The 57,671-nt window shown below is 58.6% G+C and carries 48 protein-coding genes and 1 pseudogene (2 of these 49 cut by a window edge); 28 read left to right on the forward strand and 21 right to left on the reverse strand.

The window, feature by feature from the left end; translation table 11 throughout:
- The 4 genes in view from ACR0C6_RS08155 to ACR0C6_RS08170 are tightly spaced (at most 22 nt apart) and all read left to right on the forward strand, a layout consistent with a single transcriptional unit that may run on beyond the window.
- Window positions 1-689, forward strand: partial view of a CbbQ/NirQ/NorQ/GpvN family protein gene (locus tag ACR0C6_RS08155; RefSeq protein WP_371419757.1) — the 3' portion only. Its footprint begins 121 nt before the window's first position; the window shows 689 of its 810 coding nt (coding positions 122-810); its start codon lies off the left edge, out of view; its stop codon occupies window positions 687-689.
- A gap of 8 nt (window positions 690-697) precedes the next feature.
- Window positions 698-2,620: a nitric oxide reductase activation protein NorD gene (locus ACR0C6_RS08160; RefSeq protein ID WP_480618843.1), complete on the forward strand. Its 1,923-nt coding sequence runs from the start codon at window positions 698-700 to the stop codon at window positions 2,618-2,620.
- Window positions 2,617-3,165 carry a cytochrome c oxidase subunit 3 gene (locus tag ACR0C6_RS08165; protein ID WP_480446440.1) on the forward strand — a complete coding sequence of 183 codons (549 nt, stop codon included), beginning with the start codon at window positions 2,617-2,619 and terminating at the stop codon, window positions 3,163-3,165. Before ACR0C6_RS08160 ends, ACR0C6_RS08165 begins: the two co-directional genes overlap by 4 nt.
- Window positions 3,166-3,187: 22 nt before the next feature.
- Window positions 3,188-3,457 (forward strand): cytochrome C oxidase subunit IV family protein, encoded by a 270-nt coding sequence (locus tag ACR0C6_RS08170; protein WP_480446439.1) that lies wholly within the window; start codon window positions 3,188-3,190, stop codon window positions 3,455-3,457.
- Between the two features lie 55 nt (window positions 3,458-3,512).
- Here the strand turns inward: ACR0C6_RS08170 and hemA are convergent, their stop codons facing one another.
- A complete protein-coding gene (gene hemA / locus ACR0C6_RS08175) occupies window positions 3,513-4,736 on the reverse strand; it encodes a 5-aminolevulinate synthase (protein WP_171169751.1) in 1,224 nt (407 codons plus the stop codon).
- Window positions 4,737-4,923: 187 nt separating this feature from the next.
- Here hemA and ACR0C6_RS08180 point away from each other — a divergent pair, with 187 nt between their 5' ends.
- Entirely contained in the window at window positions 4,924-5,616 is a 693-nt protein-coding gene (locus ACR0C6_RS08180) for a Crp/Fnr family transcriptional regulator (protein WP_152460355.1), read from the forward strand.
- 206 nt (window positions 5,617-5,822) lie between these two features.
- Complete coding sequence (locus ACR0C6_RS08185; RefSeq protein ID WP_480446438.1) at window positions 5,823-6,830, forward strand: D-cysteine desulfhydrase family protein; 1,008 nt, start codon at window positions 5,823-5,825, stop codon at window positions 6,828-6,830.
- An 85-nt stretch (window positions 6,831-6,915) separates the two neighbouring features.
- Here ACR0C6_RS08185 and ACR0C6_RS08190 read toward each other — a convergent pair whose 3' ends face one another.
- From ACR0C6_RS08190 to ACR0C6_RS08225, 8 genes are all read right to left on the reverse strand, one after another.
- Window positions 6,916-10,236 carry an ATP-binding protein gene (locus tag ACR0C6_RS08190; protein ID WP_480446437.1) on the reverse strand — a complete coding sequence of 1,107 codons (3,321 nt, stop codon included), beginning with the start codon at window positions 10,234-10,236 and terminating at the stop codon, window positions 6,916-6,918.
- 191 nt (window positions 10,237-10,427) lie between these two features.
- Window positions 10,428-10,805 (reverse strand): VOC family protein, encoded by a 378-nt coding sequence (locus ACR0C6_RS08195; protein ID WP_480446436.1) that lies wholly within the window; start codon window positions 10,803-10,805, stop codon window positions 10,428-10,430.
- Between the two features lie 3 nt (window positions 10,806-10,808).
- Window positions 10,809-11,357 carry a thioredoxin family protein gene (locus ACR0C6_RS08200; protein ID WP_480446435.1) on the reverse strand — a complete coding sequence of 183 codons (549 nt, stop codon included), beginning with the start codon at window positions 11,355-11,357 and terminating at the stop codon, window positions 10,809-10,811.
- A gap of 120 nt (window positions 11,358-11,477) precedes the next feature.
- Window positions 11,478-12,737 (reverse strand): TRAP transporter large permease, encoded by a 1,260-nt coding sequence (locus ACR0C6_RS08205; protein ID WP_480618844.1) that lies wholly within the window; start codon window positions 12,735-12,737, stop codon window positions 11,478-11,480.
- On the reverse strand, window positions 12,734-13,267 hold the full coding sequence (locus ACR0C6_RS08210) for a TRAP transporter small permease (protein WP_152460349.1): 534 nt from the start codon (window positions 13,265-13,267) through the stop codon (window positions 12,734-12,736). The genes ACR0C6_RS08205 and ACR0C6_RS08210 overlap by 4 nt, the downstream gene beginning before the upstream one ends.
- A 63-nt stretch (window positions 13,268-13,330) precedes the next feature.
- Window positions 13,331-14,305, reverse strand: a complete 975-nt coding sequence (locus ACR0C6_RS08215; RefSeq protein WP_480618845.1) for a TRAP transporter substrate-binding protein — start codon at window positions 14,303-14,305, stop codon at window positions 13,331-13,333.
- 23 nt (window positions 14,306-14,328) lie between these two features.
- On the reverse strand, window positions 14,329-14,871 hold the full coding sequence (locus tag ACR0C6_RS08220; protein WP_152460347.1) for a 3-hydroxyanthranilate 3,4-dioxygenase: 543 nt from the start codon (window positions 14,869-14,871) through the stop codon (window positions 14,329-14,331).
- A 105-nt stretch (window positions 14,872-14,976) separates the two neighbouring features.
- On the reverse strand, window positions 14,977-15,930 hold the full coding sequence (locus tag ACR0C6_RS08225; protein ID WP_480618846.1) for a dihydrodipicolinate synthase family protein: 954 nt from the start codon (window positions 15,928-15,930) through the stop codon (window positions 14,977-14,979).
- A gap of 146 nt (window positions 15,931-16,076) precedes the next feature.
- Here ACR0C6_RS08225 and ACR0C6_RS08230 point away from each other — a divergent pair, with 146 nt between their 5' ends.
- From ACR0C6_RS08230 to ACR0C6_RS08270, 9 genes are all read left to right on the forward strand, one after another.
- Window positions 16,077-16,850, forward strand: coding sequence for an aspartate dehydrogenase (locus ACR0C6_RS08230; protein ID WP_480618847.1), 774 nt, complete (start codon window positions 16,077-16,079; stop codon window positions 16,848-16,850).
- Between the two features lie 2 nt (window positions 16,851-16,852).
- Window positions 16,853-17,818 (forward strand): LysR substrate-binding domain-containing protein, encoded by a 966-nt coding sequence (locus ACR0C6_RS08235; RefSeq protein WP_480446430.1) that lies wholly within the window; start codon window positions 16,853-16,855, stop codon window positions 17,816-17,818.
- Window positions 17,819-17,899: 81 nt separating this feature from the next.
- On the forward strand, window positions 17,900-19,330 hold the full coding sequence (locus ACR0C6_RS08240) for an NAD-dependent succinate-semialdehyde dehydrogenase (RefSeq protein ID WP_480618848.1): 1,431 nt from the start codon (window positions 17,900-17,902) through the stop codon (window positions 19,328-19,330).
- Between the two features lie 330 nt (window positions 19,331-19,660).
- Entirely contained in the window at window positions 19,661-20,005 is a 345-nt protein-coding gene (locus tag ACR0C6_RS08245; RefSeq protein ID WP_480618849.1) for a hypothetical protein, read from the forward strand.
- Window positions 19,998-21,242: a molybdopterin molybdotransferase MoeA gene (locus tag ACR0C6_RS08250; RefSeq protein ID WP_480618850.1), complete on the forward strand. Its 1,245-nt coding sequence runs from the start codon at window positions 19,998-20,000 to the stop codon at window positions 21,240-21,242. Before ACR0C6_RS08245 ends, ACR0C6_RS08250 begins: the two co-directional genes overlap by 8 nt.
- 213 nt (window positions 21,243-21,455) lie before the next feature.
- On the forward strand, window positions 21,456-22,706 hold the full coding sequence (locus tag ACR0C6_RS08255; RefSeq protein ID WP_480618851.1) for a sarcosine oxidase subunit beta family protein: 1,251 nt from the start codon (window positions 21,456-21,458) through the stop codon (window positions 22,704-22,706).
- A gap of 12 nt (window positions 22,707-22,718) precedes the next feature.
- Window positions 22,719-23,006: a sarcosine oxidase subunit delta gene (locus ACR0C6_RS08260; RefSeq protein ID WP_152460339.1), complete on the forward strand. Its 288-nt coding sequence runs from the start codon at window positions 22,719-22,721 to the stop codon at window positions 23,004-23,006.
- On the forward strand, window positions 23,003-25,957 hold the full coding sequence (locus ACR0C6_RS08265) for a sarcosine oxidase subunit alpha family protein (RefSeq protein ID WP_480618852.1): 2,955 nt from the start codon (window positions 23,003-23,005) through the stop codon (window positions 25,955-25,957). The genes ACR0C6_RS08260 and ACR0C6_RS08265 overlap by 4 nt, the downstream gene beginning before the upstream one ends.
- Complete coding sequence (locus tag ACR0C6_RS08270; protein ID WP_480618853.1) at window positions 25,950-26,513, forward strand: sarcosine oxidase subunit gamma; 564 nt, start codon at window positions 25,950-25,952, stop codon at window positions 26,511-26,513. Before ACR0C6_RS08265 ends, ACR0C6_RS08270 begins: the two co-directional genes overlap by 8 nt.
- On the opposite strand, the gene ACR0C6_RS08275 is transcribed toward ACR0C6_RS08270, so the two are convergent.
- From ACR0C6_RS08275 to ACR0C6_RS08290, 4 genes are all read right to left on the reverse strand, one after another.
- The gene (locus ACR0C6_RS08275) at window positions 26,472-27,503 is read right to left on the reverse strand and encodes a GlxA family transcriptional regulator (protein ID WP_480618854.1); all 1,032 of its coding nucleotides are present in this window, start codon (window positions 27,501-27,503) and stop codon (window positions 26,472-26,474) included. The two genes, ACR0C6_RS08270 and ACR0C6_RS08275, sit on opposite strands and share 42 nt — an antisense overlap.
- Window positions 27,504-27,548: 45 nt before the next feature.
- The gene (locus tag ACR0C6_RS08280; RefSeq protein ID WP_480619239.1) at window positions 27,549-27,782 is read right to left on the reverse strand and encodes a hypothetical protein; all 234 of its coding nucleotides are present in this window, start codon (window positions 27,780-27,782) and stop codon (window positions 27,549-27,551) included.
- A gap of 262 nt (window positions 27,783-28,044) precedes the next feature.
- Window positions 28,045-29,202, reverse strand: coding sequence for an aromatic ring-hydroxylating oxygenase subunit alpha (locus ACR0C6_RS08285; RefSeq protein ID WP_480618855.1), 1,158 nt, complete (start codon window positions 29,200-29,202; stop codon window positions 28,045-28,047).
- A 103-nt stretch (window positions 29,203-29,305) separates the two neighbouring features.
- The gene (locus tag ACR0C6_RS08290; protein WP_480618856.1) at window positions 29,306-30,229 is read right to left on the reverse strand and encodes a LysR substrate-binding domain-containing protein; all 924 of its coding nucleotides are present in this window, start codon (window positions 30,227-30,229) and stop codon (window positions 29,306-29,308) included.
- Between the two features lie 122 nt (window positions 30,230-30,351).
- Between ACR0C6_RS08290 and ACR0C6_RS08295 the strand changes: the two genes are divergently transcribed.
- The 3 genes and pseudogenes from ACR0C6_RS08295 to ACR0C6_RS08305 all read left to right on the forward strand — a co-directional run.
- Window positions 30,352-31,296, forward strand: a complete 945-nt coding sequence (locus ACR0C6_RS08295; RefSeq protein ID WP_480446422.1) for a PDR/VanB family oxidoreductase — start codon at window positions 30,352-30,354, stop codon at window positions 31,294-31,296.
- A 425-nt stretch (window positions 31,297-31,721) separates the two neighbouring features.
- On the forward strand, window positions 31,722-33,548 hold the full coding sequence (locus ACR0C6_RS08300) for a BCCT family transporter (protein WP_480446421.1): 1,827 nt from the start codon (window positions 31,722-31,724) through the stop codon (window positions 33,546-33,548).
- Between the two features lie 320 nt (window positions 33,549-33,868).
- A pseudogene (locus tag ACR0C6_RS08305) lies at window positions 33,869-34,309 on the forward strand (FAD:protein FMN transferase); the annotation flags it as partial.
- A gap of 47 nt (window positions 34,310-34,356) precedes the next feature.
- Here ACR0C6_RS08305 and ACR0C6_RS08310 read toward each other — a convergent pair.
- The 4 genes from ACR0C6_RS08310 to ACR0C6_RS08325 form a co-directional block, all read right to left on the reverse strand.
- Window positions 34,357-35,148, reverse strand: coding sequence for an FAD binding domain-containing protein (locus ACR0C6_RS08310; protein ID WP_480446420.1), 792 nt, complete (start codon window positions 35,146-35,148; stop codon window positions 34,357-34,359).
- Window positions 35,149-35,248: 100 nt separating this feature from the next.
- A complete protein-coding gene (locus tag ACR0C6_RS08315; RefSeq protein ID WP_480618857.1) occupies window positions 35,249-37,609 on the reverse strand; it encodes a xanthine dehydrogenase family protein molybdopterin-binding subunit in 2,361 nt (786 codons plus the stop codon).
- 80 nt (window positions 37,610-37,689) lie between these two features.
- A complete protein-coding gene (locus ACR0C6_RS08320) occupies window positions 37,690-38,172 on the reverse strand; it encodes a (2Fe-2S)-binding protein (protein ID WP_171205170.1) in 483 nt (160 codons plus the stop codon).
- Window positions 38,173-38,200: 28 nt separating this feature from the next.
- A complete protein-coding gene (locus ACR0C6_RS08325; RefSeq protein ID WP_480618858.1) occupies window positions 38,201-38,725 on the reverse strand; it encodes an SRPBCC family protein in 525 nt (174 codons plus the stop codon).
- A 509-nt stretch (window positions 38,726-39,234) separates the two neighbouring features.
- On the opposite strand from ACR0C6_RS08325, the gene ACR0C6_RS08330 reads away from it, so the two are divergent.
- The 3 genes from ACR0C6_RS08330 to ACR0C6_RS08340 are packed head-to-tail and all read left to right on the forward strand — an operon-like array spanning window position 39,235 to window position 43,351.
- Window positions 39,235-39,918, forward strand: a complete 684-nt coding sequence (locus tag ACR0C6_RS08330) for a response regulator (RefSeq protein ID WP_171119322.1) — start codon at window positions 39,235-39,237, stop codon at window positions 39,916-39,918.
- A gap of 46 nt (window positions 39,919-39,964) precedes the next feature.
- Window positions 39,965-41,134 carry an FIST N-terminal domain-containing protein gene (locus tag ACR0C6_RS08335; RefSeq protein ID WP_480618859.1) on the forward strand — a complete coding sequence of 390 codons (1,170 nt, stop codon included), beginning with the start codon at window positions 39,965-39,967 and terminating at the stop codon, window positions 41,132-41,134.
- A gap of 3 nt (window positions 41,135-41,137) precedes the next feature.
- A complete protein-coding gene (locus ACR0C6_RS08340) occupies window positions 41,138-43,351 on the forward strand; it encodes a hybrid sensor histidine kinase/response regulator (RefSeq protein ID WP_480446416.1) in 2,214 nt (737 codons plus the stop codon).
- A 44-nt stretch (window positions 43,352-43,395) separates the two neighbouring features.
- On the opposite strand, the gene ACR0C6_RS08345 is transcribed toward ACR0C6_RS08340, so the two are convergent.
- Window positions 43,396-44,340, reverse strand: a complete 945-nt coding sequence (locus ACR0C6_RS08345) for a LysR family transcriptional regulator (RefSeq protein WP_480446415.1) — start codon at window positions 44,338-44,340, stop codon at window positions 43,396-43,398.
- A gap of 129 nt (window positions 44,341-44,469) precedes the next feature.
- Between ACR0C6_RS08345 and ACR0C6_RS08350 the strand changes: the two genes are divergently transcribed.
- The 7 genes from ACR0C6_RS08350 (at window position 44,470) to ACR0C6_RS08380 (ending at window position 54,895) form a co-directional block, all read left to right on the forward strand.
- Window positions 44,470-45,477 carry a TAXI family TRAP transporter solute-binding subunit gene (locus ACR0C6_RS08350; protein ID WP_171119318.1) on the forward strand — a complete coding sequence of 336 codons (1,008 nt, stop codon included), beginning with the start codon at window positions 44,470-44,472 and terminating at the stop codon, window positions 45,475-45,477.
- An 80-nt stretch (window positions 45,478-45,557) separates the two neighbouring features.
- Window positions 45,558-47,771, forward strand: coding sequence for a TRAP transporter permease (locus tag ACR0C6_RS08355; RefSeq protein ID WP_480618860.1), 2,214 nt, complete (start codon window positions 45,558-45,560; stop codon window positions 47,769-47,771).
- A 1-nt stretch (window position 47,772) separates the two neighbouring features.
- Window positions 47,773-49,011, forward strand: a complete 1,239-nt coding sequence (locus ACR0C6_RS08360) for an NAD(P)/FAD-dependent oxidoreductase (protein WP_480618861.1) — start codon at window positions 47,773-47,775, stop codon at window positions 49,009-49,011.
- 39 nt (window positions 49,012-49,050) lie between these two features.
- Window positions 49,051-49,791 carry an aspartate/glutamate racemase family protein gene (locus ACR0C6_RS08365; protein WP_171228801.1) on the forward strand — a complete coding sequence of 247 codons (741 nt, stop codon included), beginning with the start codon at window positions 49,051-49,053 and terminating at the stop codon, window positions 49,789-49,791.
- A gap of 163 nt (window positions 49,792-49,954) precedes the next feature.
- Window positions 49,955-52,132, forward strand: a complete 2,178-nt coding sequence (locus ACR0C6_RS08370; RefSeq protein ID WP_480618862.1) for a Tex family protein — start codon at window positions 49,955-49,957, stop codon at window positions 52,130-52,132.
- A 172-nt stretch (window positions 52,133-52,304) separates the two neighbouring features.
- Window positions 52,305-53,702, forward strand: a complete 1,398-nt coding sequence (locus ACR0C6_RS08375) for a bifunctional enoyl-CoA hydratase/phosphate acetyltransferase (RefSeq protein ID WP_480618863.1) — start codon at window positions 52,305-52,307, stop codon at window positions 53,700-53,702.
- On the forward strand, window positions 53,699-54,895 hold the full coding sequence (locus ACR0C6_RS08380) for an acetate/propionate family kinase (protein WP_480446410.1): 1,197 nt from the start codon (window positions 53,699-53,701) through the stop codon (window positions 54,893-54,895). The genes ACR0C6_RS08375 and ACR0C6_RS08380 overlap by 4 nt, the downstream gene beginning before the upstream one ends.
- Window positions 54,896-54,899: 4 nt before the next feature.
- Here ACR0C6_RS08380 and ACR0C6_RS08385 read toward each other — a convergent pair whose 3' ends face one another.
- The 3 genes in view from ACR0C6_RS08385 to ACR0C6_RS08395 are tightly spaced (each overlapping or abutting the next) and all read right to left on the reverse strand, a layout consistent with a single transcriptional unit that may run on beyond the window.
- Window positions 54,900-55,667 carry a citryl-CoA lyase gene (locus tag ACR0C6_RS08385; protein WP_480618864.1) on the reverse strand — a complete coding sequence of 256 codons (768 nt, stop codon included), beginning with the start codon at window positions 55,665-55,667 and terminating at the stop codon, window positions 54,900-54,902.
- Window positions 55,664-56,848, reverse strand: a complete 1,185-nt coding sequence (locus ACR0C6_RS08390; protein ID WP_480618865.1) for a CaiB/BaiF CoA transferase family protein — start codon at window positions 56,846-56,848, stop codon at window positions 55,664-55,666. Before ACR0C6_RS08390 ends, ACR0C6_RS08385 begins: the two co-directional genes overlap by 4 nt.
- On the reverse strand, window positions 56,841-57,671 hold the 3' portion of the coding sequence (locus tag ACR0C6_RS08395; protein WP_171638725.1) for a tripartite tricarboxylate transporter permease. It continues 681 nt past the right edge of the window; 831 of the gene's 1,512 nt are visible here — the last part of the coding sequence; its start codon lies beyond the right edge, outside the window; the stop codon is at window positions 56,841-56,843. Before ACR0C6_RS08395 ends, ACR0C6_RS08390 begins: the two co-directional genes overlap by 8 nt.

Below are 57,671 nucleotides of genomic sequence, written 5' to 3' on the forward strand. Positions count from 1 at the left end.
GCCCGACGGGCTGCGGCAAGACCCGCTTTGTGGCCCATATGGCCGCCAAACTTGGCCGCCCGCTTTATACCGTGGCTTGCCACGACGATCTGGCCGCCGCCGACCTGATTGGCCGCTACCTGTTGAAAGGCGGAGAAACCGTCTGGGTCGATGGCCCCCTGACCCGCGCGGTGCGCGAAGGCGCGATCTGCTATCTGGATGAGGTGGTCGAGGCCCGCAAGGACGTGACTGTCGTACTGCACCCGCTGACCGACGACCGGCGCATCCTGCCGATCGACCGCACCGGCGAAGAACTTGAGGCCGCGCCCGGTTTCATGCTGGTGGCGTCCTACAACCCCGGCTATCAGAATATCCTGAAAACCCTCAAACCCTCGACCCGGCAGCGGTTCATCTCGTTGGAGTTCGACTTTCCCTCGCCTCAGATGGAAGCCGAAGTGGTCGCGCAGGAAAGCGGCCTGCCGCTGGAACGCTGCAAGCCGCTGGTGCGGCTGGCGGGCAAGCTGCGCGGGCTCAAGGGTCAGGACCTCGAGGAAGGCGTGTCCACCCGGCTGGTCGTCTATGCCGCGACGCTGATCGCGCAGGGCATGTCCACCGACCGCGCCATCCTCGCCGCCATGATCGAACCTCTGACCGATGACGAGGATATCAAACGCGGGCTCCTCGATCTTGTCACCGCCGTCTTTGGGTGAGGCCGGCGATGGTCAGGATCGACTTTGAGCCATGGGAACCCGAAGAAACCATCGGGAAACTGTGGCACACCCTTGCCAGCCGCCTCGATGCACCCCAGGTGCATGTTGGAGCCGCGGTCGACCTTTCCGAGGTCGCGGGGCGGCTGGCAGTCCTCTTTCGGGGGCTTGGGGGTAGTCCGGGCGTTGAATTGCGCCCGGTCTCACCCGAGGTTTCGCGCCACCGCCTGAGTTGGCGCCGCAAACTTGCAACCGAAGTGGAATTGATGCCGCGCGCCTCGTTCGACGGAGAGGTTTTGCGTCTGCCCGACCGTCTGGCCGTATTCCCCGCACGCGAGGCAAACGGCGCGCTCTATGTCTGGTTGGCCGCCGCCGCGGCCCATGCCGGAACCCGAATTGACGAAGATGATCCACTGCGTGCCGACCTGCGTGCCTTGATCGCCGCCCGGCACATGGTCGAGGCGACTCTGGACGATGCGCCTGGCTTGCGTCCGCTGTATACCGAGCTGTGCAAGGGCGTGCTGTATCAGCGCGACATCCCCAGCCTGCCGCCTGCCGAGGCCGCGGTTGAAGAACTGATCCTTCATATGCTGGGCGATCCCAAGCCCCTGTCGGATCAGGCCGAGCACCTTCTGGCACTTGACGACGATCTGATCGCCCCGCGCGGCTATCAGCCGATGCGTCCGGTTCCCCTGTGGCCGGAGTTGCGGGCAGTTGGGTTCTCGGAACACAACGAGGTTGAAAACCCCGATACCGAAGGCCCGCCAGAGGAATCCGGCGAAAAGACACACCGTGCCCGGCGCCGCAAATCGGATCAGGCCGAGCGCAGCGACAGTTTCATTCTGCACAAGTTCGAAGCCATCCTCAGTTGGGCCGAGTTTCTGAATATCAATCGTCGCATCGATGACGACGATCCCGACAACGCCAAGAAGGCGGCTGACGATCAGGAAGAGATCGGTCTTGGCCAGATTTCAAAGGCGCCGCCTACCAGGTTGAAGCTTCACCTTGATCTGGCACCCGAAGACGTCAACCGCGAACGCCTGTCAGGCCGTATTCTATATCCCGAATGGGACGTGCGGACAGGTCAATACCTGCCGGATCATGTGAACGTTCTGCTTTCGGATGCCGATATCCGCGGCGATGCTGCCGAGTTCGGCAAGGATCCGGCCACTGCGCGCCGCATTCGCGCCGTCAAGCGCCAATTCGAGGCGCTGCGCCCGGGGCGCGTGATGACCCGGGGCCATCTGGACGGGGATCAGCTGGATATGGAAGCCGCCGTTCGGGCGCAGGTTGACCGCTGCGCAAATGGTGAAGGGACGGAACGCGTCTGGATGCAATCCCGCCCCGAGGCCCGCGATCTGGCGGTGTCGATCCTGCTGGATGTCAGCCGATCCACCGAAAGCGCGGTCACAGGCCGCGCCGTGATCGATATCGAACGCGAGGCGCTGGCGGCCTTGGCCTGGGGCCTGAACGCTTGCGGTGACGATTTCGCCATTCATGCGTTCAGCTCCCTCAAGCGTCAGCGCGTGTATGTGCAGCGTTGCAAACGGTTCGACGAACCGATGGGAACCAAAGTAGAACAGCGCATCGCGTCGCTGCGCCCGGGACATTATACAAGGTTGGGCGCGGCAATCCGGCACTGTTCCGCAGATCTGGCCAGCCAGTCCCGCAAGCGCCGATTGCTGCTGGTCATTACCGACGGAAAGCCAAACGACCTGGATCACTACGAGGGGCGCCACGGCATCGAAGATACCTGCATGGCCATACGCGAGGCGCGCCGGGCCGGACAGTCGGTGTTCGGCGTCACCATCGACAAAACCGGCAAAAGCTGGTTTCCGCGCATGTTCGGACAGGGCGGTTTCGCCGTCATTCCAGATCCGCATCGCCTGACCATGGCCCTGCCGCATATCTATCGCCAGTTGGTCGGCGCATGAGTGATGCCTCTCTGATCGACGAACTGCCGGGCGAGTTCCTGATGTGGGTTCTGATCATTTCGGAACTGCTGGTCTTTGGCGCGGGGATGATCGCCTTCATGGGGGTACGCCTGACCGATTCGGCAGGTTTTGCCGAGGCGCAGTCGCATCTGCATCGCACGGGTGCGGCATTGAACACGGCGGTATTGGTGACATCCGGCTATCTGGCCGCGCAGGCGCTGCATTGGCGGCGGAACATGCAACGTTTTCGGGCCCGTTTGGCACTGATCCTTGCCGCGGTTCTGGGTGTCGTGTTCCTGATCATCAAGGGTGCGGAATACGCCGACAAGGCGTCTCAGGGGATAGGATACGAAACGCATCCATTCTTTCTGTTCTACTACATGCTGACCGGCTTTCATGCCGCGCATGTGCTGGCCGGGGTTGGAATTCTGTTGCTGGTGGCCTGGCGCGACGACCCCAGTAGCGTCGAAGCGGGCGCGCAGTTCTGGCACATGGTGGACCTGGTCTGGATCATGCTGTTTCCAGTGATCTATCTGCTGGGATAGTCGGATGGCCCAACCTTCATCTTTGACCAACAGTTCTCACCAGAGGTCGCCGAACTCTCTGACCCAGGCTTGGCTTGGGCTTTTGGCGCTCAGCGTGGGATCCGCGCTGCTGACCTTGATTGGGGCACCAACCGCGATCATCGCTGGCGGTATCCTGTTGCTGGCGCTGATCAAGGCCCGCGTGATCCTGAAACACTACCTGGATTTGGAGAACAGCCAAAGCTGGCTGCGTGGGTTCACCATGGTGTTGACCGGATTTTCCGTAGTTGTTTTTGCGCTCTATCTGGTCTGAGGCAAAAAAATGCCGCCCCAAGAGGCGGCATAAATCAAGCAAAGGGGGGTTCTGATTACTGAGCGGCCTGTGGGATCCGCGCGATCTGACAACGTTGCCAGAGCGCCGACAAGGCACCCACCAGATGATCGATATCCTCATCTGTGTGGACCGGCGACGGCGTGATCCGCAAACGTTCGGTGCCCTTGGGGACAGTAGGATAGTTGATCGGCTGGATGTAGATGCCGAATTCTTCAAGTAGCGTATCCGAGATGAATTTGCACTTCACCGGGTCGCCCACCATCACCGGGATGATATGGCTGGGGTTCGGCAGATGCGGTATCCCTTCCGCATCCAGACGGGCGCGCACCTGATCCACACGGGCCTTTTGCAGATCACGCTCGGCGCTTGACTGCTTCAGATGCCGGATAGATGCGGCCGCACCGGCCGCGATCGAAGGTGGCAGGGCCGTGGTGAAGATGAAGCCGCTGGCAAAGCTGCGAACGAAATCGCACAGCGCGGCCGAGGCTGCGATGTAGCCGCCGACCACGCCGAAGGCCTTGCCCAGCGTGCCTTCGATCACGGTCAGGCGATCCATCAGGCCCTCACGCTCGGCAATGCCACCGCCGCGCGGGCCATAGAGGCCGACGGCGTGAACTTCGTCCAGATATGTCATCGCGCCGTATTTGTCGGCCAGGTCGCAGATTTCCTTGATCGGCGCGATATCACCATCCATGGAATAGACGGATTCAAAGGCGATCATCTTGGGCGCGTCAGGGTCGGCGGCGGCCAGTTTGGCCTCCAGATCCGCAAGATCGTTATGTTTCCAGATCACTTTCTGCGCCCGTGAGTGGCGGATGCCTTCGATCATCGAGGCATGGTTCAGCGCATCAGAGAAAACGATCAGACCGGGGATCTTCGCAGCCAGCGTTCCCAGAGCGGCCCAGTTTGACACATAGCCCGAGGTGAACAGCAAAGCGGCCTCTTTGCCATGGAGATCTGCCAACTCTGCCTCGAGCAGAACGTGGTCATGCGTCGTGCCCGAAATGTTGCGCGTTCCGCCCGCACCGGCGCCACAACGCTCCAGCGCATCGTGCATGGCGTTGATGACCGCAGGGTGTTGCCCCATTCCAAGGTAGTCATTCGAGCACCAGATACGCACATCCCGCTGGATCGAACCATCGGTCTGGCGAGCGTTCGGGAAGGCTCCGCAACGTCGCTGCAAGTCGATGAAAACCCGATAGTTTCCTTCATCTTTCAAAGCGTCGAGGCTCTGGCTGAAAAATCGCTCGAAATCCATCTGACATGCTCCCCGGATAACTGGCTGCGAACCGACCCTAGGGCAGCGACGGGCCCCGTGACATGACAATTGTCAAGTTGATCGTCAAGAAAAAGACTGGCACTGCCACGCCGGCTTTGGCATAGCAGGGCATTGGGGATGATATCCCGGGCCATCGCCCGGACTGGATGAAGAAGGGAATGCCTTCATGTCACACGAGGCACAAAAGGCGATTGCGCGGCAGTCTCTGCTTCTGCGCAGCCTGCCGGATCAGCATGTGGATACTTTGCTGCGGCAAGCGATTTGGCGGCAATATGACCGTGGCGAGACGATCTTTCTGCAAGAGGAAGAAGCCAAGGCCGTGCACGTCGTGCTGGCGGGTTGGGTCAAGCTGTTCCGTATCTCTCCGACCGGGGCGGAAGCGGTGGTGAGCGTTTTCACCCGCGGAGAAAGCTTTGGTGAGGCCGTTGCGCTGCGCAACGTGCCGTATCCCGTGTCCGCCGAAGCCGTCTCAGCCTGTGAAGTGATGCACATTCCCAGCCCGGTGCTGCTGTCACTCATGAAGGAAGACCCGGAAATCGGCGTTTCAATTCTGGCTGCGACGTTCACGCATCTGCATGCTCTGGTGGCGCAGCTGGAACAATTGAAGGCGCAAACCGGGGCGCAACGCGTCGCAGAGTTTCTGTTGAACCTGTGCGATCGCGATTCCGGTCGCTGCGAGGTGGAACTGCCTTACGACAAGATGCTTATCGCCGGACGTCTTGGGATGAAGCCCGAAAGCCTGAGCCGCGCGTTTTCGCGGTTGAAACCCGTTGGCGTCAAGATCAACAGGAACCACGCGGATATCGCCGACATGGACGATTTGCGCAACTACGCCGAAAGCGACACCAGCGAGAGGTGATTGATCACCGGCGGCCGGACCCTTCGGCGCTGCAAATTCACGGAAAACCCGTTATCCGAAACTGGCCAGCTCCAACGGGGGCTTCAGTCGGGCGCTTTTGCGCGTGACCGGCTGTCTTCCACGCTTTCCTAAACCTCACTATCCTGATCAGCAGTGCCATCCATCGGCACGAGTCTTTTGCATGAAAATGAAGGGGCACCTGGTCCATGATAGACGCAGCGCTTTCAAACTATTCCCGCGCAAGGTTGATGACATCGGTCACACCGGTCGAACGGCTTGAGCGTCTTTCTGACCAACTGGGGCTGGACCTGTGGATCAAGCGCGACGACCTAACCGGGCTCAGCTTCGGCGGAAACAAGACCCGCCAGCTGGAATTTTATATGGGTGAGGCGCTGAGGCAGCGGGCGGACACCATCCTGATCACAGGTGCCGTGCAATCCAATTTCGTGCGCACCGCGGCAGCTGCGGCGGCAAAGCTGGGAATGTCATCCGTTCTTCAATTGGAAGACCGCGTGACGAATATGGGCGAATACTACCATCGATCCGGGAATGTTCTTCTGGCACAGCTTCTGGGGGCGGAACATATTGGCTATCCCAAGGGTGAGGACGAGGCGGGCGCGGACGGCGCTCTTCACGAACGCGCCGAGGAACTGGTTGCCATGGGTCGGAAGCCATACGTGATCCATCTGGGCATAGATCACCCTCCGCTGGGGGCATTGGGCTATGTGGCGGGGGCGGCCGAGTTGCATACTCAGACCAGCGATTTCGACGCCGCGGTGGTGCCGTCGGGAAGCGGGGCAACCCATGGCGGGTTTCTGGCCGGATTGCGTTTGGTCGGACAGACTGCGCCTGTCTACGGCATATGCGTGCGTCGCGATCAGAACCAGCAGCACGCGCGTCTGCAAAAGGTCCTGGGGCGATTGGCGACCATGATGGGTTTCGACCCTGCTTTGGTCATGGAAGACATCTATACCTGGGACGGCGCCTTGGCACCCGGATATGGGCGGATCGGCCCCGCAACCCGCGAGGCGTTGACCCTGATGGCGCGCTCCGAGGGCATTTTTCTTGACCCTGTTTATTCCGCCAAAACCTTTGCAGGGCTTCTTGGGCTGCTTGAACAAGGTGCCATCGAAAAAGGCCAGAAAGTTGTTCTGCTGCACACGGGTGGTCAACCTGCGTTGTTCGGATATCAGGACGAGTTGCAACCGAGTTGAAACAGCGCAGCATTGCGCCTGTGGTCCTACAGGGCAACAGGATGAACGCAAAGGTGTTGTCCGCCGAACTGGCCGGGTCAGTACCCTATGACACTTTCGATTGATTGAGCAAAGACATGGCCTGCGCGACATCGCGGGTCTGCGCGCCGCCAACGATCGTGGCCAAAATCTTTCCAAGATCAGGCGGCGAGGCCGGCGTGCAGCCAAAGCGGTCGCAAGTTTGCACGTAATCCACCGCTGTGCGCAGTTCGAACATTCTTGCCTGCTGTTTGCGTGCGGTTTCCAGAGCCTCCGTGAACAGATCATCTGCGGCACTGTCCGTGGACCGCACCAACGCCTGTATCCGATCCGTCTCGGGCTGAGCCCAGGCTTCATTGGTCAGAACCTGCTGTTCACGGGCTTCATCCAGCAGGCGCTGAGCCGCCTTCGGGTCGTTCGCTTTCAATGACGCTTCGGCAAGGGCCGTCAGGAACACCGGCTTGTAGTTTCCGGCCCCGCTGGCCCACCAGGCTTCGGACGCGTCGCGCATTGCTCGGATCGTTTCCGGGCCTGGCTTGATCTGTGTGTCCGCCCAACACCGCCAGACATTCGCCGTCAGTGTCATGAAGGGGAAGGTGTGTTTGGTCGCCAGTTCCTCAAGACGCGCGGCCACGTCGTAAACCTGTTCAGGTTCACGCCGCAACAGGTGCAGCATACACAGATATGTCAGCGTCTGTGCCAGGCTATGAGCGTGATTGAGTTTCTGCGCCGCCGAGATCGCCTGATGCTGAATCTCGAGCGCGCGGTCCGGTTCTCCGCGCAACCAAACCGTCATGCTCAGGAAGCAGGATGTAATGGCGGCATGATCCGTGCCGTAGACATAGGCAAGACGGCTGTGCTGCTGAGAATCATACAAGCGCAGCGCTTGTCGCAGATGTGCATAGGCGGCGTCCTGCTGCCCGATATGCAACAAGACGGCACCCATGGCCCGGTGGGCAATCATTATGTGATGCGTTTCGTCGGTCAGCTTGGACAGGTCCAGCAACTGCGCCGCGACGTCCCTGGCCAAGTCGTATTCGCCGCGGACCAGATGATACGCATAGAGACCATTGAGCACAGGGAACAATTGTTCGGTTTCGCCCAGCCGATTGCACAGGTCGCGGATCCGGGCATACACCGCCCCCGTTTCATCGGCCGCGATGCCAGCGGTCGAGCGCAGAACGCCGGCCCGCAATGTCTGGATCTTGGTTTCCATGCGGTCGCGGTCAACCGAGTCTTCCTGCTGTTCAAGCAACGCCAACGCACGCCCCAGCTGAGTGGCTGCTTCAATCCCGGCCGAGCGTTCAACGGCACGTTGTCCGGCCAGATACCAGTGTTCTATCGCTTCGTCCGGCATATCTGCCATCGTGTAGTGATGAGCCAGAATTTCCGGACCGGCAGAGTTTTCGTGCAACGAGGCAGAGTTCAGTGCTTGGACCACACGCGCATGCAGCGTTCGCCTCTCGCGTTTCAGCAGGCTGTTGTAAGCGGTGTCGCGAATGAGAGCGTGACGGTAACTGAACGTCTCCTCGGGCTCTGAGTCTGAAACGATCACGATCCCGGCATCCACAAGCAAATCCAGACCGGATCGCAACGCCCGTTCATCAAAACGGGACACACTTGCAATCATCGGATAAGAGAATTGCGGGCCAATGACAGCGCCGATCTGTGCCACTTCCTTGGCCGAGCTCAGACGATCGAGACGAGCCATCAAGGCATCATGCAGTGTCTTCGGCACAGTGGGTGATGGCGTGGACCGGTCGATCGTATAGGCGTCGGCGCGTTCGGTCAGAAGATCGGATTCCAGCAGATCCTTCGTCACCTCTTCTACGAACAGCGGGACGCCGTTGGATCTGGCAGCAATCAGGTGGTGAACTTCGTCCGGGACGGTCTTGCCCTTGGCAACGTCGTTCACGATCTCTTTGACCTGCGCGAAATCCAGTTGTTGAAGCGCGACGTGCATCAGGTTGTGCGATTGTGGCCAGTCCGTATCAAAGCCTATCCGATAGCTCATGACCATCAGCAGGCGCGCGTTCTCTATTCGGGTTACAAGCTGATCAAGCAGAGTCTTTGTCGTTGGATCGATCCAATGTGCATCTTCAAACAGCAACAGGGTTGGGGTTTCCTGCGCCAGGCCGATCACATGATTGACCAGCATGTCCAGCGTCTGCTTCATGATCTGCTCAGGGGTCAAGTCCAGCGGGCCAAGGCTGTCTTCAAACGGGACCGACAACAGTGCCGCAGCCAGTTTCAGAGACCCTTCAGAAGGATCACCCAGAACGCCGTGGATCTTGTTCAATTTTTCGTCCGCACTGTCACCGGCCCGCAGTTCGGCCGCGTTTTCAAGCTGGCGAATGATCGGGTACAACGCGCTTGCGTCATGAAAGGGCGAACACTGAAATCGAAGCTGTCGGTGTTTTGCGTCCGGGATCGTGCGGCGAAGCTCTTCGATCAGCCTGGATTTTCCTATGCCCGCCTCGCCCGAGACCAGCACCACCTGACCTTGACCCTGACGGGCCAGCTTCCACTTGCTTTGAAGGGTTTCATGCTCCTGCGCGCGCCCGACCAATGAACTCATCCGGGCGTCGTCTGCCGCAAGAAAACGGCTGAGAGTCTGGCGCGTGCCGGTGACCTGCCAGGCTTCGACCTCTTTGGCAAAGCCTTTCAACTGAAACGTACCACGGCGCACATATTCGAACGCATCACCCGCCAACTCCCGTGTCGTCGGCGCGACGATCATTGTCCCCGGATCAGCCATCGATTGAAGCCGTGCGGCAAGGTTCGGGGTCTCGCCCATGGCGGTTCCATCCTCGAACATCTTCTCTCCCCGCAGGTCACCGACGACAACCAGGCCGGTCGCGATCCCTATGCGGACTTCAAGATGTGCATGCGTGCGGATTTCCGGAATTTCGCGAACGATCCTAAGACCTGCATGAATGGCGCGTTCCGGGTCGTCTTCATGCGCATGCGGAAAGCCAAAAAACACCATGATGCCGTCGCCATAGTAACTGGCGATATGCCCGTCAAAAGCGGCGACCGCAGCGGCGCAGGTCTCTTTGAACAGCCTCAGAACCTCGGCCAGATCTTCAGGATCCAGCTTTTGCGATATCGCCGTCGATCCAACAAGATCGATGAACATGACCGTCAGCTGTCTGCGCTCTGCAATGATGTTGGGTTCTTGATGCGCGCGATGTGATCCCGCAGGCTGCCCGGTTTCATCCCGTATTGCTTTCAGAAAGCGGCGTCTGGGTCCAAGGGGCAGGCCGATCGTGACAAGGTCATCGTCGCTCAGTTCCGGCAGATCACCCAGTTCGACCTCGTGCCGGGAGAAGGCGTCGACATATTTGGACAAGCCGTTTCGGATCAGCCATTCATCTATGTCAGCCATTTGACCACCATGCATGGCCGCGACCAGGCCGATCCAAGCATTCCCCATTTCCCTCTGGTTGAAAGGACCAGCCCCGGGCGCAGTCCGGGAAAACACCACTCTATCAAGGACGACCCGCGAATTCCGGTCAAGTGTTCAATGTAAGGGTGAGGAAATTTCATTGCGCGAAACGGTATCGGAGCCTGCCATCTCTATTCGTCGGTCCGAAAATCGATGTGTATGTGATTGCCGTCCGGATCCCAGACGTTCAACTGAACGGTGTCGATCGCTGTCAGTTCCACACGGCGATAGGAGACGCCATTTGTTTTGAGATGCGCTTCGAACCGATCCAACCCTGTCGCCGAAAAAGCGAAATGCTCAAGCTTCAGGTCTGCGTCCGAACCCGTGGCCTCGGCCTCGACACCGACCAGATGCACAAAGGCGTTTTCTTCGACATAAAGCCAGGCTCCGGGAAAAGGGAAGGGCGGGCGTGGCCCGATCCGCATCCCCAGCACGTTGCAGTACCATTCGATCATCTCGTCCAAACGCGTGGTGCGCAGGTTGACATGATCCAGTGACGTGATCCCCATGGCCTAGCCTCGGGTCCATTTGATCGAACATCCCATTGATGGTGTCTGATCTTGGGGGCCTTGCCCGGTCTCGGCAATTTGCAGCATCGCATTGACCAATTCTGGTTCGCGCTTGCCTGTCTGGCCGCGACCCAGATTGTCCAGACGGCCCCGGTACTGCAACTTTCCGTCCGCATTCAATCCGAAGAAATCCGGAGTGCAGACAGCACCATAAGCCTTTCCTACGGATTGATCTTCGTCCACGAGATATGGAAAGTTGAAGCCGTTCTGCCGTGCGAATTCCAACATGTTCAGCGGCGAATCTTCGGCGTAATCGCGATAGTCGTTCGACATGACCGCCAACACGCCGATACCCTTGGACATCAGCAGGTCCGTGTCCTGGGCAAGCCGGTCCGTGATCGTTTTGACATAGGGGCAATGATTGCAGATGAAGGCGATCAGCAACCCGTTTTGCAGGTGATCGGACATCTTGAAGGCCCGACCGTTCGGGTCTTTGAGCGTGAAGTCCGGGGCGTTCCAACCGAAATCGCAGATCGGAGTGTCGAGCAGCATGATTGTCCTTTTTGTGACCAATTGGCATGTTCAGACCAGCTTAGCTGACGGGCGCCGTTAAGTAGAGCGAGATTTCCGGCGCCATGTCTGCGACGGAATACGCCTGCAAACGCATCTGGTTCAGATCAGCAGCGTTGACAGGCTTGGGTAATAGCTGAGCAGAAGCAACACCAAAGTTACCGCGATCAGGAAAGGCCAAAGCGATTTCAGGATCGAACCGGGCGATGTGCCGCTCATGGATGAGGCGATGTACAATCCGATCCCGACCGGGGGCGTCAGCAGCCCAAGCACAAGGTTCAGGCAGGCAACAATGCCGAACTGATAGGGGCTGATATCGTATGAACCGGTTGCAATCGGCAGCAGGATCGGAGTGATCAGGATGATCGCGGCGATGCCATCGATCACCATTCCAACCAGCAAAAGCGCCAGATTCACGATCAGCAGGAACACGAACGGGTCCGAAGTGATCGAGGTGATCAACCCAGCCAGTTGCTGTGGTATTTCCTCATAGATGATGACCCAGCCGAACACGCTGGCGGCCGCGATCATGAACAGGATCATCGAGGCGTTTGCCGCCGTGCGTTTGAACATCTGTGCCAGGTTGCTCGGCTTCAGGTCCCCGTAAACCAACCAACCCACCAGAAACGCGATCAGGGACGCGATTGCGGCGGATTCGGTCGGTGTGGCGATCCCGAACAGAATGCCGCCTATGATCGACATCGGGATCAACAGGGCGGGGGCCGCGCTGATCAAGGCCTGGACGGCTTGGGCACGCGTCATCCAATGCCCTTTCGGAAAGTTCTGCCACCACCCGATCAGGGTGATGACCGATGCAAAAGCCCCAGCAAGGATCAAACCGGGCAGGATTCCTGCAATGAACATGTCACCAATCGGGATCTGAGCCAGAACCCCGAAGATGACAAACATCATCGACGGCGGGATGACCGGAGCCAGCAGCCCGCCCGCGGCCGTCGTGGCAGCGGCGAAACCCTTGTCATAGCCCTCCTCCTCCATCGCGGGGACCATGGCGCGCGACATCACCGAGATCTGCGCCGTCGCAGACCCGATGATGGCCGCCATGAACATGTTTGCCAGCAAGTTGATATAGGCCAGCCCGCCGCGAAACCCGCCGACAAACACCCGGGCCAGCGCGACAAGGCGCCGGGTCATACCGCCTTCGTTCATCAATTCTCCGGTCAACATGAACAGAGGAATTGCCAGAAGGCCGTAATTCTCAAGACCGCCGAACATTTTTTGCGCGAAGCTGTCGTAAAGAACCGTGTTGCCGCTTTCCCAGATGTACCAGATGGCCGTGATCGCCAGCACGATCGCCACGGGCACGGACAGAAGTAGAGTGGCCAGAAAGACGATGGGGCTCATGGCTGTGCCCCTTTGCCCGGGGGGCTCAGCAGATGCATGGTGGAATGCAGCGTCGCGCCCAGTGCGAAAAGCCACATCACCAACCAGAACAGATACTTTGGCAGGCCTAGGGTCAGCGTTGGCTCGGCGTAGATGAAATTGAATGTCTGACCTTGAAACGCCGCCACGTCAAATCCGCTGCTGGCGATGTCCAGCGGAAGGAACCAGCGCCAGCAGAACCACAGCATCGCAAGGGAAAAAGCAAACACGACCACGTCCACACCCTTGCGGATCAATCGTTTCGCGCGTTCGGGCACGTTGTCGGAAACGATAGAGATCGACACCGAGCTGCGATGGTGCAATGCGGAAGACGCGCCCAGAAAGGTCATCCACACCATCGCGTAGATCGCCAGCTCATCAACCCAGAACAGGGCGTTGCCCGCCGTTCGCGTCACGACATTCAACAAAATCAGAACCGTAATGCAGACTGCCAGAAAGGCAGCGCACCACAACTCGACCCGCGCCAAGCCTGCCGACAGCCGATACAACATCGCTGTTCTCCCGTGAAAAAGGGCGCAGGATCGAGCTGCGCCCCTTTCGTCATGCCGTTTTCGTTATTTTGTTTCTGCCGCAGTCTGCCGCAAAGCGTCAAGGGAAGAGGTTTTCTGGGCCCAGATCCCGTTCCACTCTTCGATCGCGTCGCCAAAGAACGAGGCATCAACCTTTTTGTAGGCTTTGCCAGTGCCCTCGATCTGCTCCAGCCATTTGGCATCGTTTTCAACGTAGGCATCAATGGTGCTGTCGACATGCTTGGCCATGAGTTCCGCGATCATCGCGCGGTCTTCTTCGGACAAACCAGCCCAGACCTTGGCCGATACCAGCCCGACCATCGGGAACATCATGTGATCCGACTGCACGATCGTGTCGGCGTGTTCGTAATATTTCAGAACCCAGATCAGCTCGGCGTCCATGTCGATGGCGTCGACCTGACCATTGGCCAGCGCATCATAGACGGCAGGCAAGGGCATGGGCGTGGGTGCCGCCCCCACCGCGTTGTAGAAATCCAGAATCGGTGTGAAGGGCGTGATCCGCAGTTTCAGGCCTGATAGATCTTCGGCGGAGGAAACCTCGCCCCGGCTGACGATCTGGCGCAATCCTGCCATCCCATATCCCAGTCCAACGACACCAACCTGCCCCGGCAAGGGTTCCAGCATGGATTTGGCCGTATCAGATCGCAGGATGCGCCCCGCGTGCCCAATGTCATCTGCCAGATAGGGCGCATAGAATGCCCCCAACTCGGGCGCGCGGTTCGAAACTTCAGCCACGGTCATGAAAGCCATGTCCAGCGCGCCGGTCTGCAATTGTTGCAGCATTTCGGCCTCGTTCCCCAACTGGCGGGCCGGGAAGACCGATACCGAATGCGCGCCACCACTGGCCTCATTCAACTCGGCCCCAAACGCTTCGGCGGCTTTGGTCCAGATATGCGGTGGCGGCGTGATCAGACCCAACCGAAACTCTTCGGCGTGAGCGGCCACGGACGACAGTGCCAACACAGCCGCAGAGGCGGCGATTTTTGCAAAATGTCTCATTACTTCCCCTGTTTGATCTTGTTTTACAACGTGACCCAGCCCTCGGGCGGTTCCTTTCCCGGGTGCACAGCCTGACAATTGGGGCAGGTGCGGTCTTGTTCCGAGGCATAGAACTTCTGATAAACCGGAGGCAGGTCATCAACGATGGACTTTAGCTGCATTTCCGCTCGATGCACCAGTGATCCGCATTCAAAGCAATACCATTCGATGGCGTCCAGCTCTCCGGTCTGGCGTTTGGGTTCAATCACAAGCCCGATCGAGCCTTCCTGAGGGCGCTGTGGCGAGTGGCGTACATGCGGAGGCAGCAGAAAAACCTCGCCTTCTCGGATCGGAACATCATAGAACTCCTCTCCGTCATAGATTTTCAGCACCATGTCGCCTTCAAGCTGGTAGAAGAATTCTTCCACCGGGTCATCGTGGTAATCGGTTCGCTTGTTCGGACCACCCACAACAGTGACCATCAGATCGGCGTCTTCCCAAACCTGACGATTCCCTACGGGCGGTTTGAGCAGATGGCGGTGTTCGTCGATCCAGGCCTTAAAGTTGAACGCTTTCAGTTTTGACATGTCCCACTCCCTATCCCGGAAAGTTTGGCGCGATTTTCCATGACCGCAAAGGAATTATCAGCATCTCGCTATCCGATTTCCTTATACTGCCGGGCCTTACTCAGCTCAGACGCGCAGCCCGCTTTCATCAAATGCTTTGCGAATGATCGCTTTTTCCGCATCGGTCAGTTCCAGCATCGGCGGACGTACACGGCCACCGACCTGACCCAGCAACTCTTGCCAGTACTTTCCGAATGCAGTGGGTTTGCCCGCAGGACGCGCGCGTTTCATCGCGTCGCGGACAGGGTTCAGACTGTCAAAGACACGTCGCGCTTCATCGGCCTTTCCCACAAAGGCCAGACGCGTGTATTCGTTCATCCGCTGATCGACCTTGCTTTGCAGCTGATAGGGCGGGGACGAGCAGAGATAGAGCTTCCAGTCCAGTTCCAATATGTTGTCCAGCCACTCATGTTCAGCCGAGGTCGAGACATGGATCCTGTCGCCCACCATATGGGTCAGCTTCACGTACATCTCGCGCGGGACCGAGTATTTTATCGCAACGATATTGGGTAAGTCCGCAATGCGAGCGCATTCTTCGGGTTGCATCAAATAGCCGCTGTCTGGATGGCTCCACATGGCGATGCCGATATCCAGTTCGTCACAAAAACGCTTGTAGTACTGGTACAAAACCTCTCCGCGATCCTGCACAAAGCTCAGAACCGGCGCGTGCAGTACGATGTAATCCGCACCGCAGTTCTGGGCGTGATGCGCCAGGTCCAAGGCCGTATTCATGTTCTGGTCCGAGACCGAGACGATTACACCGGCTTTGCCTGCGCATTCGTCAACGGCAATTTCGAAGTTGCGCTTGCGCTCTTCGATGCTCATCGAAAAGAACTCGCCCTGTTTGCCGGCAACGAAAAGGCCCTGGATGTCCAGATCATCGATCCAATGGCGGATGTTTGCACGCAGTCCCGATTCATCCAGAGACAGGTCATCATTGAACGGGTTCAGTGCCGCTGCCCATATCCCAGTCATATGTTTGCGGGCATAGGCCTTCGCGTCGTATTTTGAGTATTTCATTTCCAACGTGGTCCCCGTGGCTTCAACAGGAACAAAACACACCAGGCGGGTCGGTCCAGTGTCATTTCAGGGAAATGGATATCTGAAAAAAATATACCACCAACTTACCAATTCAGATTTTTTTAATGCTGGTCTAGGGTCCAGACATGAAGATCGCAGTCATCGGAACCGGCGCAATCGCGCAGTTTGTGCAGCGCATGTTGCCAGAACATGGGCATGAGTTGGCAGCCATTCTGGTCAGACCACACCGCGTTGATCCAAAATCGCCCAAGTCAGTCGGTTCGGTTGATGACCTGCCGGCCGGAATCGAAATGGTTCTGGATTGCGCGGGGCACGAGGCATTGGCCGGTTTGGGTCCGGACATTCTGGCACGAGGGCTGGATATCATCAGTGTCTCTGCCGGCGCACTTGCGGATCAGCAGGTCAGTGACCGGCTGGACAGGGCCGCGCGAAAGGGCGGGGCGCGGCTGCATCTGGCAAGCGGTGCCATAGGCGGGCTGGACTGTCTCGGCGCCGCAGCGGTCGGGCCGCTCAAGTCCGTCACATATGTGGGGCGCAAGCCGCCGGCGGGATGGAAGGGATCCCTTGCCGAATACAGTCTTGACCTCGGCAATATCACCGCGGCTGAAACCCATTTTCAGGGTTCCGCGCGCGAGGCGGCGCTGGCTTACCCCAAGAACGCAAATGTCGCCGCCGCCGTCGCCTTGGCGGGTGTGGGGTTCGATAGCACACAGGTTCGTCTGATCGCCGATCCGACGATCCACAAGAACATTCACGAGGTCGAGGCCGAAGGCGATTTCGGCACGTTTCAGTTCCGGATCAGCGGCACCGCGCTGCCCGACAACCCGCGAAGCTCGGCGCTTGCGGCCATGAGCGTGCTGTCCAAGCTGGATCAGCTTTGCAAGCCGATTGTGCTGTAGCCATGGTTGGGCGTCACTCTCGCATCGTTGACCGCGCCTTGACCCGCCTGAAGCTGCGGCAGCTGCGCCTGCTGGTTGCGGTGGGCGCGCATGGGAACATTCAGAATGCCGCGCGTGAGCTGGGAATATCTCAGCCAGCGGCAACCAAGATGATTCAGGATCTTGAACTGGATTTCGAAGTCAAGCTGTTCACGCGCACCAACCGAGGCGTTGTGCCAACGGTTTTTGGCGAAACTCTCATACGTCACGGGAAGCTGATATTTGCTCAGGTTTCCAATGCCGCGCAGGAACTGGATGATCTGAACGAAGGAAATTCCGGCCGTGTCGTGGTGGGCACGTTGCTTGCGGCGTCAACCAGCCTGCTACCCGCCGCCATTGAACTGCTGCTGGAAGACCGCCCGAACGTTGCAGTCAAGATCAGTGAAGGGACCAACGAGGTGCTCATGCCCCGGCTGCTGTCGGGTGAGATCGACATGGTTGTAGGACGCCTGCCGTCGCACCGGCATCGCGACAAGATTCGACAGGAAAAACTGTTCGAGGATCGGATATTGGCCATTGTCGGCCCTCAACACCCGCTGGCAGGGCGGGACGCCGTGACCTTTGCGCAAACCAAGCCGTTTGGCTGGATTCTTCCCCCGCAAGAGACCACGTTGCGACGTCAGGCGGATCATTTTTTCGTCGGCCAGCAGCAATATGTGCCACCGGTGGCCATTGAATCCGTGTCCTACCTGACGAACCGGGCGCTTCTGCAATCCCGCGACCTGATCGGCCTTATGCCTGCCGAGGTCGTCGTCCAGGACATCGAAAACAACCATCTTGCCCAGCTCGCCTGGGAGGTTCCGTTCGGACAGGGGCCGATTGGAGTGTCCTTCCGTGCCGACGACGATCTGTCGCCTGCGGGGCGCGCTTTCAAAACGGCGCTGCATCGGGCGGCGCAGAGCAGACAGACCAGATATTCGCCAATTTGATATCCGTATTCGCGCAATGCGCTTGAACTCATGCGAGGCATCGCGCGATCAAAAATCAAGGCAAATGGAGGCGCCGGTTTCATGTATCCAGAGCTCAGGCTGTTCATTGGCGGCACGTGGCGAAAAACCGGGCGCAATATCCCGGTTGTCAACCCGGCAACCGAGGAAGAACTCGGGCGATTGCCTTGCGCATCGGTGAAAGACCTGGACGACGCGCTGCAAGCGGCCGTCGAAGGATTTAGACTGTGGCGCCGCACATCGCCGCGGGAACGCGCGGATACGATCCTGCGGGCGGCAGCCCTCATGCGTCAGCGGCAGGAAGAAATCGCGCATTCCATTACTCTGGAACATGGCAAGCCTCTGAAGCAGGCCCGGCTGGAGGTCATTCGCGGCGCCGAGTTCTTTGAATGGGATGCGGGCGAGGCGATGCGGACCTATGGCAGGATCATTCCGGCGGCGCAGGGTCACAAATTCGCAGTTCATCACCAGCCTGTCGGCGTTGTCGCGGCATTTTCGCCGTGGAACTTCCCCATGAGCCAACCTGCCCGGAAAATCGCTGGTGCTTTGGCCTCGGGCTGTTCGGTGATCCTGAAAGCGGCAGAAGAAACGCCTGCCGGCGCTTTGCACATAGCAAAAGCGTTCGAAGATGCCGGTCTGCCAGCAGGGGTTCTGAATTTGGTGTTCGGTGAACCATCCGAGATATCCGGCCATCTGATCCCGCAGGACCCCGTTCGCCTGGTGGCCTTCACCGGCTCGACAACCGTCGGGCGTCATTTGACCTCTTTGGCGGCGCAACACGACACCCGAGTGCTCATGGAGTTGGGCGGCCATGCGCCGGTCATCGTTTGCGAAGATACGGATGTGCAATCGGCGGCCGTTTCAGGCGCGGTCCGCAAAATGCGCAATGCCGGTCAGGTCTGCACTTCGCCAACCCGTTTCTTCGCGCATGAGAGTATTTTTGACGCCTATGCGGCCGGGTTTGTTGCAAGGGCCAAGGCCACGGTCGTCGGCAATGGGCTTGACGCAACCGTTGAAATGGGCCCAACGGCCAACGACCGGCGCGTTCCAGCCTTATCCGAGCTAGTTGAAGACGCAGTGGCACAGGGGGCAACGCTTGCCACAGGCGGATCGCGGCTTGGTGAGCGGGGATATTTCTTTGAACCCACGGTGTTATTGAACGTTCCTGAAGCGGCGCGGATCATGCGCGAAGAGCCGTTTGGACCGGTTGCGGTGATCAACCCGGTGGCTTCGCTGGATGAGGCGATCGCTCTGGCGAATTCAGTTCCCTACGGGCTGGCGGGGTACGCTTTCACCAATCGGGCGGATTACATCGACCGTCTGATTGACGAGGTTGAGGTCGGCAATCTGTCGATCAACACGCTTGAAGCATCCATGCCGGAAACGCCCTTTGGGGGCGTGAAATCCAGTGGCTATGGTCGGGAAGGCGGAACCGAAGGCCTTGAGAATTACATGACGGTCAAGAACGTCTGGCATTCGGCCGAGATCTGCTGAAAAAGACCCCGACACCTGCACTTGTCGAACTTTTCGCGACCAAGCCGGCCTTTTTCCTTTCGAAACCGACCAAAGGGCCAGCGCAGCGCTGCGGTTGTGATTTCAATACCTGCGGAACCGACAGAGGCGGCAATGTGCCCTTCCTGATGGGGCGCCCGAACGCGGATCATGACCTATGTCAATGACAGTAAACCCGCCTTGCTGTCCATTGGCCGGGAATTTCTGGCCGGACCGTGCGACAAAACCATCGCGTCCTTTTGCCGGTGATGATCAGCGTTTCGGCTGACCTGCGGGGGGTCCCGCCGGGCGGCCTGAGCTCCGGAGGGACGGATGAACACTTGGCTGACGCTATCTGCACCAACCCCTGCCGGGGGTGCCGTGGGCTTCAAGAGGTTGGCGGGGCTGCTCTCCGTAACGTCCACTCTTGGTGTGAACTCCGACTGCGCGCGCGTGTTTGAGCTTTGCGGCCAACCCGAGCCGGATTTGCCGTCCGAGAAAGAAGCCGATGACGGCATAGGTCGCGCCGCGCATGGACGGTATGGCATGGGTACGCTGCCGGTCGTTGCTGATACCAGCTCGGATTTGGAAAAATTCAAGGCCGACCTGCCCAAACTCGATCCGGACGAACAGTCGGGATTTGCAGAACGTTTTTTTTCGGAGACTCAAAATGGCTGATGGATGTGCCTGTGACCGCTACGCCCACATGTATCTGACTGTCGAGGACGCCCTTGAGCGCGGTCTTTCCGTCGCAGATCCTGTTACCGAAACCGAGATTTTGCCGCTGGAACAGGCAATAGGCCGGGTTCTGGCCGAGGATTGCGCCAGCAAGGTCGATATGCCTGCCTTCGACAACTCGGCCATGGATGGCTATGCCATCCGCACCGGTGATCTGGGTGACGGGCCGGTGTTCGAGCTGCCCATCGCCGGGCGCGTGGCCGCGGGTGACTGCGGCGACCATGATGCCCCCGAAGGCAGTGCTTTGCGCATTTTCACGGGCGCTCCGGTGCTGCCTGAATTCGATGCCGTGCTGATGCAGGAAGATTGCGATCTTCTGATCGACAGGATTCGCTTCAGCCGCCGCCCGAAACCCGGCCAGCATATCCGGCGTGCGGGGGAGGATCTTTGTGCCGGAGGACCTATCCTGCGACGCGGCTGTGAAATTGGATCGCGCGAGATGGCCGCGCTGGCATCCGCCGGGTATGGTGAGGTCCCGGTGTTTCGAAAACTGAAGGTCACGATCTTTTCGACAGGCAGCGAACTGCGTCAACCGGGCGAACCCCTCGGCCCCGGCCAAATCTACAACTCGAACCGTTATATGCTGCTGGCGCTGTTGCAAAAACCCTGGATCGAACTGATCGACCGGGGACCGGTCGAGGATGACCCGACGCGTCTGGAACAGGTTCTGCGCGAGGCATGCGATGCCTCGGACCTCATCGTCACGACCGGGGGCGTGTCGGTCGGGGATGAAGATCACATGCCCCGGCTATTCAGCGTAATTGGCGGTGAAACCGATGTCATGAAAGTGGCGATGAAGCCCGGTAAACCGGTCATGTTCGGGCGGCGCGGGCGCGCTCTTTACGTTGGTCTGCCCGGCAACCCGGTGTCAGCCTATGTGACATGGCAGATAATCGGGTCGCAGATGATGGCGCGGCGCGCAGGCTTGTGCCACAGACCTCAGATACCTGTTCAGGCCGTGCTGGCCGAACCCGTGCAACGTCGCGCGGGTCGGCAGGAATATCGTCCGGTCCAGATTGACGGCACCTCGCCTCGTGGCCTTCCCAATGTACGTCTGATGGCGCCCTCCTACAGTGGCCGTGTTGCCTTGCTGGCGCAGGCAGACGGTTTGGCGATCATACCGGCCGAGATCGAAGACCTGCCCGCCGGGCATACGATTGAATTGTTGAGGTTCTGATCCCCGCAACAGGTGCGTTGCTTTTTATCCTGCAACCTCAACGCCGCGGTCATGGAGGGCACCCGGAAAACTGCCAGATCGCGCGCCAATCAATCCCAATACCGGCCTGAAAATTGTCGCAACCGATAAACTCCGTGACGGATTACGTCGTGACTGGGGCTTTCCCGGCAGCACATGATGCTTCGGCGCACTGAGGGTTAAGGACACATATTCATGCGGTATTCGGCACTCGCGATCATGCGGCAGGTTTTGAAAGGGCACCGGGGCTGGACACCGGCTTGGCGCGATCCCGAGCCTCAATCAAGCTATGATTTCATCGTGATCGGCGGCGGCGGTCACGGCCTTGCGACGGCATACTATCTGGCCAAGGAACACAACGCCGCCAAGGTGGCGGTTCTGGAAAAAGGCTGGATCGGTGGCGGCAACGTGGGGCGAAACACAACGATCATTCGTGCCAATTACCTGTTGGATGGCAACCAGCCATTCTATGAGCTGTCGCTGAAACTGTGGGAAAATCTTGAACAGGACCTGAACTACAATGCGATGGTCAGTCAGCGCGGTATTCTGAACCTCTGTCATACGGACGCGCAGCGTGACGCGTATCGTCGTCGTGGCAACGCGATGATGTTCACCGGCTCTGGGGCGGAACTGCTGGATGCAGAGGGCGTTCGTGCGATGTACCCGTTCCTGAACTTTGACGATGCGCGCTTTCCGATCAAGGGCGGTCTGTTGCATCGCCGCGGTGGTACGGCGCGTCATGACGGTGTCGCTTGGGGCTATGCCCGTGCCGCGGATCAACGGGGGGTCGACATCATCCAGAATTGCGAAGTCACCGGGTTCCGCATCGAAAACGGAAAACTGCTGGGTGTTGAAACCACACGGGGTTACATCGGCGCCAAGAAGGTAGGCGTGGCGGTTGCCGGGTCTTCCGGGCGCGTGATGGCACAGGCGGGGATGCGCCTGCCGATCGAAAGCCACGTGCTCCAGGCCTTTGTGACCGAAGGGCTGAAACCGGTGCTTGACGGAGTGATCACTTATGGCGCCGGTCATTTCTATGTCAGCCAATCGGACAAGGGCGGTCTGGTCTTTGGCGGCGATATCGATGGCTACAACACCTATGCGCAACGCGGCAACCTGCCCGTGGTCGAGGACGTGGCCGAAGGCGGCATGTCCCTGATGCCGATGATCGGTCGCGCGCGCCTGCTGCGGATGTGGGGCGGCGTGATGGATATGTCGATGGATGGTTCGCCGTTCATAGATCACACCGGAATTGAAGGGCTCTATTTCAATGGTGGCTGGTGCTACGGCGGGTTCAAGGCAACCCCAGCATCTGGTTTTTGTTTCGCGCATCTGATGGCCACCGACCGACCGCATGACGTTGCAACTGCCTATCGTCTGGACCGGTTCAGAACCGGGAGGATGATTGACGAAAAAGGCGTGGGCGCACAGCCCAACCTGCATTGAGGAGGCCCGGACATGATCATCAATCATCCACTGCTTGGCCCGCGCGACGCGTCGGAATTCACCTATCTGGGCGACGCGAGCCTGATCAATCGGCCCGACTGGCAATCCGACACGGCCGCCGCCGAGTTTCACGACTATGTCTACCTGCGCGACAACCCGGCAGGAACCCACCGAGAGCTGTGGTTTCACGAGCAGGGCGACCGCTCGTGGCTGGTTGTGACACGCGACACGCTGACCCATGAAATTCTGGCTACAGAACTGGCGCGGGATGTAGCCCGCAAGACGGGACGGGGAAAATGACCCAGAACAATCGTTTGCAGGGCGGTCTGATCGACCGGTCCAAAAAGCTGCGCTTTACCTTCGATGGCAAATCCTACGAAGGCTATCAGGGTGATACGCTGGCCTCGGCGTTGCTGGCCAATGACGTGCGGTTGGTTGGCCGTTCGTTTAAATACCACCGTCCACGCGGTGTGCTGGCCTCGGGCTCGGAAGAGCCCAACGCGCTGGTCGAGCTGCGCGCGGGCAACCGGCAGGAGCCCAACACACGCGCGACCACGGTCGAACTGTTCGACGGGCTCGAGGCGACATCACAGAACCGCTGGCCCTCGCTCGCCTTCGATGCGCTGTCGATCAATGATCGGCTCTCGCCCTTTTTGACGGCGGGTTTCTATTACAAGACCTTCATGTGGCCCAAGGCGTTTTGGGAAAAGCTCTATGAGCCGATGATCCGCAGGGCGGCCGGTCTGGGAAGCCTGACGCAGCAGGCCGACCCGGATATCTACGACAAGGGCTATTTGCATTGCGATGTCCTGGTTATCGGTGCCGGTCCCTCCGGCCTGATCGCGGCGTTGACGGCGGCGCGGTCTGGCGCGCGGGTTATTTTGGCGGACGAAGACAGCCGGATGGGCGGGCGTCTGTTGTCTGACTGTGACCGGTTCGAGGGCATTTCGAATGCCGATTGGGTCGCGCAGACACTGGGAGAGCTGGCGTCGATGGACAATGTGCGCCTTCTGACGCGCACCACCGTGTTCGGCGCCTATGATCACGGCATTCACGGCGCGCTGGAGCGGGTCTCGGATCACCTTGCGGTGCCCGAGGCGGGGAAACCGCGCCAGATTCTGTGGCGCATCTACGCGAAGCACTCGGTGCTTTGTGCCGGCTCTACCGAACGTCCGATTGCTTTCGAAAACAACGACCGACCGGGCATAATGCTGGCGGGCGCGATGCGGGCCTATGCGAACCGCTGGGCTGTGACACCGGGCCGGCGCGTGGCGATCTTCACCAACAATGACGAAGGACACCGCGCCGCACAGGATCTGATCAAAGCCGGGATCAAGGTTGTTGCCGTGATCGACCCGCGCCACGATGCACCGCGCATTGCCGAATGTGAATTGCTGGCCGGGGCGCAGGTCACCAACACGCAGGGCCGTTTGGGGCTGAAATCGATCACCGTGCAGATGGCCGATGGTCAGACCCGCCCCATCGAAGTAAGCGGTCTGGGCGTTTCGGGTGGGTGGAATCCGAATGTGCAACTGACATGCCATCAGCGCGGCCGCCCGCAATGGTTCGAACCGCTTGCAGCCTTCATCCCACCTGCCGAACTGCCCAAGGGTATGGCTGTCGCCGGTGCCGCCGCTGGCAACCTGACCAGCCACGGGGCGATCGCCTCGGGCACCAATGCGGCACTTGCGGCGCTTGACGGGCTGGGGATCAGGGCCTGTCCGGTCGACCTGCCGAAAGCCGAGGATGATGAGATCCGCATCACCCCGTTGTGGCATGTGCCCGGCAAAGGCCGCGCCTGGCTGGATTTCCAGAATGACGTGACCGTCAAGGATGTCAAACTGGCCGAACAGGAAGGCTTTCGCAGTGTCGAGCACCTGAAACGCTATACCACCCTTGGTATGGCGACGGATCAGGGCAAAACCGCGAATGTCGGCGCGCTGGCCGTGTTGGCCGAGATCACCGGCAAGAGCATTCCCGAAACCGGCACAACCATCTTCCGGCCACCGTACACGCCCGTGGCGATGGGGGCCTGGGCCGGGCGCTCGGTTGGAAAAGAATTCAAACCCACGCGACTGACGCCCAGCCACCGATGGGCCGAAGAACAGGGCGCGGTATTCGTCGAGGTGGGCCCCTGGCTGCGTGCGCAATGGTTCCCCAAGGCTGGTGAGACCCATTGGCGCGAATCCGTGGATCGCGAGGTTCTGGCCGTACGCAGCGGTGTCGGCGTCTGCGACGTGACCACGCTGGGCAAAATCGACGTGCAGGGCGCGGATGCCGCGGAATTCCTCAACAAGATCTATTGCAACGGCTTTGCCAAATTGCCGGTGGGCAGAACCCGCTATGGCCTGATGTTGCGCGAAGACGGCATAGCCATGGATGACGGCACCGCCGCCCGCCTGGCCGAGGATCACTATGTGGTCACCACCACAACCGCAAACGCGGTTGGAGTCTATCGCCACATGGAGTTCGTGCATCAATGCCTGTTTCCGGACATGGATGTGCAGATGATCTCGACCACCGACGCTTGGGCACAATATGCCATAGCGGGCCCGAAATCCCGCGAGTTGCTGCAAAAGGTCGTTGATGACGGCCATGACATCAGCAACGAAGGTTTTCCCTTTATGGCGTGTGGCGAGGTGACCATTGCCGGGGGGATCCCGGCGCGGCTGTTCCGTATCTCGTTCTCGGGCGAGTTGGCCTACGAGCTGGCTGTGCCTACCCGGTACGGTGACGCGCTGATCCGACATTTGATGGCGCTTGGAGATCCCTCTGGCGTAACGCCGTATGGCACCGAAGCGCTTGGCGTTCTGCGGATTGAAAAGGGCCATGCCACCGGAAACGAACTGAACGGAACCACCAGCGCCCACAATCTGGGCACGGGGCGCATGGTCTCAGCCAAGAAAGACAGTATCGGTGCGACGCTCAGCGCACGCGAAGCACTGACCGATCCGGATGGCCTGGCTTTGGTCGGCATTCAGCCGGTCAACAACGCCGATACCGTGCTGGCCGGTGGCCATGTGTTCGACGAGGATGCGCAACACCTGCCGGAAAACGATCTGGGCTATGTCACATCGGCTGCCTATTCGCCGCACCTGTCCAGCAGCATCGGCCTGGCCTTTGTAAAACGCGGGGCGCAGCGATTGGGCGACACCGTGCAGATTGTCAGCCCGGTGGATGACACCAACATCAAAGCGACGCTTGTCAGCGCGCATTTCGTTGACCCCGAAGGAGAACGGCTCCGTGCGTGATTTTGTTGCCAAGACCGCCATTGGCGGCAGTGAACCCAAAAGGGACGTGGTCGGAACTCTGACCTTTCAGGAACGGGAGGATGTGGCGCTGGCATCCGTCTCGGCCCGGTTGGGGCAGGAGGAAACCGTCAAAGCCAAACTTCAAACCGTTTGCGGAACCCCGGCGCCTGACGCGGGGCGGTGGGAAAAGGGCGAAACCAGCAGCTTGCACTGGCTGGGCTCGGATCAGTACCTGTGCGAAGAAGCTTTTGCAGGCCCGTTGGAGCTGGCCAGGCGTATGGAAACCGAACTGGCCGGCATAGCGTCAGTAACCGATCAGTCGGACGCGTTCACACGCATCGACATGACCGGGCAGGGTGCCACAGGCTTGCTGCAACGCCTGACAGTTCTGGATGTCGAACAGATGCAGGCCGGAGCCTTCAACCGTACCGCAATCCACCATGTGGGATGCCTGCTGCGCTGCAATGAGGCGAGAACGGATTTCTCGGTCTACGTACCACGCAGCTTTGCGATTTCAGTTCACCACATGCTGATCGAGGTGGCCAGGGCTCTGTGAAGGACGGTGCCCAAAGGACAAAGCCGCGTGTCTGGCGCCGCGGCTTCGGTCCTTGCGCTCCTGAGTCGGTGGCAGACCGAATTCGCGCCGATAGTTGCTTGAAAACGAACTGGCGCTGTCATACCCGACCGAAAGCGCGATTTCCTGCAAAGGCTGGTCGGTATAAAGCAGTTTTTGCCGCGCCGCATCCAGTCGCAGCCTGCGATAGTAGCCTCCGGGGCTGATCCCCGTTTCCTTCTTGAAATGCCGCTCCAATTGCCGGATGGACATGCCAACGCGTTGCGAAACCTGCTCGATCGAGATCTTGTTTTCGATGTTGTTTGCAAACAACTCGATGGCCCGCCGAACCGGGCGCGGCAGAGCATTGCGGGTCTGATTTTTGCTGTAGCCCGGCAAAACCTGCAACGTATCGGCATCACGCAAAGTCGCGTATTGGAACCAGCAGGCCGTTTCGACGGCAACCGCATCGGACACCTCATCCGAAATCACGCCCAGCATGAATTCAAAAACCGCTGAAGTCCCGGCAAAGGACATTCGGTTGCGATCTATCGTATAGAGCGTGTCGCACAGGTTCACCCTGTCGAATTGTTCTTTCAAAGCAGCGGTATAGCAGAAATGCGCGCTACAGCTGTAACCATCGAAGAACTTTTCTTCCGCCAGCGCAAAAAGTGAGCCGCTGACCGAACCGATCCGCGCGCCACGGGACAAAAGCCGCCGCAGCGCTCCGCCCGAAGCCTTGCGATCCTTCAACCGGGCCGAGGCCCCGGCAAAGACCAGCACGACGTCGGTTTCCTCCACCTCGGACAATGCCTTGTCAGGGTTGATGCTGAGGCGTGAGCTGGACATGACCTGTTGCCCATCTTCCGAAACGACAGTCCAGCCAAGACCATCGCTGCGGCTGATCTCATTGGCCACGCGTAGCGGGTCGATGGCCATGGACAGGGCAGCAAGCGGGAAATCTTCGAGGCACAGAAAGGTGAAATGGGTCATGCTTTGTCTCTTTGCCAGCACGATACCCCAACTACACTGATTTCGTCAGAACACCAAACGATGGGCGCGGCCGCGCTCGTACAGTTTTCGGTTCAACTCATCCGCTTCGGGCGCACCGTATTCCAGCGCGAACACAAACGCATGTGTAAGATAAAAACAAGCGGCGTCGAGATCCTGATTTTGCTCGGCCCGGTCGGCTGCCTCGTGGTACAGCCGGATCAGCGCAGGCACATCATTATCCGCATGAGCCTGTAACAGGTGCTTGTCGAGTTCTTGCAGATTCAAGGTCAGCCTCTTTCCGGAAACGCGAACTGTGTTGGTCTGTACGCAGTCATACGCTTTCTACCTTATTGCGCCTGAATCCTGATTTCCCAGCGCCGTCAACGATACGGACCGGCCCATGATGAACCCATCACACGCATCCGCACGCGTCTTTGCGCAATCGCGGAACATCGCCTGCATCTGCGATGTTCCTGATTGCAAATGACCGGGCAGGGCGCATCCGTGGCGCCCTCAGCCCATGATCCGGCCGGAAAGCCGCTTATGCCTCGGCACGGGCTTTTTCGATCTGAGTGGCCACCCAGTGGTGGAAACAATGCGTTGGGCCATCCATCGCGGGCGAGAAACGGCCGCCGTCGAATTTGACACCATGACGGCCTTTCTGCATGCCCTCGACCACGAACACATCCTCTTCGAATACGGTTTTCCAAAGCTGCGCGTTCTTTGCGCGCAACGCTTCGTGCTCGGGTGCGTCTTCCGGTTTTTTGGCGTAGTACAGCTCGATCCTTTCGTTCGACCGCTCATGCGTGATCGGGTCGATGATGAAGGCAAATCCATGGTCGCGTTGAACACCCAGCAAGGTGTTCGGGTACACGACGATGTATTCCGCCCCTTCGTTCCACTTTTCGCTCAGATTCTGGAAGTCATCCAGTTTTTCGCCGTTCTGACCTTCAAACTGGCGATAGACGTAGGTGCCCTGACCCGAATACTTGCCCAGTTCATTGATGTTGTAGTGGTCTTCCAGACGCGAATAGCTGTTGAGACCCGGGTGAACCCAGGGCAGGTGATAGCTTTCGCAGAAATTTTCGACCGCCAGTTTCCAGTTCGACTCCAGCTCGAGCCGGACAGACGCGCCGGCACCGCCATGATACATGGGCTGTTCAAAATCTTTCCAGCGTTCCATCAATTCGCGATGGACCTCTTCGAACTCCGGGGCGTTGCCATCCAGATTCACGAAGACAACGTCGCGCCAGACATAGGAACGTATGCGGATCAGGCCCAGTTCAGCAAAGTCCAGATCTTCATGCGTGTTCTGTCCGGGGCCACCGACATGCGGCGCAGTGCGCAGCTCGCCATTCAGGCCGTAACACCAGCTGTGATAAGGGCAACGGATCGCGCCGCGGATTTTCTGCGGCTTGTCGACCAAAATCATTCCGCGATGGCGGCAGGTGTTCTGGAAAACGCCGATCTGCCCGTCACGGTCGCGCACCATCAGAAGCGGCACACCGAGGAAGTCGATCGGAAAGGCATCTCCCGCTTCGGGAATGTCCTTGCCAAAACCGATGCCCGACCAGTTCGCGAACAGGACCGCCTGCCGTTCCTCGGCGAAGACATCGGGATCGATATAATGCTCGTTCGGCAGGCCCTTGGCGGTGTTTACCGGGGTCAGAACAGACGAAAGCGCTGAATGCTTGTTCATCGGTTGCTCCTGAGTAATTCGGAATGTGTTGAACGTTACTCCCATTGGCCGGTCGAGCCGGCTTCATTCAATATCAAAAAACCTCATGGCCGATTGAGGCAGACTAAACCGAACCCCCGGACAATTCATCCAGCAACCAGTTTTTCAGCGCCAGGGCACCTTCTGTCAGTTGGTCGTCCGGGCGACCGACGAGGTAAAAGTTGTTCGGGGCAGGGAGGTTGAATTCTTCCAGCGCAACAAGTTTTCCTGATGTCAGCATGGGCTGGATCAAGCGTTTCCACCCCAATGCAAGCCCGGCCCCTTTCCGGGCCAACTGCAACGCCAACGCATAGCTGTTTACGCGCGACTGCACCGGTACAACTCCGGTATATCCGAGGTCGTGAAACCAAGACGGCCAAGTGGTCCAGGTGTTGTCCTGCGTTTCAAGGTGGATCAGGCGACGTTCGACCAGGTCTTCAAGGCTTGCCCCCTTCAGTTCCATGGCCATCTCGGGGCTACAGACCGGCGTCAGAGTATCACGGTACAGTTTAGTATGGTTCAGCTGCGAGTTCACGTCACGACCGTAACGGATGAAAAAGTCGATATCCGGTCTGTCCGAGAATGGCTTGTCTTGCGCCATCTGGTTCACTTTTACGTGCGGGTAGTCTTGCCAGAACCGGATGACCGACGGAGAAAGCCACAACGCCGCGACAGCGGTCGTGGACCCGACCGTCACCGGATTTTCTGAATCACCGCTGCGAATCTTTTCAAGCACCTTCGATATCTGCCGGAACGACGAACCGAGCACCTCGAACAGGTCCCGGCCATCCTCGGTCAGTTCCACGCCCCTGTGCTTTCTGACGAACAGCGCCGAACCCAATTCACTTTCCAGCGCTTTTATCTGGTGGCTGACAGCGCCCGGCGTAACCGACAGTTCGCCGGCCGCTTCTTTGAAGCTGAGATGCCGCGCGGCGGCCTCGAAGGCCGACAAAGTCGTGAGTGGTGGAAGATTATAGTGGCGTCGTGACATGGTTGCTGCGTTGCTCAAAAGGTAGAGGTGAGTTTTATTCATCCGAATGTGAGAAATTTTGCAATTGAAATCTATGTTTTTTCCTGCTGTTTGCGATCGGGTACAGGACCAAAGTCGACCGAGAACGAACAGGATGTGTGATGGATACACAAGTTGCCCGCCTCGTGCGCAAAACACGGCTGAGCCCGGACACGTCCGATTTTTGCTTTGAAATCGAAAACGGCCGCTTCACAAGCCTTCAACCCGGCGCACATGTCGATATCCATCTGGCCGACGATCTGGTGCGGCAGTATTCACTGTGGAATTGGAGTCAGGACGGCCGTGTAATCAATGTCGCCGTCAAACGCGAAGATGAAGGGCGTGGCGGCTCGGTGGCCATGCACGCGCTTCAAGAAGGGGCGATGGTCGAAATCGGCGGGCCGCGGAATCACTTCAAACTCGAAAACCACGATCGGCATGTCACGTTGATCGCAGGCGGCATCGGGGCGACTCCGCTGATTGCAATGGCGCGGGAACTGATGAATCGCGGGCAGGATTTTCGGGTCTACTACCTTGTAAGATCAAGAGAATTTGCAGCGATGGACGCGCAGTTCAGGGCCCTTGGGCTGGAGGAATGGTATCATTTGCATTGCGATGACACAGACGGCAGGTTTGATCTGGCATCGGTCATGCAATCGATGCCCGTCGGTGCGGATGTGTATACCTGCGGACCTGAACCGATGCTGAATGCTGTTTTGGAAGCAGGTGCATCCTTGCGTGGCGGGGCAATCCATTTTGAACGATTTGCACCCGCCTCTGACATTGACCACGACCCAAACGCGGAATTTCAGATCGAAATTCAGTCAACCGGCGCGGTCTACCCGGTCGGAAAGGAGGAAACCATTCTCGAAGTATTGCAAAGCAACGGCGTGCAGGTCGATTTCGGCTGCTCTGAAGGGTTGTGCGGGTCATGCATTGTTGACGTAGTGTCAGGGCAGGTCGATCACCGCGACGGAATACTTACACCGCAAGAGCAGGAGAGCCACGAATTCCTGTGCACCTGCGTTTCGCGGGCCAAGTCCGATAAACTGGTTCTGAAGCTGTGAAAGACGCAGTTGTCACAACAAATCATGGCGCCGTAGTGTTCTCGCTAACATCGCAATCGAGTGAATTCGGTGGTCGCTTCATGTGATCGAAGTGTCGGATTCTCAAGTTAGAACATCTCACCCTTGCTATAGGTTTTTCGAAACTGGAAACCCAACAACCACTTTGGATGCTGCGACGTTATTCAACCTCAGGCTGACTTATCACCAGGACCGGTGATGACAGCAGGCAGCAAGTAATCGGGAGGAAATTTGCAGTAAGAGACGTAATGGGAGCACGCGTAATTACTGCAAGCCCAAGTTTGGGCTGAACACAACTCACCATCGGTTTGTGCATCGTGCATGATTGTCCACGTTGTGCAACGCGATGTTTTCCAGAACTTTTTTCAGAAGAACAAGAACGACACACTCGAGGAGGAACGCGCGATATGTCGATACCCGAACCTTTCACGGACGTTGAAATAGAAACGGCTGATTCCGGATTCTATGAAAACTACAGCGTCCCAATTGCCCTGATCAGCAAGGCCATCATGGTCGGGCTGGTCCTGTGGGCCCTGGTTTTCCCAGCGAATGCAAACAGCACATTGGGCAGCCTGAACAGCCAGTTGCTGGAGGTCTTCAACAGCTTCTACATCGTCATTGTCGGTTTTTTCTTCTTCTTCCTGGCCGTTGTTGCGATCATTCCGTCCACGGGTCGTCGGATCATGGGAACGCCGGGGGAAAAGCCCGAGTTTTCGAACTTCTCATGGTTCTCCATGATGTTCGGTGCCGGTCTTGGTGTGGGGCTCATGGTTTTCGCCACAGCAGAACCGCTGGGCCTTTGGGGATCTAACCCGGTTGTCGTTTCCGGCGCGGTCGAAGGTAACACACCTGAGGCATTGCAATCGGCTTACCGCTTCACTTTCCTGCACTATGGCTTCCACGCCTGGGCGATCTACGTTGTGACCGGTCTGTCGTTGGCTTACTACGCTTACACACGCGACATGCCTCTGACGATCCGCTCGGCGTTGACTCCGCTGTTTGGCCGTTTCGTCAACGGCTTTTTCGGCCACGTGGTCGACGTTTTGGGCGTTGTCGCGACGATCCTCGGCGTTTCCGTAACCATCGGTTATGGCGTCAGCCAGTTCATCGACGGACTTTATGCGATCACCGGCATGCAGTGGATCATGGATTTGGGCGGCGAGGTGCCGACCCCCAGCAAGGTTGGTCTGATTTCAGGCTTGGTCGTCATCATGGGCCTGTCGATTATTTCGGCGGTATCCGGTGTTGGCCGGGGTGTTAAGTACCTGTCCAACCTGAATCTGGTGCTGTCGATCATCTTGCTGGGCACTTTCGTGGTCTTCGGCTCGTTTGTCTTTGCCATGACCACTTATGGTACTGCCATGGTCGATTATATCCTGCACTTCCTGTCGCTCAGCTTCAACGCCTATGGCCCGCTGTCGGCCGAAGCATTCGCAGCGGCCCTGCCGGCCGAGGCGCAAGCACATGCCGCAGACCTGATGGCAGGCGCGACCAACGCCTGGGGCAGCTTCGACGGCTTCAAAAGCGGTCTGGAAGGCGCAGCAGCCGAGTTGGACGAAGCGACCTTGGCCGCCGCTTATGCTGCGGGTGAGCAAGGTCGTCAATTCGGCTGGCAGGCAGGCTGGACCACCTTCTATTGGGCATGGTGGATCGCGTTCTCGCCGTTCGTGGGTCTGTTCCTGGCGCGCATCTCCAAAGGTCGCACCGTTCGCGAGTTCATCTTGGGCTGCGTGTTCGCACCTGCGCTGGTGTGTTTTGCCTGGATGACCGTTCTCGGCGGCACAGCGATCGATCTGGAACTGGCAGGCGCGGCAGAAGGTGCGATCATCGGTGCATCGAACACCAACAAGCTGTTCACCACACTGTCCTACATGATCGACGGTGGGCTATTGTCCATGCTGAACGTCATGTGCGTGATCCTGATCATGACCTTCCTGGTGACCTCGGCGGACTCGGGTATTCTGGTGATGAACACCATCATGTCAGGTGGTAGCCAGGAAACCGGTATCAAGCACCGCATCATCTGGGGTGTGATCCTGACGGCAGTGATCGGTGCGCTGATCCTGGCGGCGGGTGAAAACAACCCTATGGACGCGCTGCGCAATGCCATGATCATCGGTGCGCTTCCGTTCACCATGGTGATGGGCCTGATGTGCGTATCGCTGGCCAAGGCGCTGTTCCGCGACAGTCAGCGTGACAAGCACTCTGCCAGCAGCACGCAGGCAGCCGAGTAACGCGTAGGCAAAAGAAATAAAACCTGGTCAGGCCGCCCCATCTGGGCGGCCTGTTCTTATTTGGCAAAGCGTCGCCTTTGACGTGAAAAACCCCAATATCACCCCGAGGCCAAAGCCGCACTGATCGGCGAACCAAACCTGCCCCCTGTCGATCGGCCGAATACCCCGTACGTCCGTCGCCCTTGGCTGACGTGGTGACATTTTGCACACCGGACCGGCGAGGGCCGAATCACCCGCCAGCTACACCCGCCAAGTTCGATTTCCTTGCGGTTGCAACTTAGGTTGCAGGGCCGCCTTAGTGCTATGGGCAAGGACTAGCGCTTACCTTGAACGGCATCGCTCAAAGTTTCGCCACCGATCTGGTCGTTCGCGCCTTGCGCAAGGCTGGGTGGGGCAAGGTTTTGGTCAATATCGGAGAGTATTATGCAAGTAGCCATCAGTGGCTGCTGGGTGTCTCGGAGCCAGTGTACGGACCTGTCGAAGTCACGCATTTGAAAGACCGCGCCATCGCTACGTCCAGTCCCGGCGCCATGCGTCTGCGGTCCGGCAGTGCTCACGTAATCGACCCGATGGGCGAAAACGCTCCGCTTTGGTCAACGGTCAGTGTCCAGGCACCGGATGCTACAACGGCAGACGCGCTTTCAACGGCATTCTGTCATGCTTCTGAGGCTGAAATAGCAGCGACCCTTGCGCGGGCAGCCGGCGAGCGCATCGCGATCTGTGTACGCCCCAATGGGAAAGTGGTGACGCTGCAAGGATAAAAAGCCCCGGTTAACACCGGGACTTTTCGATTTTCCCGACCAATTCTTTACAAGCAGTCTTCAACCGCGCGTTTGGTCATGACCGAAACAAGATGCGCCCGATACGCCTTGCTCCCATGCAGATCCGCAATCATGTTTGCCGGGTTTACACGCAGGTCCATAAGGGCATCAGGGCGAAACTCCTTGTTCAGCGCCTGTTCAGCCTCGGACCACCGGAAAACGCCGTCCTCGCTCGCGCCGGTAACCGCGACGCGTACGCCGTCCGCAAAGCGAGCCAGGTAGACCCCAACAAGCGCAAAACGCGACGCTGGCTGAAGGAATTTCCGGTAGCTCGCGGCTTGCGGTACCGGGAAACGGATTGATGTGATGATTTCACCCTCATCCAGTGCTGTCGTGAACATTCCCTGGAAAAAGTCATCGGCGGCAATCTGGCGCGTATTGGTCACGATAGTCGCCCCTGATCCCAATACGCCTGCCGGATAGCAGGCCGCAGGGTCATTGTTGGCAACCGAGCCGCCAATCGTCCCGCGGTTGCGGACTGCCGGATCGCCAATCTGACCGGCCAGCGCTGCAAGCGCTGGATACGACCCTGCGGCCTCGCGGGCGACGACAGCGTGGGGCGTCGCGCCACCGATCGACACCGATCCGTCATCCTCGATGCAAACGCCTTGCATCTCGGGAATTCCGCTGACCGACACCAACTTGGACGGGGCCGCCAACCGTTGCTTCAATGTTGGGATCAGCGTCTGTCCGCCCCCCAACGCCTGCGCATCCTCGGCGGCCAGTGCAGCAACCGCATCAGCAATGGTCGAGGGTTTCTCAAACTCGAAATTGTACATTTCGCTCTTCCTTTCCGAAAGGCGCGGAACCGCCCTTCATCTGGCTGTAAATATCCCGGGGAGCGCGAGGGGCTGGCCCCTCGCACACCAACCTCTCCACTCAGCTGTTCATCGCCGCCCAGACGCGCGACGGGCTGACCGGCATGTCGATATGGTCCACCGCCTTGCCGCCCGAATTCAGCGCGTCAAGAACCGCGTTGACGACCGCAGGTGGCGACCCGATCGCACCGGCTTCGCCACAGCCCTTTACGCCCAGGGGATTGTGCGTACATGGCGTCTGGCTGGAATGATCTACGCCGTAGAATGGCACGTCATCCGCACGCGGCATCGCATAGTCCATGAAGGACGCGCTCAGCAGCTGGCCGTTTTCGTCATAGGCACAGTTCTCAAGCAGCGCCTGCCCGATGCCCTGACCGATACCGCCATGGACCTGACCATCCACGATCATTGGATTGATGATGTTGCCGAAATCATCCGCCGCAGTGAATTTCTCGATACTGACCTGACCGGTTTCCGGATCGACCTCGACCTCGCAGGCATAGGCGCCTGCCGGGAAGGTAAAATTGGCCGGGTCATAGAAAGCGGTTTCCTCCAATCCGGGCTCCACTTCCAGCGGATAGTTGTGCGGGACATAGGCCGTCAGGGTCACATCGCCCCAGGCCACTGACTTATCAGTACCCGCAACGCTGAACTGACCGTCCTTGAGCTCGATATCGGCCTCGGATGCCTCCAGCAGGTGGGCGGCGATCTTCTTGGCCTTGTCGATCACCTTTTCGGTCGCCTTGACCATAGCCGAGCCACAGACCGCCAGCGAGCGCGAGCCATAGGTGCCCATGCCGAACGGAATCTTCGAAGTGTCGCCATGCACGATCTCGACCATCGACTCGTCGATACCGATCATGTCGGCCACCACCTGCGGAAAGGCCGTCTCGTGTCCCTGTCCATGGCTGTGCGCGCCGACCATGACGCTGATGGAGCCTGTCGCATTAACCCGAACAGTTGCTGCATCATAGAGGCCCGCTCGGGCCCCGAGCATTCCGACAATGTTGGAAGGCGCGATGCCGCAGGCCTCGATATAGCAGTTGATGCCCAAACCCCGAAGCTTGCCGTTGGCTTCACTTTGCGCGCGCCGCGCTGCAAAACCTGCCAGATCGGCGGCGGCCTCAAGCTTGTCCATCGTTCCGTTGTAGTCCCCGGTGTCATAGGTCAGCGCCACCGGCGTGTCGTAGGGGAACTGCGTGATGAAGTTCTGTCGACGCAGGGCGATCGGATCGGCACCCAGTTCGCGCGCGGCTTTGTCGATCACACGTTCCAGCTGGTACGTCGCCTCGGGGCGGCCTGCGCCGCGATAGGCGTCCACCGGCACCGTATTGGTGAACATTGCCTTCACGTTCACCTGAATGACCGGCGTCTTGTAGTTGCCCGCCATCAGCGTCCCGTGCAGCCAGGTCGGGACTGAGCTGGAAAAGGTCGACAGATACGCGCCCAGATTGGCGTAAGTGTTGGTGCGCAGGCCGACGAAATTGTTGTCGGCATCCAGCGCCAGCTCGATCTTGCTGACATGGTCGCGGCCCTGTGCATCCGACATGAACGCCTCGGAACGGCTGGCCGTCCACTTGACCGGGCGGTTGCAGGCCTTGGCGGCGAAGGTACAGAATGCCTCTTCCGCATAGTGGAAAATCTTGGTGCCGAAACCGCCGCCCACATCCGGCGCCACGACGCGGACCTTGTGCTCGGGCAGGCCCAGCACGAAGGCGCACATCAGCAGCCGGATCACATGCGGGTTCTGCGACGTGGTGTAGAGCGTGTATTCGTCGGTGCCCCGGCTGTATTCCGCCACGGCCACGCGCGGTTCCATCGGGTTGGCGACCAGACGGTTGTTCACCAGTTCCAGCGTGGTGACATGCGCGGCGTTGGCAAACACCTCGTTCACCTTGGCATCATCCGCCTCACCCAGTTGCCAGTCATAGCAGATGTTGTTCTTCAGATCGTCATGGACCAGCGTCGCGCCATCCTGCGCGGCTGCCTTCATGTCGATCACCGCGGGCAATTCCTCGATATCCACTTCGATGGCCTCAGCCGCGTCGCGGGCCTGCTCAAGACTGTCGGCCACAACGGCTGCGATCGGGTCGCCCACATGACGCACTTTGCCTTGCGCCAGAATGGGGTGCGGCGGCTCTTGCATCGGCGCGCCGTGCTTGTCGGTGACTTCCCAGCCGCAGGGCATACCGCCCACGCCTTCGAAATCCTTGCCGGTAAACACCCTGACCACACCCGGCATGCCTTCGGCCGCCGTAGTGTCTACGGATTTGATCCGGCCATGCGCGATGTCGGACCGCAGAAAATGCACATAGGCCTGGCCATGCACGTTGATGTCGTCGGTATAATTGCCTGCTCCGGTCAGAAAGCGCACGTCCTCGCGCCGCTTGGAACTGGCTCCGATGCCACTGTCTTTGGGCATTGCTTGTTCTCCTCCCATAAACGGATGCTGCTGCATCCCTCACTCATCCCACGGGCGTGTTTCCGACGCCCGCAGCGGCATCATTCCGCAGCGATGCTGCCCACGTCCTGGCCGGATGCGGCCATGATCGCCTTGACGATGTTGTGATACCCGGTGCAGCGGCACAGGTTGCCCTCCAGGTATTTCCGGATTTCGGCCTCGGTCGGGCGCGGGTTCTCTTTCAGCAGCGCGGCGGCGCTCATCACCATGCCCGGAGTGCAGAATCCGCATTGCAGACCGTGGTGATCCTGAAACGCCTGCTGGATCACGTTCAACGACCCATCCGAATTGGCCTGACCTTCGATCGTGCCGACATCAGCCCCATCTGCCTCGGCGGCCAGCATGTTGCACGATTTCACCGCTTCGCCATTCACATGCACCACGCACGCGCCGCATTGCGCAGTGTCGCACCCCACATGCGTGCCCGTCAAAGACAGGTGATCGCGCAGAAAACCGGACAACAATGTCCGGCCCTCGACGTCTCCGCTTACGGCCTTGCCGTTCACGGTCATGGAAATTTTCATGACTTTCTCCTCCCTGAATTCCAAAGGATCAACCGCCTAACACGCGCTTGATCCAACCTTTCTTTTCTTCCCCGGTCTCGCCTTCTTCCGAGGTTTCGGGCTCGGGCGCATCCTGAGGTTCGACCGCATTCTGAAAGTTCTCAAAGAACTGGTCGGCCATTTTTCTGGCAACCCCATCAATCACGCGCCCCCCCAACTGAGCCAGTTTGCCACCGACGCGTGCATCGACCGCGTAGGTCAGCAGTGTGCCTTCGGGGGCATCCGACAAGGTGACGTCGGCCGCGCCTTTGGCAAATCCGGCGGCTCCTCCCTTACCTTCACCCGATAACTTCACGCTTTCAAGCTCCACGAGATCAGAAAGGGTCACAGAGCCTTTGAACGTCGCTTTGACCGGGCCTACTTTTTGCACGACGGTGGCCTCGAACCCGTCTTCGATAGAGCCTGTCATCTCCTGACATCCCGGCACGCATTCCTTAAGAACTTCTGCCGACAAGAGCGAGGCCCAGACTTTGGATCGCGGCGCGGCGATGACGCGGCTGTCACTGAGTTCCATTTCACTTCTCCAAGTATATTTTTGTTACGCTACGCGGTGTTCGCAGCCTTGCCTATAGGACCTTGGGTGTAGTCACCGCAGCGCGGGCGGCGAATGTGTAAGGCCGTGACGTTTGAAGATTTCGGCGATACGCCCTTCCTGCGACATCGCTAATCTGGAAACACCAGCATCATAGCTGTGTAACTAAAAATTTAAACGCGACTGATATTGGCTCAGGTCGCCAGCAGTTCTGATATCCTGGACGACGGATAGTGCATTCACTGCGGTGGGCGACCAAGGCGGAGGAGGAAACTTGGTCGTTCCTGACATGTTCGGGCATCGCCGGGCAGCCTGCAACCCGGACAAGAGAACGGCGAGCTGATCCGGTTCAGTTACAGAACATGTCACACGCTTCTGATCCTGATCCGGGGTGCGCGTTGCTATACGACCTTCCGCCAGTATGCGTGGTTTTCATTCGTTGCTAGGATTGGTTAGGCTGGAGACCATTTGAATGCAAAAGGCTATACCAAATGCTTGCTGAATCCGCCGCGCGCAATGATTTCGAAAAAGTGCTGATCGTTGATGACCATCCATTGTTTTGCGACGCCTTGTCGATGACCTTGCAAAGTGTGGCTCAGATCCGGGAAGTCCATACGGCAGACCGGCTGGAGGGCGCCTTGGATCTGCTGGCAAGTGGGCTGAAACCCGATGCGGTCATGCTGGATCTCAATTTGCCGGATGTGGACGGTCTGGAAGGTCTGATCCGCTTGAAGGCTTCCACGGACGCACCGGTGATCGTGGTGTCGTCGCTGACGGATAACCGCGTTGTCAGCCAGGTGATACAGGCCGGCGCATCAGGCTATGTCCCCAAGCACAGTCAGCGCGACGTGTTCCGCACTGCATTCGAGACAGTGCACGCCGGTGACGTTTTCGTGCCGGAGGGCTGTATTTTGATTGACACAGAGGAAGAGGACGAACACGGCGAAGCCGTAAAACGACTGGCGACACTGACAAATCAGCAGGCGCGCATCCTGCAACTGATCTGCGAAGGCAAACTGAACAAGCAAATCGCCTATGACTTGTCGATTGCGGAAACGACGGTCAAAGCGCACGTGACAGCAATAATGCGAAAACTGGGTGTTCAAAGCCGCACGCAGGCGGTTCTGATCGTCAAGAAAGCGTCCTTTGCCAGTGTCTTGCAAGACCAAGGCTAAGCGTCATACTCTCACGTCATCGTCGCGCTTTTAGGGAGGAGGCACGATGGACCAAGCAGTCGGGTGGGCAACAGCCCGGGCCCGTACGCCAGGCATCGTCAAAACGGCTTTTGCACGCCACGACACCGGGCAGTCGATCGAGACACTCAAACGCCAGTTGGGTGATGACGCACTTGCGCTTGTCATTCTTTTTGTCAGCCCGAACGCCGATGCATCCGTGGTGATCGCGGATGCCGAACGCGCCTTTGCGCCGACCCCGATTGTTGGTTGCACCACCGCCGGAGAGCTGGCGGATAGTGGGTATTGCGATGATCAGATCGTCGCGATCGGCCTGCCGCAATCCCATTTCGACATACGCACGGTTCTTGTTCCGGATCTGAACGAATTCGATTCCGACAGCATCATCAAAGAGATGATCCACAACAGAAATGCGATGATGGCGAACGCACCCGACTGGAGCCATGAATTCACGTTCCTGATGATTGACGGGCTGTCGACAAAAGAAGATGAACTGGCGTCGGAATTGGCTGTGGGGCTGGGGCCGGTGCCATTGTTCGGCGGTTCGGCGGGGGATGGAACCAAATTCGGGCGCACATATGTTCTGTATCAGGGGCAGGCAAGAAGCAACGCAGCCGTGCTCACGCAGGTTCGCACGCGGTGTCCGATCAAGGTGTTCAAGACCGATCACCTTCTGCCCACCGCCCATCGCATGGTCGTGACCAAGGCAGACCCGGCAAAACGCATCGTTCAGGAAATCAATGCCGAACCCGCTGCCCGCGAATACGCCCGTATTCTCGGGAAAGACCCTGAACAGCTCACCACATTCACATTCGCAGCCCATCCCGTCGTTGTGCAAATAGGCGGGCAACACCATGTCCGCGCGATCCAGCAGGTGGCGGGAAATGGCGATCTCGTCTTTTTTTCGGCGATTGACGAAGGCTTGGTCCTGACGCTGGCAGAACCTCGGGACATGGTTGAACATCTACAGGAAGAAATCAGCCTGTTGACCGAGAAGCAGCAACCCGACACCATTCTGGGTTGTGACTGCATCCTTCGTCGGCTGGAGGCCCATCAAAAGCAGAAGACGCGCGCGATCTCGGACATCCTGTCCCGCCATAACGTGGTCGGTTTCTCGACCTATGGAGAGCAATTCAATTCGATCCATGTGAACCAGACCCTGACCGGCGTGGCGATATACCCGCCCGAGAAAGAGTAAGGTATGATCGAGCATCTCACAGACCCCTCGGACTCACTTGGTCGTCAGAACGAGAAGCTTAGGAAAATCGCCGAAGCCCTGATGCGGCGGGTCGAAGAATCCACCAATGCCTCTGGCGCGGCTTATGCTCAGTTCCAACGGGCGGCGGTGCTTGAACAAGAGGTCCGCGCCCGAACGGATGACCTTGAGCGCGCGCTTGAGCTTCTGAATGACTCCAACGCCAGGTTGGCGCAGGCCAACAAGGAAACCGAAGCAGCGCGCGCAGATTTGGCAAATGCGATCGAAACTGTGCAGGAAGGCTTTGCCCTGTTCAATCGTGACGAAGAACTGGTGCTGTGCAACAGCCGGTTCGGGATGCATATGCCCGACATTCAGGAACAGCTGAACCCCGGCTTGCGCTTTGCCGACTACGTGGAACTGGTCAGCCAATCCGGGTTCCTGTCCTTGCCGGAGACAATGACCCCAGAGGATTGGGCCAGAAGCCGCCTGGATCGTCACGCAGATGATCACGTGGTGTTCAATGTTCGTCTTTCGGGCAATCGGTGGACGCAAGTGTCAGAACACCGCACCCCAGACGGGGGCACCGTGATCCTGCAAACTGACGTAACAGACATCATGCGGATCGAACGGCAAGAAAGGGATCGCATTCTTGACGATAAGGCGCGGCTGATCCGCGCTACGCTTGAACATATCGATCAGGGCGTCTGCATCTTTGACAACAAGCACCGCATGATCGGGTGGAACACCCGCGCAAGCGAGCTTTTGGCAATACCGATCACTCAGTTTCAGATGGGCACGCGGTTTGAAACCCTGTCTAATCGCTTGGGCGACAACATCAGCTTTCAGAAAGGCATAACCGAGGCGGATCTGCTGGATTGGGTCAGCCGACCAACCTATCGCCGCCCTCTTCAGTTCCAGATGCATCGGGGGCGATCGAAAATCCTGTCGGTCTTTGCCCAGGAAATGCCCGATCGGGGCTTTGTGATTTCCTTTACCGATGTAACTGCGGAACGGAGGTCTGCGCAGGCCTTGTATGAAGCCAAGGAACTTTTGGAACAACGTGTGGCGTCACGCACAATGGAACTTGCGGACGCGCTGAACGAGGCTGAACGGGCGAACGCGTCAAAATCGCGTTTTGTGGCCGCCGCCAGCCATGACCTGTTGCAACCTCTGTCTGCTGCAAAGCTCTATGTTGCGTCACTGGGCAGCGGTTTGGACACTGACACCGCGCAGACCGTTGCAGCAAAAGCAGAAAGCGCCCTGAACAGTGTCGAACACATTCTCGAAGCCCTGCTGGACATCTCAAAGCTGGATTCCGGGCGGGCCAAGGCGCATCTGTCCACGGTGTCGGTGGGCGAGCTTTTCTTGCAGATGGAAGACGCATTCAATCCCGTCGCCCAGGCCAAAGGTCTGAAACTGCGTTTTGTTGACACAAAGGCTCTGGTCACAAGCGATGCCAGTTACCTTCGGCGTATATTGCAGAATCTGCTGTCAAACGCGATCCGGTATACCGAGACCGGGAAAGTTCTTGTTGGTGTCAGGCATCGCAAGAACGCAATTGCTTTGGAAGTCTGGGACACGGGCATCGGCATAGCATCAGATCAAAGAGATATCGTGTTTCAGGAATTTCAGCGTTTGCATTCAGATGCCAGCGCCGCCGAAGGCATGGGGTTGGGTCTTGCGATTGTCGAGCGGGCCTGCGGATTGCTTCAACACCCCATCCACCTGTTTTCCGAAGTTGGAAAGGGCACGGGGTTTTCGGTCGAAATACCTTTGGCCCGGGCGAAACCAGAGGTTTCTCTCTGCTCCTCAGTGGTACAAAAACCAAACTCGAATGTGCTGGGCAACACCGTCGCCCTGTTGATCGAAAACGATGAAAACCTGCGCGGGGCGTTGACCATGACCATCGAATCCTGGGGCGTCGAGGTTCTGGAATGCGAAAGCGAAAGCGAAGCGATTGGCCTTCTGCGCGAAATTGGCATCTTGCCAGACTTTGTCGTTGCCGACTATCAATTGAACAACGGAAAAACAGGCACGGACGCCATGCGCGCCCTGACGGATGAATTCGGGCATTTGCCCGGCTGTATTATCTCAGCCAATCGATCACAAGAGCTTGTCCAGCAGTGCAAACAAGCAAATCTGCCGCTGTTTTACAAACCGATAGATCCGCAACTGCTCAAATCGACGCTGGAGGCCTCTGTTGCGCGCGGCATCTGAGTTCTTCCGGTTGTGACCCATTTCGCAGTGCGGTCGGGTGTCTTTCAGAAGTCTTCCGTCCGCGGGTTGGCGTTGGTCTGATCCAGCATCGACACAACTTCCGCCTTCCACCCCGCTTTTATTTTAAGCGACAATTGCGACGGGGGGCGGTGATCCGGCGACAGGATGGCGTATTCATATCTGAGAGGGTCCTTGAAAGGCAGGAATACCACACGGCCATGCGAGATATTCAGCTTCCGTTCGGTTGCAACGGTCAACGGATCGACAATCGAGCAGCACTGCCCCGATCCAACAAACGGAATGAGCGGAAGAAAATACTGGCACGTCACACTTGGTTTGTAAGTGGCGGCGACCATCTGAAAAGCGCGTTGCACTTTCTTCTGAAAAGGGTGGGTGTCGTAAAGTCCACCCATTGGCACATCATCGAGATCCGAAATCGTCACGGCCTTTTCTTGCGCCAGCGGATTGTCCCGATCCATTGCGCAAAAGCAGTCTCCGCTGATGATCTCTGCCGTGAATTGCGGCTTCTTTCCGACCGGGTGTTCGAAATCAGCAAACCCGAAATCAATGTTCTGAGTGCCTGCAAGTTCCATAATCTGGGGCGAACTGCGGGTTGACAGCGTAACCCGGATGTCCGGGTTCCCGCCAACGGAACGGCTGATGAAATTCGGGAAGGCAAAAATGGACGGCCCCGGCATTGCCGCAATGTTCAGATTGCCCGAACTTCCTTTAAGAAGCCCGTGCATCGTGCTGGAAACCGTAGATAATCTGTCCAGTATTCCGGTGGTCTCGGCCAACAGGTAATGCGCCTCTGGCACTGGGATCAGACGCCGGCCTTTTCGTTCGAACAGGGTCAGTCCAAGACTTCTTTCCAGGTTCTTGATTGCCAGGCTGATCGCGGGCTGTGTCCGGTTCAGCTTCTTTGCGGTTTGAGAGATGGACCCGGTTTCCATCACCTCACGAAAAACGGTCAATTGAGCAAGGTTCATGTTTAATATATAAGCAAAACTTTCGTTTTGTTAAATATAACAAATTTGTATTTATGATAAAACTCCATAGGCTGAACGGATCAGAATTCGGACAAACCGAATCCAATGATCCACAACTGGGAGCTTATGATGAGATTGATGAAATGCCTGACGGGTTTGGCTTTGGCGGGTGCATTGGCTGCACCGGCGCTTGCACAGGACCCAACCTTTTTCCGCATCGGCACCGGCGGTGCAGGCGGCACTTATTTCCCGATCGGCGGGACCATCGCCAACGGAATTTCGGCCCCTCCGGGCTCACGCCCCTGCGAAGAGGGCGGCCAATGCGGCGTGCCCGGGTTGATCGCGATCGCACAGTCGACAACGGCGTCAGTCTTCAACAATGCCGCCGTGCAAAACGGCGAGCTTGAGGCCGGCCTGGCCGCGGCAGATGTAACCCGTTCGATGTATCTGGGTGAGGGCAAGTTTGAAGGCAAGCCCCACCCGAAACTGCGCATCGTCGCAAACCTGTTCCCGGAAGACCTGCACCTGGTTCTTCCCGCAGGCCAGACGATCAACGATCTGAGTGATCTCAAAGGCAAGCGCGTTGGTATTGCTCAGGCTGGTTCCGGCACGCAGGTGGCCGTGTTGCAAATGCTGGAAGCCTGGGGCGTCAACCGTGACAACATGGATGAGGCCGAGTTGAACAACAGCCAGAGTGCCGAACGTCTGGCCGATGGCCAACTGGACGCCTATTTCTACGCAGCAGGATGGCCGGTTGCCGCAATGGTGCAGCTGTCTTCGACCAAGGGCATGAACCTGCATTCCTTCAGCGATGAAGATTTGGCAAAGATCAACGAGATCATTCCTGCCTATATCCCGTCCGCTATCCCGGGCGGTGTATATGAGGGCATCGATTCCGAAACCAAGACCCCCGCGGTAAGCGCGATGCTGGTTGTTTCATCGGATCTGTCCGAAGATCTGGTCTATCAGCTGACCAAGGCCCTGTGGAACGACAACACGCGCAAGCTGCTGGACAACGGCCACGCAAAGGGCAAGCAGATCACGCCTGACACTGCGCTCGACGGCGTCGAGGCGCTGGGTGTTCCGCTGCATCCGGGTGCCGAGAAATTCTATAAAGAAGCCGGTCTTCTTCAATAACCACACCTGACTGAAACCTGTCGTCGGTGCCCCTTCTTGGGGCACCGCACTCTGGAATTATGCGAAATCGGGGGGCCATCATGTCCGAGACCCAGAAACTTGATGACCACGAACTGACGGCCGAGGAACTGGCGGCCATCGAAGAACAGTTCGACGAAGGCGCCGCTGTCCGGCAGGTCACGCCCACGGCAGGCAAGGTGTTGCGTGTCGTCGCCCTGATCTTTGCATTCTACGAATTCTTCACGGCTGGGTTCGGTCTGCCTGCCGACCACTGGCACATGGGCATCTATCTGGCTCTGCTGTTCATTCTGGTCTACGCCACGATCCCGATTGTCGGGGCCAAAAGCCTCTATGCTCTCAAAGTCAGTCGCTTCCGCATCGGCAACGTCCCTCTTTATGATCTGGTGTTCATGGCGCTTGGTATCATCGCCGCACTTTACGTGGGTTTCGCCTGGCGCGGCATCCCGTTCCTGGGGATCGAGGAACAAACCTTCCGCATGGGCAACCCAAACATCTATGATGTGATCCTCGGCGTCATCATCATCCTTCTGGTATTGGACATTGCGCGCCGCACGCTTGGTTGGGTATTGCCGCTGATCATCTGCGTATTCATCTCATACGCGCTGATGGGCCCCTATTTTCCCGGATTGCTGCAACATCCGGGCGTGAACTTCAAAACCTTCGTATCGTCAATGTACTTTCCGCAGGAAGGAATCTACGGCGTGACGCTTTGGGTCGTTTCGACCATCGTGTTCCACTTTGTCCTGTTCGGTGTGATCGCTCAGCGAACGGGGCTTGGACAATTGTTCATTGATAACGCAACCATTTTGGCGGGTCGCTATACGGGCGGTCCGGCCAAAGTGTCGGTGGTATCCTCGGCCTTCTTCGGCACGATCTCGGGCTCTTCGGTGGCTAACACCGTTTCGACCGGCGCGCTGACAATTCCCAACATGAAGCGCCTTGGATACCCCGGTCACTTTGCAGGCGGGGTCGAGGCCGCGTCTTCGGCCGGTGGTCAGATCACTCCGCCCATCATGGGTGCTGCGGCCTTCATCATGGCCGAGTTCCTCGAGGTGCCCTATACCACAATCGTGATCGCAGCGATCTTTCCGGCGATCCTGCACTATGTCGGCGTCTTTGCCGTGGTGCACCTGATGGCGCGCAAGCTGAACCTGCAAGGTCTGGCGAAAGAGCAATTGCCACAGCTCAAGGCCGTCTGGGCCGAGGGTTGGGCCAATATCGTGCCCTTGATCGGATTGCTGGTGGTTTTGTTCACTGGATACACGCCCTTCATGTCGGCCTTCTGCGGCATATCGCTGGCGGTGATCGCGGGCATGTCGCGTATCAAGCAGCCGCCAACTCTGATCTACGCAGCGGCGTTTCTTGCGTTCGTACTTTGGAAGTTCTCCGACGGTGGGTTCGACCTGTCCATGACCGCGATTCTGTGTGGATTGTCGGTGATTGCCACGCTGAACCCGCAGAAACGGATCGAAGTGCCCGAGATGTTGGCCGCGGTCGAACTTGGGGTAAAATACTCGCTGGCCGTGGGGGCCGCTGCCGCCGCAGTGGGTATCGTTGTGGGTGTCATCAACACTACTGGCATCGGCTTTCGCATCGGCTTCATGGTCACGCAGGGCGCGGGCAATCTGGCATCCGATCTCTACAACATGATCTCGTTCGGCAGTTTCCAACTGTTTGCGATGGAAGACCTGCAATTGTTCATCTCGCTGGTCTTCATTGCCATCGTCTGCATTCTGATGGGTGCCGGCATCCCGACTACGGCGCTGTACATCATGCTCGTCTCGGTGGCGCAGCCTGCGCTGGCGCAGTTGGGGGTTCCACCCATCGCCAGCCATCTGTTCGTGCTGTATTACGGCGTGGTCTCCGAGATCACACCTCCGGTCTGTACGTCGGCCTATGCGGCGGCAGCGATTGCGAATTCCAACCCGTTCCGCACCGGGCTGTCCGCCTTTACGCTGGGACTGGGCAAGGTCATCGCGCCAATGGCGTTCGTCTATGCGCCGGTTTTGCTGTTCGTGTCTTCCACCGGGTTCGATCTTTGGGAATTCACCTATACCGCCGCCAGCTGTATTGCCGGTGTCATCGCCCTTTCGGCAGCGGTCGTGGGGTATTGGTTGCAGCCACTCAACCTCGTGTCGCGCATCCTGATGGCCATTGCCGGGATTATCTTCGTGGCGCCCACGCTGACGGCTGACCTGATCGCATTGGCGGTGGCGTCTCCTGTCATTGTCACACAGGTGATCGCCCGCAACCGAATTCAAGCAACGGTCTGACATGCCCGAACAAGTGACCATCATCGGCGCCGGGATCGTCGGTCTGTGCTGTGCGCTCTCGTTGCAGGATCGCGGTATTGCCGTGCGTCTGATCGACCGTGGAGAACCGGGGCAGGAGACGTCGTTCGGCAATGCCGGTGTCGTCTCGCCCTGGTCGGTCATTCCGCAGGCCACGCCGGGTATCTGGAAAACGATCCCCGGGATGCTGTTGGACCCGAAGAGCGCGTTGACCGTCAGACCTGCGTTCTGGCCCAGGATGATACCCTGGGGCCTGAGGTTCCTGAAGAATTCAAGCGTGAAATCCGTACGCAATATCTCGGACGCAATGGAGGTGCTGTGCCGCCCGTCGATAGATCTGTACCGAAGACATCTGCAAAATACCGGGCACGAAGACCTTATTGTTGATTCCAACTATATCCACGCGTTTCGCAACCCCGATCAGGCTGACCTGAAAGAACTGGGATATCTGATCCGGCTGGAAAAAGGCGGACATCTAGAACGGATCGACGGACCAGAATTGCGCCGGATCGAACCTGCGTTGTCCAGAGATTTCAAGGCTGCGATCCTGATCAAGGGACAGGCGCGGGTCACGTCTCCTGGCCGGGTCGGTGCGGTTTTGGCCGACAAGACACGTCAACAAGGCGCCGAGTTCGTGCGGACAGAAGTCAAAGAATTAAAGCGCACGGAAGACGGACAATGGCACTTAACGTCACCGGCCGGCGCGCTTCACGCCGATACTGTCGTGCTGGCCGCCGGGGTTTGGTCTGCCGGGTTGCTGAAACCTTTGGGTTTGCCCGTGCCACTGGTGGCCGAGCGTGGATACCATGTCCAATTCCCGACCCCCTCTGCCAGCCTGGAAAACTCGGTGATGGACGTGGACGCCAAGGTGGTGGCCAGTTCGATGCAGGACGGTCTGCGTGTGGCGGGCACGGCCGAATTCGGCAGCATCGACGCGCCGCCAGACCCACGCAAACAGTCGCTTCTGACCGCACAGGCCTGCGCAATGATGCCGGATCTGAACACCACGGATACACAGTTCTGGATGGGCCGACGCCCGTCTTTTCCCGACAGTTTGCCTGCGATCGGTCCGGTTGAAGGACACAAGGGCCTGTTCACCGCCTTTGGTCATTCCCATTACGGTTTGATGATGGCCCCCAAAACAGGTGAGTTGGTGGCTGACTTGGTGTCAGGGCAACGCCTCAACATCCCATTGGATTCATTCGCCTTGTCGCGATTTTGACGCGCAACAACCACCGTTTCGAAGAAGGATTACCCCGTCATGCCAATCTACCAGGGTGGACAGAATATCTGCGGAGCCTCTATCGGGGTTTTGTGTTTGGAAAGCTATTTTCCCAAACCTCCCGGTCATATCAAGAACCCTTCCAGCCTGCCATTCCCGGTGCTGTACGAGATGATAGATGGCGTCACGGTGCCGACGCTGCTGAACAATCCGACGCCTGATCTGCTGAACCCCTTCATAAAAGGCGCGCAACGGCTTGAGGCTGAGGGCGTGCGCGCCATTACCGGAAGTTGCGGGTTTCTCGCCCTGTTCCAAAAAGAGTTGGCCGCAGCCGTATCGGTGCCTGTCTTCGCTTCGAGCCTGATACAGGTGCCGTTGGCCTTTCACATGACCGGGGCCAGCGCACCGGTCGGGGTGATTACAGCAGATTCGTCAGCGCTGACGCAACGCCATTTCGAAGGCGTTGGAGCGGGGGGCGTTCCGGTGGCCGTACAGGGTCTGGAACACACCAGTGAGTTTGCCGAAGTCATCCTGCGCAACGCTCGCAACCGAATGGACACAGATCTGATCGAGGCCGAAGTGCTGGACGCTGCGCGCAGGCTGAAGCGCGAAACGCCCGAAATACGCTCTGTGGTGTTGGAATGCACAGATCTTCCGCCTTATGCAAAGCGCATTCAGGAAGACCTGAAACTGCCGGTCTTTGACCTGACGACGCTGGCGCAAATGGCGCACAATGTAGGCGCGCGCACCGGGTATTGCGGGCTGATGCCGTGGGGCTGAGGCCTTTGCAGGCTGGTGTTTTCATTCAATGGCTCAGACATGTCGAATAGCCGCGAAAACAGTCGCTGTTTGCCGATGCCTTTCGACGGGCCGATACAAGGGACTTTCCCTTGCTGAAACGGCTGGTTAAGAAGCCCTTCCACTGCCGTTTCAGGAGGCCCCCTTGGACCGTATCGCCCGCACCATAGCCACCGAGATCAATGCACGTCCCGATCAGGTCGGTGCTGCGATCAATCTATTGGACGACGGAGCGACGGTTCCCTTTGTCGCCCGCTATCGGAAAGAAGCAACCGGTGGGTTGGACGACACCCAATTGCGCCTTCTGTCCGAGCGTTTGACCTATCTGCGTGAGCTTGAGGCACGGCGGGAAACCATCCTGAAGTCGATAAAAGAACAGGGGAAGCTGACCGAAGGTCTGAGTAAATCGATAGTTCGGGCAGAAACCAAGGCACAGCTGGAAGACATCTATCTGCCTTACAAGCCCAAGCGGCGCACCAAGGCGATGATCGCGCGTGAAAACGGGCTGGAACCCCTGGTCGAAGCCATTCTGGCCGATCGCGATGCGGACCCGGAAACACTGGCCGGGGCATACCTGAGCGAGGCCGTTGCCACCCCTCGTGACGCGCTGAACGGCGCGCGGGACATTCTGACCGAACGATTGACGGAAAATGCGACTCTGCTGGGTGAGTTGCGGGCCTTCATGCAGCGCGAGGCGCTGCTCAGTGCAAGGGTTGTCGACGGGAAAGAACAGGAAGGCGCCAAGTTCAGTGACTATTTTGACCATTCCGAACGATGGGCGGATGTTCCATCGCATAGGGCATTGGCGATGCTGCGGGCGTCAAAAGAGGGCATTGTTTCACTTGATATCGCGCCGGAACCGGAGTTCGGGGCAGCCCGGGCCGAATCCATCGTGGCCGCACATTTGCAGACCCGTGGCCAAGGACCGGGTGATGCCTGGTTGCGCAAGGTTGCCGGGTGGACATGGCGGGTCAAGCTTTCGCTGTCGATGATGGTCGAACTGATGGCCGAACTGCGCAGTCGGGCACAGGACGAGGCAATTCAGGTCTTTTCACGCAACCTCAAGGACTTGCTGTTTGCTGCTCCGGCGGGTGCCAAGGCCACTTTGGGCCTTGATCCCGGCATCCGCACCGGCGTGAAAGCGGCGGTGGTTGACGCAACGGGCAAGGTCGTGGCCACTGACACGTTATATCCCTTTCAACCCAAAAACGATTTGCGCGGAGCGCAGGCTGCCATCCTGAATCTGATCTCGGCCCATCGGATCGAACTGATCGCCATCGGAAACGGAACAGCGAGCCGGGAAACCGAACGGTTGGTTGCAGATACGCTGGCTCTGCTCCCCAAGGCGGTAAAAGCACCGACCAAGGTAGTAGTGTCCGAAGCGGGGGCTTCGGTCTATTCCGCGTCGGAACTGGCAGCACGAGAGTTTCCCGATCTGGACGTTTCGCTGCGTGGGGCGGTGTCCATTGCCCGCCGATTGCAGGACCCTTTGGCAGAACTGGTCAAAATCGAACCGAAATCCATCGGCGTCGGTCAATATCAGCATGACGTTGACCAGCACCGCCTGTCGCAATCTCTGGATTCCGCGATTGAGGATGTCGTGAACGCGGTCGGGGTTGACCTGAACACGGCCTCTGCACCTTTGCTTGCGCGCGTGTCGGGGCTGGGCCCCGCGCAAGCCGAAGCCATCGTCGCCCATCGCGATCTGAACGGGCCGTTCCAATCGCGCAAGGACCTGTTGTCCGTTGCCGGTCTGGGTCCGCGTGCTTTTGAGCAATGCGCCGGGTTTCTTCGCATAAGGGACGGCGCCGAACCGCTTGATGCGTCGTCGGTGCACCCCGAAGCCTATGAAGTCGCCCGCCGCGTCGTGTCGGCCTGCGGGCGGGATATCAGGCACATCATGGGCCATGAGAGGGCCTTGAAAGGCTTGCGGGCACAACAATTCGTAACCGAAGATTTCGGCCTGCCCACGGTTCTGGATATCTTTGCCGAGCTTGAGAAACCCGGACGAGACCCCCGGCCCAGCTTTGTCACGGCCACTTTCGCGGATGGCATCGAAGAGATAACTGATCTGAAGCCCGGAATGGTTCTTGAGGGCACCGTGACAAACGTGGCGGCCTTTGGGGCCTTTGTGGATGTGGGCGTTCATCAGGACGGTCTGGTTCACGTCAGCCAGTTGGCCGACCGCTTCGTCAAGGACCCGCACGAGGTCGTCAAGGCCGGGCAAGTCGTGAAAGTGCGCGTTGTCGAGGTGGATGTACCCAGAAAACGGATCGGGCTTTCGATGCGCAAACAGGGCGGCGGCGGAAAGCGGCGCGCCTGATCTGCAATCTGCACATTATCCGGGCGTAACGACATGAAGGCGTTACCCGCTGGAAATAGCGTGCAGACCGATACGGGCAGCTGGCATGCGTTGTTTTCATTGCGCGCTGAACTGGGTATCAGCAAGAGAGTTCGCAGCGCCGCCAATCGGATCGAAATGGAAACGATAGTTCATGCAGTACCACAACAAGCCTTACAACAAGCTTCAGGTCGGTGATACTGCCGAGCTGGCCCGCACGTGCTCGGTCGATGATTTCTATGTGTTCGCCAACAATTCCGGTAACCACAATCCGCTTCATCTGGCCAGCGAAGACGGCGATGGCGACCACGTCAACGAAGCGGTTGCCCCTGCCATGTTCGTGGGGGCCCTGATCTCGGCCGTTTTGGGGAACGTTCTGCCGGGGGCAGGGACGCTCTATAAATCGCAGCGATTTGATTTTGTGGAAAGGGCGCATGCCGGTGATGAGCTGGTATCCAAAGTCACCGTACTGGAAAAGCGACCGAACCGGGAAGTTGTCTTTGACACGGTCGTTACGCGCCCATCGGACGGTGCCGTGATCGTGAGCGGGCAGGCCGTCGTGATCGCGCCGGAGAAAGAGATGGTGTTCGCCGAGTTGTATCTGCCCGGGCTGGTGGTGAAACGTCATCGTCACTTTGATGCCATGCTGGAAAAGGTGCGCCCGCTGCCGCCCATGCCGACTGCCGTTGTGGCCCCGGAAGAGCCCAACGCCTTGGGTGGGGCGCTGCTGGCCGCACATGAGACGATCATCACACCCATTCTGATCGGTGACCCGGACAAAATCGCGAACGCGGCCGCCGAAATCGGAGCGTCGTTGAATGGGATTGAAATCATACCGCAGAGCGATCACGTCAATGCGGCCCATGCAGCGGTCGATCTGGTTGCAGAAGGTCGAGCGAAAGCGCTGATGAAAGGGCATCTGCATACGGATGAATTGCTGAAGGCTGCGCTCAGGCGTGAAAACGGCCTGCGCACCGGCCGCCGCTTTACCCATGTCTTTCTCATGGACGTGCCCGGACAACCCAGACCTTTGTTGGTGACGGATGCAGCGATCAATATCGAGCCGGACCTGGAAACCAAGATTGATATTGTCCAGAACGCAATCGACCTGGCCCTGTCTCTGGGGATCGAAAACCCCAGAGCGGGTGTTCTGTCTGCCATCGAAACCGTCAATCCGGCGATCCGATCCTCGGTTGACGCGGCTTTGCTGTCGAAAATGGCGGAACGCGGTCAGATCACGGGCGGGCTTGTTGACGGACCCCTTGCCATGGACAATGCCGTCAGCCTTGCGGCTGCGCGTTCCAAGGGGATTGTGTCGGATGTCGCGGGCAAAACCGATATTCTGGTGGTGCCAAATCTGGATGCCGGGAACATGATGGCCAAGCAGCTGACCTATATCGCCAATGCAGAAGGGGCCGGTCTGGTCATGGGGGCCAAAGCTCCGATCATTTTGACCAGCCGCGCCGATGACGACAAAGCCCGGCTGGCGTCCTGTGCCGTGGCGGCACTGCACGAAGCCTTTTCCTTACCGCGCACCGGAGCACCCGCATGACACATGTCGTGACACTGAACGCTGGATCGTCTTCCATGAAATTTGGTCTGTTCGAGCTGACCGATGACGATCCGATCATGGTGTGCACCGGCGCGGTCGAGCGGATTGGAGAGCCAGAGCCGCTTGTCAAGGCAAAGTCTTCCGACGGAAGTGTCCTTGCCAGCGGCACCGCCGGAGAAATACGCGATCACGCCACAGCGCTGGACTGGGTTTTGAACCTGCTTGCGCGCTCATTTCCAAACAGCGACGTGACTGCGGTCGGGCATCGTGTTGTCCATGGTGGACCTGACATCGACGCTCCGGTGCCATTGACCAAGGCGTCTATTCAAGAGCTGGACAAGCTGTCGCCGTTCGCGCCTTTGCATCAGCCGCACAATCTGGCCGGAGCAAGGGCCGCGATGGAACGTTTTCCGAATGCGGTTCAGATCGCCTGTTTCGACACCGCCTTTCACCGCAATCATCCGTGGGAGAATGACGTTTTTGCCTTGCCGCGTGAGTATTACGACAAAGGTGTTCGGCGTTATGGCTTTCACGGGCTCAGCTATGAATTCATTTCGGATCACATGGCAAAGACAGCGCCGCTTTTGCACGAAGGGCGCGTGGTGGTGGCCCATCTGGGCAATGGCGCATCGATGTGTGCGATGATCGGCGGGCGATCCGTCGGATCGACCATGGGGTTTTCGGCACTGGACGGGCTACCGATGGGGTCCCGCTGTGGTCAACTTGATCCCGGCGTGGTCCTGTATCTGATGGACCAGGAACGGCTGAGCGCTGACGAAATCTCAGACCTGTTGTTCCGAAAGTCGGGGCTTTTGGGCCTGTCCGGGCTGTCCAACGATATGCGTACCCTGGAAAAGGCGGACACACGCGAAAGCCGACAGGCGATCAGCTATTTCACCTTCCGTATCCGGCGCGAGCTTGGCGCGATGGCGGCCATTCTCGGCGGTATCGACGCCTTGGTGTTTACCGGTGGGATCGGAGAAAACTCACGTCTGGTGCGTGACCGGGTGTGCTCTGGGATGGGATGGCTGGGCATCGAGCTCAATCCTGACGCAAATGCGGACAATGACCGGATCATTTCAACCGATCTGTCCCGCGTCGTGGTGATGGCAATCCCGACCAATGAAGAACTGGTCATTGCCCGTGCGGCGGCTGACCTGTTGGCCAAACGCCCACGGCTCAGAACTGCCTAGCGATCTACGTTTCGACATAGGTCCAGCGATAGGCAGGCGGGGTCGGTCCCTTGTTCCGGCCGCCTTGCTGCATCTGTTCCCACGCATGGGCCAGAATGCCAACAGATCTGGATAGGCAAAACAGACCGCGTGCCAGTGGGGGCGCAAAGCCCAACTCGGCATAGATCACCGCGGTGGCACCATCTATGTTCATTGGAACGGGCTTTCCCTTGCGCCGGGCCAACTCTGCTTCGATCGCCTGCCCGATCTGTAGGAACTGACCATCGCAAGCCCCGTCCATCACAGCATCACGGACCAACGCCATCAGACGTGGTGCGCGCGGATCCGTTGGCGTGTGGAAACGATGGCCAAAACCCGGCAATATCTTTCCTTCACGCTCGATCCACTCGTCCAGCGTTTGATCCAACCGGCCAGGATGTTGCGCCACGAAATGGTACAGCATAACCGCTTGCTCGCCAGCCCCGCCGTGAATATCCCCCAACATGTTCACAGCGCTTGCCATCGCGTTGTTCAGGGGCAGCCCGCAGGTCACGGCCATGCGCGCCGTTGCGATGGAAGGGGCCTGAGGTCCGTGGTCCACGGCGGCGACCAGCGCGGCCTCGAACAATCGGGCCTGCGCCCCAGATGGTCGGTCGCCACGAACCATGAACCAGATCATCTCGCTGAAACTGAGATGTCCGATCAAACTCTGAATCGGCTCTCCGCGCAGGTCGATCCGGCCCGGTTCCATATCGATGATGGAAGTCGTCCACCAATCGGACACATCGCTCATATGATGCCTTCCTTGCTCAAAGCGTCAATTTCCGCGCCGGACAACCCAATTTCAGACCAGATCGCGTTATTGTCTGCCCCAAGTTCAGGCGGCGCGGTTTGGGGCATTTGCCGTTCGCCGTCCATGACAATGGGGCTGCCTGCAAGTTTCATGTCTTCGCCCTGCACCCGCAAAGACCCGATCAGGCCACGACCGGCAAGCTGTTCGTCCTCAAGCGCCTCGGGCACGGTCAACACCTGCCCGGCCGGCACTCCGATTGCGTTGAGTTCGCTGACCCAGTCTGATGCCGCTCTGGTCCGCAAGGTCTCCTCCAGCGCCGCGCGCAGGGCGTAGCGATTGCGCTTGCGGTCTTCGCGCGTTTCATAGTCCGGGTGGGCCAGCAGGTCTTGCCGGCCCAGATGCCTGGCCAGTGCCTGCCACTGCTCGTCGCGGTTGGCGGCAATGTTGATGGGCGCGTCAGAGGCTGCAAGTGTTCCCGACGGTGCTGACGTCGTGTTTTCGTTGCCATGGGCCACGGGATCGGCACCGGCGATCAGATAGTTCGACACGACCCAACCCATTGTCGAGATCACGGCTTCGGACATTGCCACATCCAGATAGGCCCCGCGAGGATCCGCGTTCAGGGCGGCGGACACTGCAAAAGCGGCCGTCATCCCACCGATCGTGTCCGCCAAAGGATAGCCAACGCGATAGGGTGCGGTGTCAGGACCGCCGGTGACAGACATCACGCCACTGATACCCTGCACGATCTGGTCATAGGCCGGATCGCCTCGGCGCGGACCGTCCTGACCGAACCCGCTTATGGCACAGTAAATCAGGCTGGGGTTCACATCGCGCAAGACGCCATACCCAAGTCCAAGCCGATCCATCACACCGGGGCGAAAGTTCTCTACCAACACGTCGGCTGTCTGGACAAGGCGTTTCAGAAGCGCTTTGCCCCGTTCTGATTTCATGTTGAGCGTGATGGATTTTTTTTCAGCATTCTGCGCCAGAAAGCTGACGCCCATACCGGCCTTGTTTCTGGCAGGATCAGCACCCAGAACGCGGGCAAGGTCGCCACCGTCAGGGCGTTCGACCTTGATCACTTCGGCGCCCATGAGCGCCAGTTGATAGCAGCAATACGGACCCGCGAGGACATTCGTCAGATCGAGAACCCGTATTCCTGCCAGTGGCTCAGTCACCGTCGGCAACCCCTGCAGCCCGGGCACGCGCGCGGCGTGCGCGATAGCTGGGCAACAGCACCAGCAGCACCGCGACAACAAGCAGACCCAGCGTCATCGGACGTTCCCAGATGAAAGCAATACCGTCATAGAGCTGCATCGAGCGGGCAAAGTTGTCCTCCATCATCCCCCCGAGGATGAAACCGATCAGCAGCGGCGCAAGCGGGTAGTCGGCAAATTTCAACGCGGTGGCGCAAACACCGAAGCCAACAAGAATCAAAAGCTCGGTCGCATTGTTCTGCCCGATATATGCCCCCATCAGAGTGAAGAACAAAATGAAGGGGATCAGGTAATTGCGCGGAACCGAGAGAACCTTTGCGATATATGGGATCAGCGGCAGGTTCAGGATCAGCAGAACAAGGTTGCCAATGAACATTGACATGATGACGGCCCAGAATATCTGCGGCTCGTCCAGCATCAGCCGTGGGCCGGGTGTCACGTTCAGGGCAATCAGTGCGCCAAGCAGGATCGCGGTGGTGCCGGACCCGGGAATGCCCAGTGTCAGCAGCGGCACGAAAGAACCGGTACATGCCGCGTTGTTCGCCGTTTCGGGCGCAGCCAGACCTTTTATTGACCCTTTGCCGAATTCGTCCTGTTCCTCTTTCGGGGCAATGTTGCGCTCGACCGCGTAGCCGAGGAAGCTGGCAATCGTTGCCCCCGCACCGGGCAGAACCCCGATGAAGAAGCCCTGTACAGATTGGCGGCCGATCACCGGTGCGATGGCCTTGGCTTCACGGCCTGTGATGCGCAGGTCCTTGATCTCGCCGTCATCCCCCTGAAGGTT

The organism is Ruegeria sp. AL12, assembly GCF_056540885.1.

Bases quoted from the DNA above. Each gene is read 5' to 3' on its own strand.
- ACR0C6_RS08375 (WP_480618863.1), top strand. From the start codon at position 52,305: ATGCAGTACCACAACAAGCCTTACAACAAGCTTCAGGTCGGTGATACT.
- ACR0C6_RS08340 (WP_480446416.1), top strand. From the start codon at position 41,138: ATGATCGAGCATCTCACAGACCCCTCGGACTCACTTGGTCGTCAGAAC.
- ACR0C6_RS08195 (WP_480446436.1), bottom strand. From the start codon at position 10,805: ATGGGGATCACGTCACTGGATCATGTCAACCTGCGCACCACGCGTTTG.
- ACR0C6_RS08380 (WP_480446410.1), top strand. From the start codon at position 53,699: ATGACACATGTCGTGACACTGAACGCTGGATCGTCTTCCATGAAATTT.
- ACR0C6_RS08185 (WP_480446438.1), top strand. From the start codon at position 5,823: ATGATAGACGCAGCGCTTTCAAACTATTCCCGCGCAAGGTTGATGACA.
- ACR0C6_RS08265 (WP_480618852.1), top strand. From the start codon at position 23,003: ATGACCCAGAACAATCGTTTGCAGGGCGGTCTGATCGACCGGTCCAAA.
- ACR0C6_RS08190 (WP_480446437.1), bottom strand. From the start codon at position 10,236: ATGGCTGACATAGATGAATGGCTGATCCGAAACGGCTTGTCCAAATAT.
- ACR0C6_RS08350 (WP_171119318.1), top strand. From the start codon at position 44,470: ATGAGATTGATGAAATGCCTGACGGGTTTGGCTTTGGCGGGTGCATTG.
- ACR0C6_RS08240 (WP_480618848.1), top strand. From the start codon at position 17,900: ATGTATCCAGAGCTCAGGCTGTTCATTGGCGGCACGTGGCGAAAAACC.
- ACR0C6_RS08225 (WP_480618846.1), bottom strand. From the start codon at position 15,930: ATGAAATACTCAAAATACGACGCGAAGGCCTATGCCCGCAAACATATG.
- ACR0C6_RS08200 (WP_480446435.1), bottom strand. From the start codon at position 11,357: ATGCTGCTCGACACTCCGATCTGCGATTTCGGTTGGAACGCCCCGGAC.
- hemA (WP_171169751.1), bottom strand. From the start codon at position 4,736: ATGGATTTCGAGCGATTTTTCAGCCAGAGCCTCGACGCTTTGAAAGAT.
- ACR0C6_RS08310 (WP_480446420.1), bottom strand. From the start codon at position 35,148: ATGTACAATTTCGAGTTTGAGAAACCCTCGACCATTGCTGATGCGGTT.
- ACR0C6_RS08205 (WP_480618844.1), bottom strand. From the start codon at position 12,737: ATGAGCCCCATCGTCTTTCTGGCCACTCTACTTCTGTCCGTGCCCGTG.
- ACR0C6_RS08250 (WP_480618850.1), top strand. From the start codon at position 19,998: ATGGCTGATGGATGTGCCTGTGACCGCTACGCCCACATGTATCTGACT.
- ACR0C6_RS08210 (WP_152460349.1), bottom strand. From the start codon at position 13,267: ATGTTGTATCGGCTGTCGGCAGGCTTGGCGCGGGTCGAGTTGTGGTGC.
- ACR0C6_RS08315 (WP_480618857.1), bottom strand. From the start codon at position 37,609: ATGCCCAAAGACAGTGGCATCGGAGCCAGTTCCAAGCGGCGCGAGGAC.
- ACR0C6_RS08230 (WP_480618847.1), top strand. From the start codon at position 16,077: ATGAAGATCGCAGTCATCGGAACCGGCGCAATCGCGCAGTTTGTGCAG.
- ACR0C6_RS08245 (WP_480618849.1), top strand. From the start codon at position 19,661: ATGAACACTTGGCTGACGCTATCTGCACCAACCCCTGCCGGGGGTGCC.
- ACR0C6_RS08285 (WP_480618855.1), bottom strand. From the start codon at position 29,202: ATGAACAAGCATTCAGCGCTTTCGTCTGTTCTGACCCCGGTAAACACC.
- ACR0C6_RS08300 (WP_480446421.1), top strand. From the start codon at position 31,722: ATGTCGATACCCGAACCTTTCACGGACGTTGAAATAGAAACGGCTGAT.
- ACR0C6_RS08160 (WP_480618843.1), top strand. From the start codon at position 698: ATGGTCAGGATCGACTTTGAGCCATGGGAACCCGAAGAAACCATCGGG.
- ACR0C6_RS08365 (WP_171228801.1), top strand. From the start codon at position 49,051: ATGCCAATCTACCAGGGTGGACAGAATATCTGCGGAGCCTCTATCGGG.
- ACR0C6_RS08255 (WP_480618851.1), top strand. From the start codon at position 21,456: ATGCGGTATTCGGCACTCGCGATCATGCGGCAGGTTTTGAAAGGGCAC.
- ACR0C6_RS08320 (WP_171205170.1), bottom strand. From the start codon at position 38,172: ATGAAAATTTCCATGACCGTGAACGGCAAGGCCGTAAGCGGAGACGTC.
- ACR0C6_RS08215 (WP_480618845.1), bottom strand. From the start codon at position 14,305: ATGAGACATTTTGCAAAAATCGCCGCCTCTGCGGCTGTGTTGGCACTG.
- ACR0C6_RS08165 (WP_480446440.1), top strand. From the start codon at position 2,617: ATGAGTGATGCCTCTCTGATCGACGAACTGCCGGGCGAGTTCCTGATG.
- ACR0C6_RS08355 (WP_480618860.1), top strand. From the start codon at position 45,558: ATGTCCGAGACCCAGAAACTTGATGACCACGAACTGACGGCCGAGGAA.
- ACR0C6_RS08360 (WP_480618861.1), top strand. From the start codon at position 47,773: ATGCCCGAACAAGTGACCATCATCGGCGCCGGGATCGTCGGTCTGTGC.
- ACR0C6_RS08295 (WP_480446422.1), top strand. From the start codon at position 30,352: ATGGATACACAAGTTGCCCGCCTCGTGCGCAAAACACGGCTGAGCCCG.
- ACR0C6_RS08260 (WP_152460339.1), top strand. From the start codon at position 22,719: ATGATCATCAATCATCCACTGCTTGGCCCGCGCGACGCGTCGGAATTC.
- ACR0C6_RS08335 (WP_480618859.1), top strand. From the start codon at position 39,965: ATGGACCAAGCAGTCGGGTGGGCAACAGCCCGGGCCCGTACGCCAGGC.
- ACR0C6_RS08325 (WP_480618858.1), bottom strand. From the start codon at position 38,725: ATGGAACTCAGTGACAGCCGCGTCATCGCCGCGCCGCGATCCAAAGTC.
- ACR0C6_RS08275 (WP_480618854.1), bottom strand. From the start codon at position 27,503: ATGACCCATTTCACCTTTCTGTGCCTCGAAGATTTCCCGCTTGCTGCC.
- ACR0C6_RS08345 (WP_480446415.1), bottom strand. From the start codon at position 44,340: ATGAACCTTGCTCAATTGACCGTTTTTCGTGAGGTGATGGAAACCGGG.
- ACR0C6_RS08385 (WP_480618864.1), bottom strand. From the start codon at position 55,667: ATGAGCGATGTGTCCGATTGGTGGACGACTTCCATCATCGATATGGAA.
- ACR0C6_RS08235 (WP_480446430.1), top strand. From the start codon at position 16,853: ATGGTTGGGCGTCACTCTCGCATCGTTGACCGCGCCTTGACCCGCCTG.
- ACR0C6_RS08330 (WP_171119322.1), top strand. From the start codon at position 39,235: ATGCTTGCTGAATCCGCCGCGCGCAATGATTTCGAAAAAGTGCTGATC.
- ACR0C6_RS08220 (WP_152460347.1), bottom strand. From the start codon at position 14,871: ATGTCAAAACTGAAAGCGTTCAACTTTAAGGCCTGGATCGACGAACAC.
- ACR0C6_RS08180 (WP_152460355.1), top strand. From the start codon at position 4,924: ATGTCACACGAGGCACAAAAGGCGATTGCGCGGCAGTCTCTGCTTCTG.